Here is a 56,417-nt window from a genome sequence, read left to right on the forward strand (position 1 = left end):
CCGCAGTCTCTCGAGGATCGTGATCCACAACACGGCAAGGATCAACACCGTCAGCATAGGCAACAGGATGAGCGCCCGTTGCGGCGCAATGCCTTTGTCGGAGCCAGTCGGCCAGATTCGTCTGAGAATTGTCTGCAGTTTGCGCACGTCCGGCCCCGTTTCTTGCGCGAGCCGTACTGGCTGCTGGCTGACGCTTTCGTGCGTCGACATGATCCTGAAAGAAGAAGGGGCCTTGCCCTTCGTTTTGCTGCACCGTTATAACGGCAGGCTCGCCCGGAAGTTGATGGCCATTTGTGAAACAGCACGGACGTGCTGGGTCGGGCGCACGGTGGAGGTGACGTTCAGGGAGCAATTTCGGAGGAGAAAAGGGCGCGTCATGCGGGTGGGAGGATTTTCTGAAAACGTTGTAGGCATACGTTATTCAGGGGAATGCATTTAGCGACGTTGGCACGCCGCGCTGGCTTCGTCTCCCTCGAAGTCCCCGCATTGTCGTATCAGGGTCTCCCGTTGATTGTCGCGAGGTAGCGGGCGATCTCTTCGATGTTCTCCGGCGGAAGCGGGGCGCCGTAGACTGCACGCATCTTGGTCACCTCGGCTTTCCACTCGTCAAAGGTCAGCGGGGGCTGGCGCGTTACCATCCCTGCAGAGTGACATATCAGGCAATGCGCATTCGCGAGGTCCGAACCGGGTCCTGGCGGGAAGGGGTTTCCGGTGGGCAGCGTGACCTCCACGGTATCCCTCGCAACTCTGCCTGCTGATTGGGCGAGAACCGCGCTCGATGCGACGATGCTCGCCACCGCCATGGCGGCCCAGACTGTCCACGCTCTCATGACGACTCCTCAAGCCGCAACGACGGTCATGGATTCGACAACATTGCGCATATAGCCGCCCGGGTTCCAGTTTGGTTTGTCGGGCTGCTGAGCGCCGTTGTCGTTGACAGCTTTTACTTTCAATACGAATTGGCCCGCGTGCCGTGGAACGAACGGTGCTTCCCAGCGCCGGAAGCTATATTTGCCGAAGTTTTGACCGAGCTTCGCTGGCGTCCACGACATCCCGTCGTCTGCCGAGAAAAGCACCTCCCGCACACCGGTGTCGCCTCCAAACGCAATGCCGCGTATGGTCTGCGGCCTGGCGATATCCACCACCGACCCGTCGCTCACGTTCGTGATGAACGACCGCGGGACCATTCGATTGACAGGGACCGTCGCAACTCCGGTCTGCCCAGGCAATACGTCCGCGTGAGGCGTGTCCGGAATCTGATACGCCTTGGCCATCCAGAAGTTGGTGTCCGGCGTGTCGATGACCTCGATGTCGTTGAGCATCTTCACCCAGTAAGTCGAATACCAACCGGGCACGACCAATCGCAAGGGGTACCCGTTCAGGAACGGCAACGGCTTGCCGTTCATCGCGAATGCCACGATCACTTCGCCGTCGCGCGCGTGATCGATATTCAGTGTCTTGATGAAATCGGGCGTTGCGGGAATCGCGCCGGCGTCGGCGCCGTTGAAGCGCACCTGGACTGCGCCGCCGCTCACGCCCGCGCGATCCAGAATGTCCTTGAGGCGCACCCCGGTCCAGCGTGCATTGCCCATCGCACCGTTGCCCCATTGCCCGCCCGCAACGCGCGGCGTAAAGAAGCCGCGCGAATTCCCTGCGCACTGGTTGACGGCGGCGAGTTCGACCCGCTCGAAGTCTTTGGACAGATCCGCAAGTCCGATAACGACTTCGCGGCGCACCGCTCCGTGAACCCTGATCCGAAAGTTGCGTGCGTCGATGCTCGTTGGAATGCCTGCGAGGTGCCAACGAACAAAAAACTGATCATTGGGCGTGAACACGCCCTGATCGAACACGGAGAACGGTGTCTCGAGCAACGGCGGACGGCTGCGAAGGAGCAGCATTTCACGTTTCTGGGGAAACGCCGTGGTCAGTTCCCGCAGCCCGTTCTCAAAGGGGAAAGTAATCGCATTCGCCGCGCTTGCGAGCTTTGGCAGTCCCAGTGTCAGGAAGGCGGCGCTAGCCGTCACGATGGAACGCAACGCGTGACGGCGCCCGATATCGTTTCCGTCGTTCATCGCTCTTCCTCCCAATCCGGGACAAGATCGCACGTTCGCCGAGGTTTTTAAACGTCCCGGACGTAACGCGCCTGCGAGAACCATATCTTGAGCGCCCGGAAAGATCGGTGCGTTTGCTCACATTCGGAGACACTTGCCATCGCCGCAGAATCAATAGCCAGACGCACGCACAGATAATCTCGCGAAATCACAATGGCCGTTCACAGTGCGGACCGATCGCTCGCTGATGAGCAGTCTCATGTACTAGATCAACAGCTCCAACGTCTCGAACAAGGCGAGGTCTTCTTTTTTCGCCGAGCGCGCATGTCGGCGTATGACCTGCAGCAGGCAGTCGATGAAGGCGGCAGCCGCGCGGCTCAACGTGCTGTTGCGCCGTGTGACGATGCCCAGTTGTCGGGGCTCGAACGCTTCACGCAATGCGAGCGGCCGCAGGCGGCCGCCGAACGGCGGCACATGGCTCAGGATCGTCGGGCTCCACGTGCACATGTCTGCCTGCTCGACCATGGTCTGCAACGTCGCTACCGACTGCGCGCGGACAATACGGCGCTCGTCTATCTGCGCGCCATGGCGCGTGAAAAGATAGTCGATGAGATCCCGCTGACCGTCCGGTGCGAAATTGAGCACCCAGTCCTCGTCCAGCAATTCGTGGATGGAGCGCGCCCGCGCCTTGCGATGGCCTTCGCGCACCATCACCGTCGACTCGTAGGCCAGCAGCGGCTCGCATGCGAACTCCTGCGCGCTCGCGCCGGGCTGTAACTGGCCGACGGCAAAGTCCATGCTGCCTTCGCGCAGCAGCGGCTGCGCGACTGCCATCAGTCCCTCGATCAGTTCCAGGCGGATCTCGGGCATGCGCTTGCGAAAGCGTTGCACGGCTTCGGCAAGAAAGGTCAGCGTAATCCACGGCGTGACGCCCACCATGAGGCTGCCTTCCATGCGTCCCCTCAAGCGCTCCAGATCGCTGTGCGCGTGTTCGAGCTGGTTGAGCACGAGGCGCGCGTGCGTGAGGAGCACCTTGCCATGCTCGGTGAACGTGATGCCTTCGGGCGCGCGGATCAGCAGCGGAAGACGCTCGCTCGCCTCCAGTTCGCGCAGGGCGCGCGTGACGGCGGCCTGGGAAAGCCCGAGCGCGCGGGCCGCGCCGCGGATGCTGCCGGCGTCCGCGCTGGCGACGAGCGCTTCCAGTTGATGCAGTTTCATTTGCGCAGAGACGCCCGACTGGCGCAGGGTGACAACAGAAGGTTGTCATCATAACAAAACGCTGGCTGTTCCCAGCAATTTGCGCTGCATACGATTCGCTCCACGATGTACACAAGGGTGAAGGAGGCGAATTGGGCAGACAGTGGGTGTTGCCGGAAGTGGCGGCGATAGAAGCCGAAATGATCGCGTTGCGCCATGAACTGCACGCGCAGCCCGAACTGGGCTTCGAAGAGCACGCGACGAGCGCGCTCGTCGCCGCGAAGCTCGAGGCGTGGGGCTATCGTGTGTCGCGCGGCGTGGGCGGCACGGGCGTGGTCGGGACGATGGAGCGCGGGCGTGGGGCTAACCTCGGGCTGCGCGCCGACATGGACGCGCTTCCGATTCACGAGGCGACGGGCCTTCCCTATGCCAGCCGCAACGACGGTGTCATGCACGCGTGCGGCCACGACGGCCACACCGCGATGCTGCTGGCGGCCGCTCGATGTCTTGCGCAAAAACCGCAATGGCGTGGCACGCTGCACCTGATTTTTCAACCGGCCGAAGAGGGCCTGGGCGGCGCGCTCAGGATGATCGAAGACGGCCTGTTCGAGCGTTTTCCCTGCGACGCCGTGTTCGCGATGCACAACGTGCCGGGCTTCCCGGCGGGAATGATCGGGTTTCATGGCGGTGCGTTCATGGCCTCCGCCGATGAGGTGACGATTCGCGTGATCGGCCGCGGCGGCCACGCGGCCGCGCCTCAGCAGACGATCGACCCGGTCGTGGTCGGTGCGTCGATCGTCATGGCGCTGCAAAGCGTGGTGGCGCGCAACGTGGCGCCGCATGAGCAGGCCGTGGTCAGCGTCGGCGCGCTGCACGCGGGTAGCGCCTCGAACGTCATCGCGCCTCATGCCGAGCTGCACCTGAGCGTGCGCGCACTTTCGGCGCAGGTGCGCACGCTGCTGGAGCGGCGCATAACCGAAGTTGCCGAAGGGCAGGCCGCAAGCTATGGCGCACGCGTGGAGATCGACTACCGCCATTGCTACCCGGTGCTCGTCAACCACGAGGACGAGACCGAACTGGCCCGTCGCGTCGCGCTCGAGTGGGGCGGTGCGCAGATGCTGATTGACGGGCTGCGTCCGCTTATGGCGAGCGAGGACTTCGCATACATGCTGGAGCGTTGCCCGGGCAGCTACCTCTCGATCGGCAATGGGGACGGCACGCAGCATTGCTCGCTGCACAATCCCGGCTACGACTTCAACGACGCGAGCCTCGCGATTGGCGCGAGCTACTGGATCAAGCTCGCGGAGCAGATTCTGCAGTAACCCCCGAAACAACTGAAACGACAGCAAGGAGACAGGCAAATGAAGAAATGGACGATGGCGCTTTCACTGGCGCTCGCGGCAGCTGCAACGGCTGGCTCCGTACACGCGGCGGATCTCAAGGGGCGGCAAATCAGGCTGGCGGTCGACCCCACCTATCCGCCACTCGAATACAAGACGCCGGACGGCACGCTCACGGGCTTCGGCGTCGATATCGCCAATGCGTTGTGCGCGCAACTGAATGCGCATTGCGTATGGGTGGAAACCAGCTTCGACGGCATGATTCCCGGCCTGATCGCGCGCAAGTTCGACGTCATTTCGTCGTCGATGACCATCACGCCCAAGCGCATGGAGCAGATCGCTTTCACCAACAAGATCTCGAATGCGCCTGCGCGGCTCGTCGTGCGGCGCGGCTCGCCGCTGCTGCCCGATGCGGCCTCCCTCAAGGGTAAGCGCGTGGGTGTCGAGCAGGGCACGAGTCAGGAGGACTACGCACGCGCGAAATGGCAAGCCGCCGGCGTGGAGATCGTCGCCTACCAGAACCAGGATCAGGTATACGCGGACCTGACGTCGGGCCGCCTCGATGCGGCGTTTCAGGCCTCCATTGCGGCGAGCGACGGCTTTCTGAAGCGACCCGAGGGCAAGGACTTCACCTTCGCCGGAAACGCCATCGACGATCCGAAGTTCTTCGGTCAGGGCGACGGCCTCGGTCTGCGCAAGCAGGACACTGCGTTGCGTGACGCGTTCAACGCTGCGCTCGCCGAGATTCTCGCGAATGGCACCTACGCGCGCATCAACAAGAAGTATTTCGACTTCGACATTTACGGCGCGAAATAACGCAGACCAGACCGAGTAGCCGGCGTGGTGGGCGCAAGGCATGCGGCCCGCCACAGCGAAGGGAAAAGGGGCACGCCTTCGTTGACATCTTTAGCATGCCTTATAAAAAACGGAAACCTGATGAAGAGGAAGATCTTTTGCGTCATGGCGCTGTGCGGTGCGGCGGCGCCTGCGTTCGCGCAAAGCAGCGTAACCCTTTACGGTGTAATCGACGAGGGTATTGACTACACGAACAACGTGGGCGGCCACGCCGTGTACGAAATGACGAGCGGCTATGCGCAGGGCAGCCGTTGGGGACTCAAGGGCACCGAAGACCTGGGCGGAGGAAACAGCGCGATCTTTCAGATCGAAAGCGGCTTCAACGCGAGTAACGGAGCGCTTGCACAAGGCGGCCGCGCTTTCGGGCGGCAGGCGTTCGCCGGCCTCGCCAATGAGCGTTACGGCACGCTGACGCTCGGGCGCCAATACGATGCCGTGGTCGATTATCTTGCACAGACCACGGCGAACGGCGGCTGGGGCGGCTACCTGCTTTCGCACCCGCTCGACAACGACAATACCGACAATACCTTCCGGCTCAACAACACGATCAAGTACGCGAGCCCGACGTACGGCGGCTTCTCGTTTGGCGGCACGTACAGCTTCAGCAACGATACGAACTTCGCGAACAACCGGGCGGTGAGCGTGGGCGCGCAATACACGGTGGGCGGATGGCTCATCGCCGCCGCGTACCTGAACGCCAGCAACCCTGCGCTGACCTCGGGCGGCGCGATTGCGGGCGCGAGCAGCACGAACGGCGCGGACGGCAATTTCGCTTCGTCGCGGTTGCAGATATTCGGTGCGGGTGTGAACTACACGGCTGGATCGGCAACGGTCGGCTTCGCGTACACCAATACGTACATCGGCCAGCCCGTGGCCAACGTTGGGTATCTCACCGGCGACGAGACGATCCAGCCGGTGACCGGACCGCTCGCCGGCGGCCACGTGACGTCGCTCAGGTACCAGAATTTCGAGGTCAACGGCAAGTACCAGTTCACGCCGGCCTTCTTCGTCGGAGCGGACTATGCTTACACGATCATGCACTACGATGCGACGACCGGTAGCGTGCAGCCTTCGATCCACTCGGTGGGCCTGATGGCCGACTACAACCTCTCGAAGCGCACGGACGTCTATCTGCAAGGCGCCTTCCAGCTGGTTGCGGGTGACAGGACCGGCTCGTCGCTCGACCAGGCATACGTACCCGGTGCGCAGGATCTTTCCTCGACTTCGCGCCAGCTCGTCGTGCGTGCTGCCATCCGGCACAGCTTCTGAGTTCAGACCACGCCTTGTGCTCCGTTCCAACGGAGCACAGGTCGAACTGTGTCGCTACCTGCGATGTTGAATCAGTTGTCGTCGCTTCTGGACGGGAGATGCTCGTGAGGCTCGGGCTCCGCCGCGTCGGCGTCAGGAAGGTCGTCTGGGCCCGGATTTTTCAGGCCCTTTGGATCGGGCTGGCGCGTCTTGTGGACGGACGTTTGCGCGGGGTTGAGGGGGGTGCCGGTCGGCTCCCTGGATGGATTCGACGTCATGATGGGCTCCAGCGCTGATGAATACAGCTCCCTCTCATGATAGTCCGCCTGGCCGCCTTGGGCAGATGTGCCGATTCCGATCGGGCTGCCTGGCTGCACCGCTAACACGCGGACATCGCTAAACATCCAACGGCAAGTAGTCACGCTGGTCCATCGAAGGCTCGCCGCCATCGCCTCGAGCCGACCAGTAGAGTCGAATGATGTTTGAGTGCGCGCTTGCCCCAAAAAAAGGGGCCACGAAGCGTTTGCCGCAGTGGAGACGCTTGACCTTCCAATGATGGTAACCCCTAAGCTGAGAGTATCTTTCATCAGGCGTTCACCCCGCAGATTGCCCGGTCGTGAGTCTCCTGGAAATTGGTCGTAAGCGGATTACATCTTCATCTTCCGTACTCCGCACTATCAGTTTCTTTAATGGTGCCCCGCGCGTGATTTGATTTCCTGAATGTGTCACTACACTCGTCTTCAGCGATACGCCAATTTTGATGGCTATCGAGAGTTCCACACTTCCAGTCTGGAGACATCCCGTGAGACACAACCACGCTCATATGAGCGACTACTTAGGCCGGCTTTTAGCCGGTCTTGCGCTCTGCCTGTTCTCAGTGGCGCCGGCCATGGCGCAATCCACATCCCCCGATAAACTGCCCCACGTAGCGGTGCTGGCAACCGGCGGCACGATCGCAGGTACCGCGGGGAGTGAAACGCAGACGACGGGCTACAAGCCGGGCGTGCTGACGGCTGACGCGCTTCTCAAATCGGTCCCGTCACTGGGCAAGATTGCCCAGGTGTCCGGTGAACAGATTTCGAATGTCGGAAGTGAGAACATCACCAACGATATCCTCCTGAAACTGGCGAAGCGCGTGAATCAGTTGCTTGCTCAACCGGATATCGCGGGTGTCGTGGTGACCCACGGCACCGATACCCTTGAGGAAACCGCCTATTTTCTAGATCTCGTTGTCAAGAGCGACAAGCCCGTGGTGGTCACGGGATCGATGCGGCCGTCGACGGCCATCAGTGCCGACGGTCCGAGCAATCTCCTGCAGGCAGTCACGGTTGCCGCCTCGCCGGAGGCGCGTGGCCACGGCGTCATGATCGTGCTGAATGACCGGATCGGCTCGGCTCGCTACACCACGAAGACCAACGGCACGACGCCGGATACGTTCAAGGGAAACGACGCGGGTTACCTGGGCACGCTGGTGGACGAGGTTCCTCACTTCGAGACGTCCGTACTGAAACGCAACACCACTGCAACGCCATTCGACGTGTCGAAGCTCGATGCTTTGCCGGAAGTCGATATCGTCTACGGCTATCAGAATGACGGCGGCTACATGTACGACGCCGCAGTCGCGCACGGAGCGAAGGGCATTGTCGTCGCCGGCGTTGGAGCAGGCAGCGAATCGCTTCTCACCCTTCCGTCGATCAGGAAGGCGATCGCCCAGGGGGTGATCGTGGTCCGCTCTTCCCGCACAGGAGGCGGGTTCATACCGGAAGATCCGGCCTATGTGGGTCTTCTCGGTGACGATCTGAACCCCCAGAAGGCCCGCATTCTCCTGATGCTTGCGCTCACGGCGACCAAAGATCCGTCGAGCATCCAGGCAATGCTTCACCAGTTTTGACCCGCTTTCGCCGGCTGAGCACCGGTGAAGATGATTCGTTCAGGCGCGGCGGTGCTGCCAAAGCACCGCCGCGCCGTGTGCCGTTCCAGTAGCCTCAACCGGTTGGCGTACGTCGAGGTGCTCTACTTCAGCCTCCGCGTGACATAGTATTAGAGTTATTGATACTGACACCGGACATGCTGTTTTCTTGAATCTGAGTCCCTACACTGGTTTCAGAAGGCGCAGGCAGGCGCCTCGCTGATAACCAGAGTCCAGGAGACGAAAGTGAGCAAGCAGATATTGATGGAGGACGTTCCGCTGCGCGGTTTCCACTTGCGTGTGGCGTTCAGCGGGACAGGCGGACAGTTCAGCGACGGCTTCGTGCTGGGCATCATCGGCATCGCGGTGAGCATGGCTGCAGGGGCGCTGCACCTGAACGCGCTCTGGATGGGAGCACTCGGTGCGGCGTCCCTTGCCGGCCTGTTTTTTGGCAGCATGTTTGCCGGGCCCGTGGCAGACAGATATGGCCGCCGCACCATTTTCGCCTTCGACATGCTGCTCTTTGCAGCGATCTCCGCAGCGCAATTCTTTGTGACGTCGCCGACCCAGCTGCTGGTGTTGCGCGTGCTGCTTGGTCTCATTCTCGGTGCCGACTACGTCGTGAGCAAATCGCTCGTCACGGAGTTTTCCCCGCGCCGCTATCGTGGCCGTCTCCTGAGTGTGCTCGCGGCCGCCTGGGCAGCGGGTTACGTCTGTGCGTACCTGGCTGGCTTTGCCATTCGCGATATCGGCCCCGACGCGTGGCGGATCATGCTGGCCGCCAGTGGACCGCCGGCACTGCTGATCCTGCCGTTCCGTCTCGGCGTACCCGAGTCGCCCATGTGGCTGATGAAACGCGGCCGGAAGGACGAGGCACTGGCAATCATCCGCGCAAAGTTCGGTCCGGAAACCATCCTGCCTGCACCGGCAGCCGCGCCCCAGCGACGTCGTGGTGCCTGGTCAGAACTGTTCTCGGCCCGCTGGAGAAGAAACACGCTGGTCGGCTGCGTGTTCTACACGTGCCAGGTCATTCCATACTTTGCGCTCGGTACCTTCTCTCCGAAGGTACTGCAAGCCTTGCAGGTCAAGGACGGCTTTGTCGGTGGACTTGTCTATAACGTACTGCTGTTCGCCGGAGCAATCTTTGGACTGCTGATCGTTGACAGGCTCTCGCGCCGCGCGTTCCTGATTGGCAGCTTCTATCTCGCGGCTATCGGACTGGCGGTGCTCGCCTACGCCGGGTTCGGTCCGCTCGGCACGATACTCTCGTTTGGCATTTTCGCCTGCATTCTCTCGGCGGCGGCGAACCTCGAGTTCGTCTATCCGCCCGAGCTTTTCCCGACCCACCTGCGCGCGTCAGGCGTCGGGCTGGCCGTTGCCTCGAGCCGCTTCGGTTCCGCGATCAGCACGTTTCTCCTGCCCGTGGCCGTGCAACAGGTTGGCATTCACGCTGCGCTCGGTGTGTGCGTGGCCGTATTGGTGTTCGGTGGCGTGTTCTGTCATTTGTTCGCACCGGAAACCGGCAAGGAGAGTCTTTCGGATATGGGTTCTGGTCAGGGCGGCAACGAGCCGGCGGTGGACGGCGCCCAGAACGTGAGCCTGCACACAGCGGGACATCGCCACTGAAGCCCAGGCGTCTGACGCTCCCACGTTGGCGCACTCATGGCAATGTCCGCTGAACGCAACTGTGGGAGAGTCCATCGTGTCGCTCAACAAGCCAATTGATATGTATGCGGTGCAGGTCTTCGTCGCCGTGGCGGAGGAGGGCAGCATGTCCGGGGCGGCTGCACGCATGGGCATTTCCCAATCGGGTGTCTCGCAGATCGTCCGCCAGCTGGAAGACGAACTGGGGGTCGTGCTGGTCAATCGCACGACCCGTCCCCTCGCGTTGACGCCATACGGCATCGCATTGAGGAACCGCGGAGCGGTGCTCAGCGAAGAGATCGCCAATCTGAAGGCGCAGGTCGTCGAAGCGGGGCGAGGCATCAAGCCTGATCTTCGCATCGGATTTGTCGACTCGTTCGCGGCCACCTGCGGCTCGGCTTTTACGAAGCGCCTGCTGGAGAAGGTATCGCAACTGTCTATCCGTACGGGATTGAGCCCGCAGCAGGGCGAGGCGCTGCTGCGGCGCGATCTGGACCTCATCGTCACGAGCGACGCGCTGATCGACGCCAATGACGTAGTGCGATTCCGGCTCCTGTCCGAGAAGTACCTCGTCATCACGCCGCGGGATTTCCGCAAGTCGGTTCGCTCCGTGGAGGACATCCGGGCCCTGGCCGACGCATTGCCCATCGTGCGCTTCAACCGGAAATCACAGGTCGGCATGCAGATCGAGCGCTATCTGCGTCGCATTGAGGTGCGCACGCCGACCAGGCTCGAACTCGACAACGCTGACGCGCTGACTTCGATGGTGGCCGAAGGCATCGGCTGGGCCGTGACCTCGCCGATGTGTCTGCTTCAGGGGGCGGCTTACGCGGACGGGGTGACTCGCCACGTCGTCGACAGACTGGGCCTCGAACGGTCGCTGTATCTGGTCGCGCGGCGCGACGAATACAGCGCCTTTTTCGAAGACGCATGCGATACGGCATCCGAAGTGATCGAAACATCGTTCCTGCCGCGAGTGAAAAAGGCTCTCGGCCAGGAAATTGAACAACTGATTGATGTTGGAAACAGGAACTCAAATGAACAGTCAAGCCAAAGCTGAAACGCGTACCGAACGCGATTACGTTGGTGAAGTCGAAATTCCGGTCGAGAAATTGTATGGCGTCAACTCGGTGAGGGGCGTTGACAATCTGACGGTTTCTCCTCTCAGCATTGCTCACTACCCGGCGTTTGCGGTGGCTTTCGCGCAGTGCAAATGGGCGGCCGCGCTCGCGAACCGGGACACCGGTGTCATCACGCCGGAACAATGCGACGCAATCAGCCGTGCGTGTCAGGAAATCATCGAAGGCAAGTTTCGTGACTCACTGATCGTCGATCTGCTCGAAGGCTCGGGTGGCACGTCGACGAACATGAATTTCAACGAGGTGATCGCCAATCGGGCGCAGCAGCTTTTGGGGCACGCGCCAGGGTCGTACGACGTGATCCATCCCAACGACCATGTCAACCGCTCGCAGTCCACGAATGACGTGTATCCAGCCGCGCTGAAGATTGCGACCTACGCGATGCTCGGACCGCTCATTGCGGAAGTCGAGAAACTGGCGGCGCAGTTCGATCGGAAGACGATCGAGTTTGCCGACGTCCTTCACCTCGGCCGTACCTGTCTGCAGGATGCGCAGCCGATGCGTCTCGGTCAGCTTTTCGGCGGTTATGCGTCGCTTGCGCGACGTCTCGCGGAGGAACTGGTGGCAGTGCGCGACAAACTGCGGACGCTGCCGCTCGGTGGTACGGCCATCGGTACGGGTTTTGGTGCGCCGGCTGGGTATCGATCCGCTGTCTATCAACACCTCTCGGAACTCGTAGGCGTTGACTATGTCGCGCCGGCAAACGCGTTCGACGCGATGCAGAACATGGACGTGTTCTCGCGCGTTTCGGGCGAACTTCGCACCTGTGCGGCGTCCATTGCAAAAATTGCATCGGACCTGACGGTGCTCTCCTCCGGCCCTGTGGGCGGAATTGGGGAGCTGCGCTTGCCGGAGGCGCAGGCCGGCTCCTCGATCATGCCGGGCAAGGTGAATCCTGTTTTGCCGATGGCGATGATCCAGTTGAGTTTTGCCGTTATCGGCAATGATGTCGCGGTGGCTCAGGCGGTTCAGTATGGCGAACTGGAAATCAATCACTTCGAGCCCGTGGTGGCCTCCCGTGTGTTCGACAGCATCATGCTGCTGACCAACGGCATCGAGCGGTTTGCGCAGAAGTGTGTGGCCGGCATCACCGCCGACGTTGCATGCAACGAGCGACACCTGATGGACTCGATGGCTGTGGCCACGGCGCTCGTGCCAAAGCTTGGATATGCTCGTGTCAGCAAACTGGCGCGCCAGTCGGTTGCGGAAGGTCGGCCACTGGTGCAGATTCTCGAGGAGTCGGGTCTGCTGTCGCGCGACGACACCCTGTCGCTGATCGATAAGGCGTCGTATCCGGTTTTTGAGCCGAGGTAATCGGCTGCTGGCCGGCCGCGCGAGGCGGCGGCCGGCATGCGCAACATACTGGATCGAACGGGAAATGATTGAAAGGGACAAATTGCTGGAACTGCTCGAGCAGCAGGACGTGCCGTTTGAATGTGAGTTCCACGAGCAGGTACTCAACATGGCGGAATCCGGGGCGCTCGAGCTGTCGCTTGACGGCGCACGCTGCAAGAATCTTCTGCTGCAGGACAAGCAGGGCGGCTTATACCTCGTGGTGACGACTGCGCATAAATCGCTGGATCTGTCCGCGGTTGCGAAGACGCTGAACAGCAAGCGTCTGTCGTTTGCTTCGGCCGATCGTCTTTTCGATCTGCTTGGGGTCAGGCCTGGCTCGTTGAGCCCACTGGCCCTGGTCAATGACGGCGCTCATCATGTTCGCCTCGTGATCGATAGTGACCTTGGGCACGAACAGGTCTTTCTGTTTCATCCACTGGATAGCACCGCGACGATCGCGTTGTCGAGGCGAGATCTCGAAGTCTTTCTGCAGCGCATTGGTCACGCCCCGTCGTGGCACGCCCTCGGAGAGAGACGACCGGCTTGAAGCGCCAGCTCATGCTGGCAATGCTCGCGATGTCGGGGAAGGGCAAAGCGGGGCACGCTTGCCGGAATTGCCGGACCGTTATGGTGTGGTCAAGGCGCAGGCGCTGACCAGCCTTGCTGGTGCTGGTGGCGAACGCTTTTTTGCACGACTGCGTCATTTTGTGCGCGCAGCGCCTAGCATTTCGACGGCAAACATGCCTGCGGCCGCAACGGCATCGACAGCGACACAGCCGATCCGCTCGCCAATCGTTGCGGCAAGTCCGATCGTCGAGAATCCCGTGCACGAGAACGCGATCACTTGCGCGCCCGCCTCGTGAAGACGGCGCGCCGTCTCGAGTGCGGCGGCGGCGCCTTCGGGTGTGAGGAGATCGTTGGTTTTCGTGACGCCTTTCGGCCGCGCGTAGGCGACATCCTGACCGAGCAGCGTGCGGAGGGGTCGTGGGGCTTGTGCGCCAATGCCAATCACGGCAACCGGCAATCTGAGCAGCGCCGCCACGCGCGCCGATGCGCTGCCCGCACTCACAACGGGAATATCGACGGCCGCGCGCAGTTCGGTGAGCCCCGGGTCGGCGGCGCAACTCAGGAACTACGCACGCGCGCCGTCTGCTTCCATCTGCCGGCCCAACTCAACGATCTTCGACGCGGCGAGCGCTTCGGTCGCCGCGTCGAAGATGCCCGTCGGCTGGCCGGGAATGCAGCGGGAGAACGAATCGATTCCATATTGCGCCTTGATCAGGCGCCCGTGCTCAAGGAGCACCGCTTCGTTCTGTGTCGTGAGGACCCGAATGATCCCGAGTGTCATCACGCTGCTCCCGCAAGCGTCGCGCCAGGCACTATCGTTTCCGCCGCGGCGCCGTGGCTGAAGCGAAAGCCTTCGTGCGGCCCGTGCAGCGTGATGGTGTCTTGCTGCACATGCAGCCAATCGCCTTCAGGCAGGCCGACCACGGTGACATGTGGATTGGCGACGAGGAACTCCTCAATGCGTTGATTGCGCGTTTCGCCCTGATGTCCTGCAGGAAGTGCGTTTGTGTAGTGGGGATTGATCTGGAAATCGATCAACCCGAGCGCATCGAAACCATTGGGGTCGACAATCGGCATATCGTTCGTCGTACAAATTGTTGGGCAAGCGAGGTTCGCACCGGCGCTCCAGCCGAGATAGCGTGCGCCACCATGCACTGCCAGGCGAATTGCATCGACCAGGCCGCGTTCGCGGCACTGCGCGAGCAGCTGGAAGGTATTCCCGCCGCCCACAACGATCAGTTTGGCCTCCGCGACGGCCGCATGCGCTTCGGCAGGGGTGGAAAAGGTATGCACGGAGCGCAGCGAAATGTTCGCGGGCGCGAGCGCTGCGGCGACCTTTTCCGTGTACGCGTCCCATGTCATCGTGACGCCGGCGAAAGGCACGAAGAGCGCCTCAATAGCGTCCGGCCCGCTGTATTCAGCCAGCGTGCGAATGGCTTCGAGCGCGTGAACGAGGTAGGCGCCGTCAGGGCCTCGGGAATTGCTCAGCAGCAGGGCATTCATGAAAGAATCTCCGCAGTCAGGCGCGCGATCAGCGCATTGGAAAGAATCACCGGCAGGCCGCTCGCTTCCTTGACGATCTGGCGATGCCGCTCGACGAAGCCCATGCAATCGAGGATCAGCAGTTCGGCGCCTTTCTCACGTAGCTCGCAAGCGGCGGTGATCAGTTCGTCGGACTCGTCCACATTGCGATAGGGCGAAGCCGCGGCGCAGATGGGCGCGCGGCGTAACCCGGCCCATTTTCGATACTCGCTTTCGATCTGGCTAGCGAGTGGCACGACGATGCCCACCTGCCGATCGCCGACGAGTGCCGCCGCGGCAGGCGGCACGATCTGGTCTGGCTCGACGAGCCATGCCGTGCGGCCTTCGAGGCCGTGGAACTCGCCGGTGCAGAGCACGAGTATCACGTCACAGCCAAGCGCGACAAGCGCGTCGATTTTTTCCTGCAGCACCGCGCGCACGTCAGGCTTGTCGACGATGACGGAAGAGCCGTCGAGCAGACGCGATACGAGCGTGGCGTTACCGGTTTGCGGCGCGTAGCGCGCCTCGATTTCCGCGGACGTGAGGCCGTCGAGTACGCCCATATGTACGCGCGGGAGCACGTCGGGAAGGTGCGCGTCGAGAATAGGCGTGATGTCGGTTCGCGGCGCCTGGCCGATCGTCAGTGTGCCGAGTTTTCGTGTGGTCATGAGTTTCGCCTGTTCACTTTCCGGGGTGACGCACCTTGAGATGAGCGAGCGAGCCGTAGAGTTCGATGAGCCGCGAATAGTCCTTTTCATCGTGAAACGAGCAGGTGCCGCGCCCGAATTCCTTTGCCACCTCTACTGCGAACTTGACCGCCAGCGCGATATCGATTTCGTGGCTCGCGCCCGTTGCGCAGCCAGGCACCACGGTTTGCGTCGTGATCGCGACGCCGACCACCGGTGCACTGGTCGCGATCGACGGCTGCATGATGCTATTCAGATGATGCACGCCGTTGCCGTACGGCGTGATGTCCTGCGTCGTCACGGGGAATGTGACCGCGGGTTTGCCGCTCGTCATCTCCATGATGCGGATCAGGTCTTCCGATACACGGAGGATATAGCCATCCTTCACGGTCGGGGAAATGGCATAGCCACTGTGGTTGATGATGCGGTTGCCCTTGGTCGTGTCGATGGAAAGCACTGCGTCCATCTCGTCCCAGACTTCGTGTGCGTTGACGTCCTCGGTGTCGATGGGTGAATCCATGAAATCAACGGGATCGTGCGGGCGCGTAGGTGCCGTGGGGCAAATGTGCGTTGTGAGGAACACGTCTCCAGGGAGCGGGTCACCATTGCGCCGCATTTGCGCGAGCTTGAGTGCCGCGGCCACGGCGGCGATGGCGCCATCGGCGTCCGAGACAAGGCCGATGCGAGACGGACGCGCGCCAATGCCGCCCAGACGCCCGACAATGCCGAGCGTCCTCGCAGTGCCACCTTTGCGCTTACCGCTCTCGCCAGGGATGGCGATCTTGATGAAATCGGTTGTGCCCTTCGCGCCGCCGATCTCGATGACGTCAACGCTCACGCCTTCATCAGCGAACGGCGCGAGCAGATCGATCACAGTTTGGCCGCTCGTGAAGCGGCTGTCGAAGGCTTCGAAGACCTGAAGGGTTTGTGTGAGACTCATAGGAATATCGTTCGGTTGCAAGGAATACGTTGTGTATTGAATCGATCGCCGCGCAACGCTCAGCGCGATTTGATGACCGATCCGATGAAGCTGTATAGCGCGTCCGCGGCGATCACGCCTGCGGCAAATACTTCCATGCCGTTCCTGGCAGCGGGATTGCGGCGCCCGATGACCAGCCGGATGGCAATACCGGCCAGCACCGCCCAGCCTGCAAGCGGGCTCGCGATCAAGAGGCCGGTGGCAAACAGCACACCGAGCTGACGTTTCGGTCCACCGGCGAACTGCAGCACGGCACCCAACACGGCCCACATCAACAGCGAATGGAGAATTCCGGGCGCGACGCCCGCCTGGATCGTCGAGACGTACACCTTTGCCACGGGCGGGATCTGGTTGTTCGAGAAGAACGCATGGTGCGCGAGCAGCACGACAGGAATGGCCACGAGAAACGCGAGCATCGCCGCGATCAATTGCTGTCGACGGCCTGCGAGCTCGAACGCGGGGTCCTCGCCGTGTCCGCGCAGGATGAAGCCTGCTTTCAGGTCGTACCCCATGTCGGCGAACGCGGGGCCGGTGGCGGCTGAAAAGCCGCACAGCACGACCAGCGACACCATCGGGAAACCGATCAGCATGCCGATCAGCAGCGTAATCAATGCAACCGCGAATGCCGGGAACCAGCCGGAATGCATCGCGGCGATACCCACGATCAGCTCATGGACGAACGCCGCGAGCGCCGCGTACAGCACGAAGCTCACGAGCATGCCGGGCGACATGTCGTTCCAGATGCCGCTCAGTAACGCGACTAGTGCGGCGAGCGCTACATAGGCGATCGCGCCGAAGCGAAGCGAACTGGCGACGCTCGGCACGCTGGCAACCTGCGAGGCACCGCTTGCCGCCTTGTTGACTTTCTGGTCGCGCAGGACGAGCACGCCAACCTGGATCAGCGCGACGAGACCCGCACCAATCATCATGCCGTGTGGAATGTAGGCCTTGTCGATGGCAAAGTGGAAGAGCGGCACGGAGTATCCGCGAATCAGAAAACCGAGGCCTAGCATGCCGAGCGCCCAGATGTTTCCGATGAACGCGGTGCCGAATGCGGACATGGGGATGCCGAGCCACGAGCCGACGAGACCGACGCCGACGCCGACGCCAAGCAGGCGCGCCTGCTTGCCGCCCTCATCGCCGGCCTTGATCGCTTCCGCTGCCGCGACGCCTTGTGGCCACGTTCCCGTCGCCGGAAAGACGCTAGTACCGAACATGCGGTACAGCATGTATCCGTCTAGCAGCATGCCAAGCGCAACGCCGGCGAACATCGGCAGAACGAGGTCTTCACGACCGAAGAGGAACGGAATGGCGATGGGCAGCAGCAGGCTGTTGGCCGCGCCGAACGTCGCCGCGGAAATTGCGCTTTGCGCCAGGTTTTGCACGTGCACGGAGCGGTAGGCGCGGAAGAAGCGCAACGGCACGCGTGCGCAAATCATTGCGGCGAGCGCGCCGACGATAGACGTATTGGGCGTCACGCCGACCTTGACCAGCAGTTCGATCCCGATGATCGCGCCAATGACGGAGAGGGCGGCGAGCAACAGTAGGTTGGCCGGAGATAGGGCCGGCGGATGCGTTTGCGGCGCAGGATATGTGCTGGCGCGAGGAGGCTCTCCCGCGTCGGATGTCGATTGTTCAGGCGAGTGCGAAGCATGCATGCGTTGGTCTCATCAAAAGCGCGCCGATATTTCGACGTGGGTGGCTGACGGTGCTGGCTCAGGAAAACATGGCCGCTGCAATGCGAGCTCGCGTTCCGCCCGGACTAGTGTGGAGGCACTTTCTTATTGGGTAAGGGCGCTCCAGAAAGGGTCGCCGAGCGCGCGCCCGATCATGCGTGCCTCGTCGCGTACCGCCTCGCCAAGCTCTGCGAGTGCTGCGGGATCGTGCGCGCCTGCGGGAAAGCTCAAGCAGAACGAAACGCACTCGCCACTCGAAGGGTCTGCAACTGCGCACCCCACGGAGCACACGCCATAGAGCGCTTCGTTTTGGGCGAGGGCGTAGCCGCGCGTGCGGGTGAGTGCGATTTCATCGAGCAATGCATCGAGCGTGGCGGGGCCGCGCGTTGGAGAACGCGAGTCGCCGGATTGCACGGTTGTCATTTCGACTGCGCTATCGGTGACATCCGTGCCGGCCTGACGCAAGCCCAGCGGGAAACGGGCGCGAATCTGCTCGTCGGCTTCGCGTGAGAGCAGCGCGCGGCCCGTGGAGGTCGCCCACGAAGCGGAGCGATGGCCGGCGTTCGTCATCGCGCGGAACGCATGCGAACCAGGCCGCACGCGCAAAACGACAACGTCGTTGCCCTCGAGCACCGAGACGTAGCCCGTGTGGCCGTAGCGGGCGCACAGCGTTTCGAGCGCCTGCGCACACATGTCGATGAGCGAATTCGTCGATCGCACGAGGTGGCTGAGTTCCAGGAGCAGCATCGAGGGACGATAGGCCAATGACTTCCTGTCCCGTTCCAGTAAGCCGGCTTCTGTCATCTGCTTGAGCACGCGCGAGGCCGAACTCTTGGGCATGCCGAGATGATCGACGAGGTCGGTCATCGACATCTCGCGCTGCTCTCGTGCCATCAGGCGCAGTACTGCGGTTGCTGTTTCGAGAATGCTCATGGGAATACCACTCGTTAGCGTGTTCACTTAACTCTAGGTTCCATTTTATGGAACCGAGTTCCAAACTAGCAAATATCGTAACGAAGGAAAAGCGTCACGAAAAGTGTTTCAAAAACATTTGTGCTACTCACGACAACTTTTCTGCGCATGTTTCAAAAGTTTTTTTGAGAGCTGCCGTAAGCGCATAGAATTTAGCTAAACATGGAACGCGGTTCCGAAATGCGGAACTGCTCGATGCCATCAGGAACAGGTTCAAGCGCTGAAAGATGAGGCGCTCTAGCGAGACACGAACACATCGGGTTGGATAGGCATCCTAACTCTTGAGGTGAGCTGCGAAAGCTGCGGCGGGGTGGTGTCGTAACCCGGATATCGCAGAACCGTGACCGCACAGATTCGCGGTACACGAAAAGTCCGGAACTAAGTTAGTACAACAAATTGTTAATCAATGTTGTTTATTATGAGAAGAGGTATTCGATGTTGAACAAGTATGTATTTTCTGGCGGGGCTGCAATGTTGTTCGTGGGTGCCGTGGGGGCGCATGCCCAGGGTTCGATCACCTTGTATGGCATCGTCGACGAAGGCCTCACGTATTCGAGCAACCAGAAGGGCTTCTCTGTCGTCCAGCTTCAGTCAGGGAAACTTGGTGGTAGCCGTTGGGGCTTGAGAGGCGCGGAAAATCTCGGCAATGGCTTGAGCGCCATCTTCAATCTGGAAAACGGCTTTAACGCGACCAATGGCACAAACAGCGCCGGCCGTATCTTCGGACGTACCTCCATTGTCGGGTTGAGCCAGAAGGGTATCGGTGCGGTGACATTCGGGCGTCAGTCAGATTCGCTTGCCGATATCGTCGCACCGTTCTTTGGCGCAGGTTTCTGGACGCCGGCGACGCATATCGGTGACAACGACGACATGAACTGGTACTTCCGTGTCAACAATTCTGTGAAAGCTACGACCGAGACGATTTCGGGGTTCAAGTTCTCCAGCATTTATGGCTTCAGCAATCAGGCAGGCGCCTTCGCTAACAACCGGGAGTGGTCTGCAGCGGTCAGCTATGTGCATGGCCCGTTTTCACTAGGCGGTGGCTACATGCTGCTGAACCACCCGAACTCGACATCGAATACGAGCGGTGCGCTTGGCGGTGCATCGGCTTCGAATGGCGACGATTACGGCACCGCATTCTTCTATGGACTCGACGGCGGTGTCGCGCGGCAGCAGGTTGCCGCAGGCGGCGTCGGTTATGTGCTCGGCGCAGCGCAGATCGGACTTGGATTCAGCAACGTGCAACTCGACTACAACGACGGCGCGTCGCGAAAACTGAACAATCTCGACGCGAATCTGCGCTACCGGGTGAGTGCGCCGCTCACGTTGATCGCCGACTATACCTTTACGTACGGAACCGCCGACCGTGTGCCGGGCTCGACGGGGCATCTCAAGCCGCGCTGGCATCAGGCGACGCTGGGCCTCGACTACGCGATGAGCAAGCGGACGGAATGCTACGCGTCGGCGGAGTACCAACTGGCAGCGGGGGACGCATCGATCAAGTCCGGAAATTCGCTTGAAAAGATTGCGTATATCCAGTCAGCAGGTGGCGCATCGTCCAGCAATTCGCAAGTTGCGGTTTCCATCGGTATCCGTCACAAGTTCTGATCGCATCGAGATCTGGCGCTTCAGGCCACTTGAGCGATTTGACGCAAATGACTATCCAGAGCAACTCCAGGCCGCTCAGCAGCGTTTGCAAAATTTCCTCATCTCAGCCCCGCGACTCCACTCAGCACTCCCTCGAAATACCGCCACACTTGTTACTCCCAACCTCCGATTCCCGGTAGCAAACTACTCACGTCACCCAACGAGCGACGCGTAGCGGACGTAATCGCGCCGCAGGAATTTGCCCCATTCAGGAGGTCGCAAAAGCCATGAGTTCAGCAACCGAAAACGGAAGGAAAGGCGGACAGCCCGCCATGCTCACACCACCGGTCGTCTCGTCGCAGGCGTGGGAAGAGGCGCGCCAGCAGTTGCTCGTGAAAGAAAAGGCGGCGACCCGGGCTCGGGACGCCCTGGCCGCCGAGCGCCGCCGCATGCCCTGGATGGCGGTGGAGAAGGCCTACGCATTCGAAGGGCCCGCGGGCAAGCTCAGCCTGCAGGATCTGTTCGACGGCCGGCGTCAGCTGATCGTCTACCGCGCATTCTTCGAACCGGGCGTGTTCGGCTGGCCCGACCATGCCTGCCGGGGCTGCTCCATGGTGGCCGACCAGGTCGCCCACGTCGCCCATCTGAACGTCCGCGACACCACGCTCGTTTTCGTCTCGCGTGCGCCTCAGGCCGACATCGCGCGGCTGAAGGCGCGCATGGGCTGGGAGATACCGTGGTTCACCATCACGGACAGCTTCGACGCCGACTTCGGCGTGGACGAGTGGCACGGCACGAACGTGTTCTACCGCGACGGCGAGCGCGTATTGCGCACCTACTTCATCAACAATCGCGGCGATGAGCAAATGGGGGGCACCTGGAACTACCTCGACATCACGCCGCTGGGTCGCCAGGAGGTTTGGGAGGACTCGCCCGAGGGCTATCCCCAGACCCCAACCTACAAGTGGTGGAACTGGCACGACAGCTACAGCGCTGACGCGCCGCCCGACAAGAAGTGGGTCGAGGTGTCGGACGCCGGCGAGGCTGCATTCCGCAAGCAGGACCAGCAAGGAACGCCTTGAGCGAAACGTGTTCGGTCAGGCGTGTGCCTCAAGCGGCAAGCGCGGCATCGACCGCGGCCAGGTACTGCTGGAAGCCTGCCTGCAGCAGCACGGTTCGCACGCGCGCGAGTTCGCCTCGCGCGGCTTCGTCCGCAGGCGCCTGCAGGACGCGCGCGAGCGCGCGTCCGCGCGCCGCGAACAGCTCGGCCCAGGGGAGCGGCTCGCGCCGCGTGTAGTCCTCCAGTGCGCTCGCGTAGCGCAGCACGCCGGCCGGATCGCGGGCCGCCAGCATCGCTTCGATCGCGTCGCGGTAGAACCAGAGATGGTTGTGGCCGACCGCGCCGAGGCGCAGCAGGTCCGCGCCTTCTGCCAGCAGGCGCGTGCGCTCGTCATGCTCGTCGACCGCGCGGGCGAGGGCGCTCAGATTCTTCGGCGCGGAAAACTGCGTGCCCACCTCGCGCGCGATCGCCAGCGCCTCGCGCAGCGCCTCGATGGCTTCGCCGCGGCGCCCGTCGGCGAGCCAGACACGTCCCTGCATTTCCACGTTCTGCGCTTCGAACCGGCGCGCGCCCAATTGCCGGATCACGCGCCTTTCCTGCTCCAGATGGACCTGCGTAGCCGGCATATCGCCTAGCTCGTAGCAGGCGAACACGCCGAGCGTCTCGCCCAGCAATTGCGCGCGCGGCTGGCCGATCAGCGCGGCGGCGCGCACGGCGGCAACGGCGTCTTCGCGCGCCTGGCGCGGCTCGTTCAGATAAATGCGGCTGAAGCCCTGCATCGACAGATTGGCGACTTCGATCCGCCCGCACCCGTGCTCGCGGCTCAACGCCACGCAATCGCTGAAATGGCGGAACGCGGTCCGCATCCGCCCTTGCGCGTAGGCGGCATCGGCGAGGCCGCCGAGCGCCCGGGCCTCGGCCTCGGGCAGGCCAAGGCGCCGCGCGTATTCGAGCCCGCGCTCGTGCTCGGTGCTGCAGGCATCGATCTTGCCGAGCGGAAAGTAGATGTTGCCGCGCAGATAGTGAAGGCTCGCGAGCTCGGCCACCCGGTCGTCGCGTTCCGCGAGCCGCTGCGCAGCCTCGAGCAGATCCAGCGCTTCGTCGAGGCCTTCGCTCACCCGCAGGCCTTCCGCGAGCCCGAGCTGGCAGCGGCACAGACTGGCGTCGTCGGGGGCGGCCGCGAGCGCCGCGCGCCAGGTCGCGATCGATCCCGCAATGTCGCCGAGGTCGCGCAGCAGTTCGCCCTTGCAACAGCTCAGGCTGTGGCGGTCCGTTTCCGTCTGCGCGATCTCGAGGCCCCGCTCGGCGAGGCGCAGCGCGGCCTCGAGCAGGTGCGCCGTGCGCTGCGCGAGCGCGGCGGCCAGGTAGGCCTGCGGCGCGCGTTCGTCCTCGGCGCGGTCGAGATGCTGGGCGTGCAGCGTGGGGTCGCCGTGCGCGAACCAGTCGGCCGCGCGGCGGTGCAACTCGCGCCGGCGCGCGCGCAGCAGCGTCGAATAGGCGCTTTCCTGGATCAGCGCGTGGGCGAACAGGTACTCTTCGCCCTCCGGCAGCACGAGCGCATTGGCGAGCAGGCCGTCGCAGACGTAGCTGGGGTCGTCGATGAGCCGCCGCAGCAACGCGATGCCGAACCGCTGCCCGATCACGGCAGCCGCCTGGAAGGCCAGGCGGTCGCGCGGCGCGAGCCGGTCCATCCGCGCGAGCACGAGGCTGCGGATCGAGCCGGGCACGGCGTTGTCGCTGCCTTCCTCGGCGTTGCGCAAGAGCTGCTCGAGGAACAGCGGGTTGCCGCCCGCGCGCTCGATGCAGGCGAGCGCGACCCGCTGCGTTGCGTCGATGAAGTTGCCCGCGAGGCTCAGCGCTTCGTCCTGGCGTAACGGCCCGAGGTCGATGGTCGCGAACGGGGTGTCGCGGCAGCGCGCGCGCCACGCCGCATCGATCGGGTCGCCTTCCACGCGCGAGGTCGTCACGAGCAGGCCCGGGCCGTTCGCGATGCCCGAGGCGAAGGCCGAGAGATAGTCGAGCACTTCGGGCTCGGCCCAATGCAGGTCTTCGACGACGATCAGCGTGGCGGCCCGCCTGCAGGCGTCGCCGGTCAGTCGCGCGGCGAGCGTTTGCTTGCCGCGCTTGCGCGCGCCGTGGTCCATGGCGTCGTAGACGGTTCGCCATTCGTCCGCGGGCGGCAGGTCGAGGAGGTCGTGGAGAAACGCGTGCTGGCCGGCCTCGAGGCTGCCTTCGGCGGCGAACCGCGCGGCGGCGGCGCGCCGCGCGTCGCTCGATGCGCCGCCCGGCAGGCCGAGCAGGCTGCCGGCGATCGTGTGCACGGGGTCCCGCCCCTTGCCCACACCGAAGTCGAGCACGAGGCCCCGATGGATCTCGAAGCCCTGCGATTGCGCATAGCGGCGCATCTCGTCGACGAGCCGCGTCTTGCCGATGCCCGCTTCGCCGCGCACATGGACGATGTGGCCGGCCCGCCTCGCGACGCACGCGCGGACGATCCCGTGAAACTGCTCGAGTTCGGCCTCTCGTCCGACGAAAAGGCTCTGACCCGTCTTCGCCGATTCGCTCGCCGGGTCGCTCGAAATCGCGCGCAGCCGCCATGCGCGCACCGGCGTGTCGATGCCCTTGAAGCGCTGCTCGCCGAGCGCGTCGCAGACGGCGGCGTCGCCGAGTGCGCGCGCCACGTCATCGGAAAGCCAGGTCTCGCCGGCGGCCGCCGCGACCTGCAGGCGTGCGGCCAGGTTCACCGGAGTGCCGGTCGCGGTGTAGTCGCGCGCGTCGACGCAGCCGAGCGCGCCGGCGACGACCTCGCCGCTCGCGATACCGATATGGGCCTGCAACGTGCGTGCCGCCTGCATGCTCAATTGCGTCAGCGCCTCATGGATGTCGAGCGCCGCGCGCGCCGCGCGCAGCGTGTCCGTCTCGTGCGCGCGGGGCGCGCCGAACAGCGCCATCACCGCATCGCCGATATGCCTGTCGGTCGTGCCGCCCCAGGCGAGCACGATGCCGTCGACGAGCGCCGTGAAGCGGCCGATCAGCGCGCGCAGCTCCTCCGCATCGAGCGTACGCGAGAGCGCGGTGAAGCCGCAGAGATCGGCAAACAGGACGGTGACCTGCCGGCGTTCGTCCGTGGGGATCTCCAGCGCGTGGGGTGCGACCGGCGCTTGCGCCACAGGTGGAGCCGCGGCTGGCGGGCTCGGCGCGGCGGCAGCGAGGATGCGTTTGCGGTGGCCGAGCGACTGCACCCCGAGTTCCCGCAGATCCGCGTCGGTCAACTGCGCGAGCAGCGAGAGATCGATATCGTTTGCCGCGAACGCCTGCGCGTACTGTTCGAGTCCCAGGGCGCGCAGCCATTGCTCAATATCCATGTTCGCCGCCTGGATGCGATGCCGGTTGCCTGATGCGAACCGCCCCGAGCCCGTCGGGATCGTGCCGGTGAATTTCCAGTGTAGGCGCGCGCCACGGGCCGCGTACGGCGTTTGACAGGCTTTCCGGCGCGGACGGATACTGGATCGCTCCCCATCGCGCCTCGCGCATTCCACCGGGAATTCACGTGAAGCCGGGCAAGACCGTTACCGTCGCCGACGTCCCGCCGCGCTCGCGCATCGCGGCGCTGCCCGGCGATCTGGCGGCCGGCGCGGTATCGGCGCTCGTCATGCTGTGCTACGCGATGAGCCTCGGCACGATGATCTTCAGCGCCGATCTCGCCCGCTACGCCATGCTCGGCGTGCCCACTGCGCTCGTCAGCTGTGTCGTCACGGCGCTCGTGATCGCCTTGACGAGTTCGATGCGCCTGAACATCGGCGGCCCCGACAGCAACGCGGCCGCGTTTCTCGCGGGCGTGGCGGCAGGCGTCGCGAGCAGCGTGCGAGCGGACGGCGGTTCCCCGCAAACACTGCTGCTCACCGTGCTGATCGCCATCGCGCTTTGCTCGCTCGTGACCGGCGTCGTGCTCTACGCAATCGGTTCGTCGAAGCGCAGCCGCTCGCTGCAGTTCCTGCCTTACCCGGTCCTCGGCGGGTTCCTCGCCGGCACGGGCTATCTGCTCCTCGCCGGCGCATTTCGCGTCATGACGGGCGAGCCGCTGCAATGGCACACGCTCGCGGTGTTGACGCATCTTCACTGGCTCGCATGGCTGCCCGCGCTCGTCGTCGGCGTGCTGGCCACGGTCCTGATGCGCAGCTGGAAGCACGTTGCCGCGCTGCCGCTCACGCTGGCGTTCGGCATCGTGCTTTTCTACGTACTGCTGCGCGCCGCGGGCCTGTCGATCGACGACGCGCGCGCCATGGGCCTGCTGCTGCCGCGCGCGGCGCTGCGGCTCACCGGGTTACCCGAGCTGCACCTGCGCGCGCAGCTCGGGCAGGGCGGCATCGACTGGACGGCGATCGCCGCACACCTTCCGGAGAGCCTCGTGGTCACCTCGGTGTCGGCCGTCACGATCCTGATGAATTCGACGGCGATCGGCGCGGCGACGGGCGAGGAAGTCGATCTCAATCGCGAGATGCGGGCCGCGGGCCTCGCCAATCTCGCGAGCGGGCTGTTGGGCGGCATGGTCGGTTACCAGTCGTTCAACCGCTCGATGCTCAACGCGCGCGTGGGCGCGACGAGCCGGATGGCGGGCGTGTTCGCCTCGCTCGCGTGCCTCGTCGTGCTGGCGGCGTCGCCCGGTTTCGTCGCGCTCTTTCCCGTGCCGGTGCTCGTCGGCCTCCAGCTTTTCATGGGGCTGCGCCTCATCGTGCAGTGGGTGGTCGGCGCGTGGGCGAAACTCGCTTGGTACGAGTATCTGCTCGTGCCCGTGATTCTCGGCACGATCGCGGCTTGGGGCGTGCTCATCGGCGTGGCCGTGGGCGTGATTGCCGCGTGCGTGATGTTCACGCTGCTCTATGGCCGCGTGAGCTGCATCCGCATGGCGTTCGACCTTCGCACCCGCACTTCGAACGTCGAGCGCAACATCGAGGAGACCGAAGCGTTGCGCGGCCTCGGCGCCCAGGCGTGCGGCATGTGCCTGCAAGGGTTTCTCTTTTTCGGCACGGCCAATTCGATCCTCCAGCGCATCCGCGAGCGCCTCGCCGCGCGTGACCCAGCGCGGGTTCGATTCGTCGTACTTGATTTCGCGTCGACCCAGGGCATCGACGCGTCGGTATCGATCAGCTTCGTCAAGCTGCGGCAGCTCTGCGCGGCGACGGACGCGGACCTGATCCTGACCGCGCTGCCGCCGCGCTCGCGCGATCTGCTGACGAAAACCGGCACGCTCAATTTGCGGATTCGCGAATTCGACACGCTCGATGCGGGCCTCGAATGGGTGGAAGACCAGCTGCTCGCGTCGAGCGCGCTCGCGCCGAAGCCTGGTGACGACCTCAACGTGCTGCTCGCGCCGCACTTCACGGCCAGTGCGCTGAATACGCTCTCAACGCGACTCGAAGTGCAGGATCTGCAGGCGGGCCAGGCGCTGTTTCATCGTGGGGACCCGGGCAACGCGTTGTACCTCATCGAGCGCGGGCGGCTCGCCGTTTCGCTGCCGCTCGGCAACGGGCGGTCAGTGCGGGTGCGCGCCTGCCTGCCGGGCACGGTCATCGGGGAAATGGCTGTGTACACGCAGCAGCCGCGCAGCGCGGACGTGTTTGCCGAGGCGCCGACGCGGGTGCGCAGGCTGTCGCTGGCGGCGCTCGTTGCGCTCGAGCAGGACGACCCTGCGGCCGCCCAGCAATTTCATCGCTTTCTGGTGAAGGTCATTGCGTCGCGCCTCGCCCTTGCCACGGAGGCCCTGCGCGCGGCCTACTGAGCGGGGGAGGAGGGCTCGCGTCAGACTGAATTGTGCGGCGCGTCTTGCAGACCTCGCGCCGCGACGCGCTCCGTCACGCCTTCATGCGGGTGATCGTCGAGCGATATCCGCGACGTTTCCGGCAGGGACATCCCGCCAACGAGGGCCAGCAGCGAGACCGCGATCAGGTAGTAAGCGGGCGAGATGCTGTTGCCCGTCGACTCGATCAGCCAGGTGGCGACCAGCGGCGCCGTGCCGCCAAAGATCGTATAGGCCAGGTTGTAGGTGATCGCTGAAGCCGTATAGCGCGTGCGGGTCGGAAAGATTTCGGAGAGCAGTGCCGCCGTGACCACACCCGACAAGACCGCGCCGAGCGCAAGCATGCAGGCGCCGGCGATCGCGGAACGAAAATCCCCCGAGCCTCCCAGCGAGAAAGAGGGGTACACCGCGGCGATCAGGATGGCGCATGCCGTGAAGACGGTTTTGCGTCTTCCCACTGCGTCCGAGTAGAGGCCGGCAAGCGGGCAGATGGCCGCGGCGAATACCAGCGCGATGACCGTCACCAGTAACGCGCTGGCCCGGCTCAGATGGCCGACGACCTGCAGATACGTCGCAAAGTAGGTCGTGAAGGTATAGAAGGAGAGCGCAGTCACGGATACGAAGGCACCGAGGCGCACGATCGCGCCTGCCTGGGTCCTGAGCGTTTCGCGCAGCGGGGCGTGCGCCAGCTCGTGATCGTGCTCGACTGCGGCAAACGATGGCGTTTCGCCAAGGCGCGTGCGCAGATACAGTCCGACCAGACCGATAGGCGCCGCGGCGATGAACGGGATTCTCCAGCCCCAACTGCTCATCGCCTCGGGCGACAGCATGGCGTCGAGTCCGGATGCCACCACGGCGGCGCTCGCGAACGACAGGAACGTGGAGACCGGCAGAAAGCTTCCGTAGCGCGCGCGCTGGTGCTTCGGCGCATGTTCCATCAGATACGCGCAGGCGCCCGCGTATTCGCCGCCGGCGGAAAAGCCTTGCACGCAGCGCACGATCGCGAGCAACAAGGGGGCGAGCATGCCGACCGACGCGTAGGTCGGCAGGAAGCCGATGACCGTTGTGGCACCCGCCATGATAAGGATGGTCAGGGCGAGCGTTTTCTTGCGGCCCACCCGGTCTCCCACCACGCCGAAAAAGACGCCGCCGAGCGGCCTGAATGCAAACGCGACGGCGAACACCGCGAAAGTCTTCATCAACGCGATCGCCGGGTCGCCATTCGGGAAGAACTGGCGAGTCAGCAGGGTTGCCAGAAATCCGTAAACGGCAAAATCGAACCATTCGACGAAATTGCCTACCGCAGCGGCAACGATCACCTTGCGAAGCGTCTTGGGGGCCACTTTGGGCTGATACGCTTTCATGATCTGGCCGTCCCTTGTGCGTTGAATAAGGCGTGCGTATCACCCCGAATGGCGAAGCCACGTGAGGCGAGCGGTTTAACGCTGAATGCGCACGGTTATGATTCGCACAGTAAATGCGACCAGAAATGTCGCTCCTAGAACGAAGCCGACATGGTGACGCGCTGGAAGCGACATCGGGCTGGTGTTGTCGCGGGAGGGCAAGACAACGTCGTTTTTCGAATGATTTTCCGGCGCCGGGCCAGTCAGATTTGATTGACCAACCGGTCTCGCAATTGCCGCCGCAGCACTTTGCCAACCGGCGTTTTCGGCAGATCGTTCACGAAGACCACCTGCCTCGGCACCTTATAGGCGGTGAGGCTCGTGCGCGCGAACTCGATCACGTCCGACTCGGTCAGCCCCGCTTCCTTTTTCACCACGAAGGCGACCGGCGTTTCGCCAGACTGCGAATCGGCCACGCCGACGACCGCGACCTCCAGAATGCCGGGATGCCGGAAGAGCACGCCCTCCACCTCGTTTGGATAGACGTTGAAACCGGAGACCAGAATCATGTCCCGCTTGCGGTCGACAATTTTGATGACGCCGCGCTCGTCCATGATCCCGATGTCGCCGGTCGCGAAAAATCCATCGGTGCCGATCGCATGCGCCGTTTCCTCCGGCCGGTTGAAGTAGCCTTGCATGACGACGGGCCCCGCAACGAAGATTTCGCCGGGCATGCCGGCGCGCACGGCCGCGCCGTTTTCGTCGCGGATTTCAATGCGCATGGAAGGCAGCGGCACGCCGATCGTGCCTTCGAAGGCAGTCTGCGTGACGGGATTGGCCGTCACCGCGCCGGCGGCTTCCGAAAGCCCATAGGCCTCCACCACCGGCGTGCCGGTGAGTTTCTGCCAGCGTTCCGCAACGGCCGGCTGGGTCGCGGTACCGCCTCCGAAGGTGCTGCGCAGCGCGGAGAAGTCGAGCGCGCCAAAGGCCTCGTTGTTCATCAGCGCCGTAAACAGCGTGTTGAGGCCGCCAAACACGGTTGGCCGGTGCGTGGCGAAGTCCTTTACGAGGGAGGGAATATCGCGTGGGTTCATCACCAGCACGCAGCGGGTGCCCAGATGAAACGAGACGAGACATTGGCACACGAGGGCCGCCACGTGGTACAGGGGCAGCGCGACGAGCGTGATCTCGCCGCTCGTCCGGAACACCGGCTTGACCCACGCGGCAAATATCAGCACGTCCGCGACGACGTTGCCATGGGTTAACACGGCCCCTTTGGGGTCGCCGGTCGTGCCGCCGGTGTATTGCAAAAATGCCCTTGTCTCGCGGTTCAGCGCCGTCCTCGTGAAGTCCGCGGCCGGGCGCGCGGTCATCGCGGTCCGGAAGGCGATCGCACCGGCAATCGTCCAGTCCGGGACGAGCTTTTTCTTCTTTCGTACGATGTAGTCGACAAGGATGGATTTCGGGAAGCTTTGCATCTCCGCCACGCGCGCGACGATCACGTGCTCGATGGCGACATGGGCGAGTGCCCGCTCGAGGGTGGCGGCGGAGACCTCCATCACCACGATCGCCCGCGCACCGGAATCCTTGATCAGATTCGCCAGTTCCGGCGCGGTGTAGAGCGGGTTGACGTTGACCACGGTGAGCCCGGCCCGCAGCGCGGCAAACATCGCGATGGGCTGTTGCAGGGAGTTCGGCAACATCAGCGCGATGCGCTCGCCGGGTTTCAGCTGCAGGTCTTTCTGGAAATAGGCGGCGAGGCGCGCCGAGTACTCGTCCAGCTCGCGATAGCTGAGATTCACGCCGAACTGATGAAAGGCGATCCGGTCGCCGAAGCGCGCGACGGCCTGTTCCAGCAGGGCGGCCATCGAGGGGTAGTCGTCGAGGGCGACGTCCGCCGCGACGCCAGCGGGATATTGCGAAAGCCAGGGCAAGTTTGACATTTCGTCCTCCGCGGGGCGACTGCTTAGGCGTTCGCTGCTTCTAATTTTGGACTCCTAGCGTATTCTCGCTACGGCTTCCCAAGTGTGCTGTAGCGCACGTACGCGCACGATCGGATACGCATTCCTGCACGGCGGGATATGGCTATTCGACGGGAGCCGGCTGAACGTTGATTTCCAGCGGTTCTCCAGGCATTTGCGACGCGGGCGCGGCGTCTTCTTCCGGCGTCGGCTGGGCGGTCTGAACGGCGGGCGGCGGGACGCCCTTGCCCACAACGGGCGCCTCGGAAACGGGCGCAGGCGCTCTGGGCTGCGTGCTATGGGCGGCGGTCATGCCCGTGCCGACGTTCGAGCCCGTGCTGTTCGCGCTTTTGAGGAGACCGTGCGAGTCGAACAGGAACACGGCCGCCGACGAGTGTGTGTCGGAGCCGGCGACCAGCGAACCGATGAACGGGATATAGCTTTCCGGGTGCGGACGCGATGTCACGTAGGTGTAGACGAGCAGCGTCGAGCCGTCGTCGAGCGCGGTCTCGACCGACGCCGGGCCGAGCGCGACGATCACGTCCTGCAGCGTCGTGACGCCGTGCCTGAAGTTTGCCATCTGTTCGGGCCTGACTTCGACGCCGGCCGTCACGCAGCCGGCGAGTAGTGCGCCGCACAGCAGCCCAGTGACCACTTCGCGCTTCATGTCGCCTCGCCCCCTGACAGGAATTCTAGGACGAAGGAGACTGGCCGGCTGAAATAAAGCGACCGGCGCCTGGCTTCAGACCACGCCGAGCCACTCTTTCAGTTGTGCGGCGCGTGAGCGGCTCACCGGCACGACGCTGCGTTCGCCGTCGTCCATCACGAGGTTGACGCTGTCGTCGGCTTTGACGAGTTCGACCGCGTACGGCAGGTTGACGATGTGGCTGCGATGCACGCGCAGAAACGTATTGCTGTCGAGGCGCAGTTCGAGGTCAGTGAGCGACAGGTTGGAGAGGTAGCGGTCGTCCTTCGTGACGATCGTCGTGTAGTGGCCGTCGCCCTGAAAGCGCACGACGTCCTTCAGGTCGATCAGGATCACGCGGTTCTTGCGGTACACCGGAATCTTGAAGAGCCGCCGCGGCGGCGTGGGCGCGCCGGCGAGCGACTCCGCCGTGGGCTCGGCCGACGGCTCGGTCGTGAGGTCGGTGAGGTCGTAAAAAATCATGCAAGTGCCGCACGCCCCGTTCATGTCGGACATGCGGGACACCTTGAGCATGAGGAGGCGGTCGGGAATGTTGATCATCATCGCGACCGGCGGGGGCGACTTCACGGGGCAGCCGCCGGCGTCGCGCGACTGCAGCAGGAAGCGCAGCTTGTCGCGGCTTTTTGCCGGGTGCAGCTGCACGACGTCGATGCCGAACAGCTTGTCCTGGGCCACGCCCAGCGACTGCTCGCCCGCCGGTCCGAGAATCTGCAGCGCGACGTCGTTGAACGCGCTGACGCGCCCCTGCGCGTCGAGCCACACCACGCCCGGATTGAACTGCTCGAGGCGGTGCTGAAAAGTCTCGGCGCGGCGCGCGTCGGTGGTCGGCATGGCGTGCTCGAACGGTTTCATCCAGGGTTCTCCCCGATGCTGCCGCGGCGTTGTGCGCGGCGTCTGCGGCGGCGGGACGCTGCCTCCGTTTTATGTCCTTTCCCCTTTTCACGCAAGTTTTCCGGCGCCCGGCGCAACCATGCCGCCGTTCGAGAAAACCCATTGAATTGCTGCGTTGCATTGTGAAATCCTGAACTTCAGAAGGATGACAACAAGGAGACTAGTGTGATTCCCCGCCCATTCGAATACCACGCTCCACAAACCTTGTCCGAGGCGTTCGCGCTGCTCGGCGCGCACGGCGAAACGGCGAAGCTGCTCGCGGGCGGCCACAGCCTGCTGCCGATGATGAAACTGCGCTTCGCCCAGCCCGATCACCTGATCGACCTCGGCCGGCTGGCCGAACTCAAGGGCATCCGCGAGGAAAACGGCACGCTGTGGATCGGCGCGATGACGACCGAGAACGAGCTGATCTGGTCCGAGCTGCTGCAAACGCGCTGTCCGCTCATCGTCGAGGGCGCGCGGCAGATCGCCGACCCGCAGGTTCGCTATCGCGGCACGCTGGGCGGCGATCTCTCGCACGGCGATCCCGGCAACGACCATCCCGCGCTGATGATCGCGCTCGACGCCTCGTTCGTGCTGCAAGGCGCGGCGGGCGAGCGAGTGGTGAGCGCGGACGGCTTCTTCATCGGCACCTATGCGACGCTGCTCGAACCCGGCGAGATCATGACCGGCATCCGCATTCCCGTGCCGCAGCCCGACACCGGCTATTGCTACGCGAAGCTCAAGCGCAAGACCGGCGACTTCGCGACCGCGGCGGCGGCCGTCACGTTGCGCCTTGACGGCGCTAACGTCGAGCACGCGCGCATTGCTCTGACGAATGTCGGCGACACGGTGATTCGCGCGCTGGACGCCGAGCAGGCCCTCGTCGGCAAGCCGTTCGATGCACGCGCGCTTGACAAAGCGGCGCGGCTCGCGATGGCGGCGTGCAATCCGGTGGAGGATCTGCGCGGCGACGCCGACTACAAGCGCGCGATGACGGGCGAGATGACCCGCAGGGCGCTCAATACCGCCTACGAACGCGCCGCGAACGCGGCACGCCCCTGACCTCACGGAGAACGCGTAATGGCCAGCAAAACCATGGTGTCGTTCAGCCTCAACGGCAGCGAGGTCGATGTCGTCGTCGAACCGCGCGAACTGCTGATTCACACGCTGCGCGAAACGTGCCAGCAGACGGGACCGCATATCGGTTGCGAGACGTCGCATTGCGGCGCCTGCACCGTCGATTTCAACGGCATGTCCGTGAAGTCGTGCACGCTGCTCACCGTGCAGGCGCAGGGCGCGGAAGTCCGCACGGTCGAAGGGCTCGCCGAAGGCGGCGCGCTGCATGCGCTGCAGGAGGGCTTCATGCAGGAGCACGGGCTGCAATGCGGCTTCTGCACGCCGGGCATGCTGATGCGCGCGTACCGCCTGCTCCAGGAGAATCCCGATCCCACGGAAGCGGAAATCCGCTACTGGATGGCGGGGAACCTGTGCCGCTGCACGGGCTATCAGAACATCGTCAAGGCCGTGCAATACGCGGCGCGCAAGCTGCGCGGCGAAACGGTCGAAACCTCGCATCCGCTCATCGAAGCGGGCGCGGTGAACGCGCACTGAGCGCCGGGAGACACGTCATGAACAATCCCGACGCCAATCTCGAACGGCTCGCCGCGCTCGAAGGCATGGGCTGCTCGCGCAAACGCCGCGAGGACCCGCGCTTCATCCAGGGCAAGGGCAGCTACGTGGACGACATCAAGATGCCGGGCATGCTGTTCGGCGTGATGGTGCGCAGTCCCTACGCCCACGCGCGCGTGAAGCGCATCGACAAGTCGCGCGCGCTCGCGCATCCCGGCGTGCACGCCGTGCTCACGGCGGACGACCTCAAACCCCTCAAACTGCACTGGATGCCGACGCTCGCAGGCGACGTGCAGGCGGTGCTCGCCGACGAAAAAGTCTGCTTCCAGAACCAGGAAGTCGCGTTCGTGGTGGCCGACGACCGCTACGTCGCCGCCGACGCGGCCGAACTCGTCGAAGTCGAGTACGAGGAACTGCCCGCGCTCGTAGATCCCATGAAGGCGCTGGAACCCGACGCGCCCGTGATTCGCGAGGACATCCGCGACAAGGACAGCGGCGCGCATGGGGCCCGCAGGCATCCTAATCATATTTTCACGTGGACGATGGGCGACCGCGACAAGACGGACCGCATGTTCGAGAACGCGGAAGTCACGGTCAAGCAGGATATCGTCTACCCGCGCGTGCATCCGTGCCCGCTCGAAACCTGCGGCTGCGTCGCGTCGTTCGACAAGGTGCGCGGCGACCTCACGGTCTACATCACGTCGCAGGCGCCGCACGTCGTGCGCACCGTGGTCGGACTGCTGTCGTCGATTCCGGAATCGAATATCCGCATCATTTCGCCCGACATCGGCGGCGGCTTCGGCAACAAGGTCGGCGTGTATCCGGGCTATGTGACGTCGATCGTGGCGTCCATCGTGCTCGGGCGGCCGGTCAAGTGGATCGAGTCGCGCAACGAGAACCTCTCCAGCACCGCGTTCGCACGCGACTATCACATGACCGGCGAGCTGGCCGCCGACAAGGACGGCCGCATCAAGGCGCTGCGCGTGAATGTGGTGGCCGACCACGGCGCGTTCGACGCGTGCGCCGACCCGACCAAATGGCCTGCCGGCATGTTCCATGTGTGCACGGGCTCGTATGCGATCCCCAATGCGTTCGTGAGCGTCGACGGCGTGTACACGAACAAGTTTCCAGGCGGTGTCGCCTACCGCTGCTCGTTCCGCGTGACCGAGGCCGTCTACCTGATCGAGCGGATGGTGGACGTGCTCGCGCAGAAGCTCGGCATCGACAAGGCGGAGATCCGCTTGCGCAACTTCATCGGTCGCGATCAGTTCCCGTACACCACGCCGCTGGGCCTCGAATACGACTCGGGCGACTACGAAACGGGGCTGAGAAAGGTGCTGGCGGCCGTCGATTACAACGCGCTGCGCAAGGAGCAGGCGCAGCGCCGCGCCGACCCCGATGCGGAGTGGCTCATGGGCATCGGCGTCGTGAACTTCACCGAGATCGTCGGGGCCGGGCCGTCGAAAATGTGCGACATCCTCGGCGTGGGGATGTTCGATTCATGCGAGATCCGCGTGCATCCGGACGGCTCGGCCATCGCACGCATGGGCACGATCACGCAGGGCCAGGGGCACCAGACCACCTATGCGCAGATCATCGCATCGGAGGCGGGCATTCCCGCCTCGAAAATCACGGTGGAAGAGGGCGATACCGCCACGGCGCCATACGGCCTCGGCACCTATGGCTCGCGGTCGACGCCCGTTGCGGGCGCCGCGGTGGCGCGCGCCTCGCGCAAGATTCGCGAGAAGGCGCGCCGGATCGCCGCGCATCTGCTCGAAGCGAGCCCGGACGACGTCGAGTTCGATCTGGACCGCTTCGTGCTGAAGGGCTCGCCCGACCAGTTCAAGACCGTGAAGGAGGTGGCGTGGGCCGCCTATAACAACGTTCCCGAGGGGCTGGAGATGGGCCTCGAGGCGGTCGACTATTACGATCCGCCCAACTTCACGTTCCCGTTCGGCGCCTACGTCTGTGTGCTCGACGTCAACCGCTATACCGGCGAGATCCGCGTGCGCCGCTTTTACGCGCTCGACGACTGCGGCACGCGGATCAACCCGATGATCATCGAGGGGCAGATTCATGGCGGCCTGACCGAAGGCTTCGCCGTCGCGCTCGGACAGGAACTGCCGTATGACGAAGCGGGCAATCTGCTCGGCGCGACGCTGCTCGACTACTTCGTGCCGACGGCCGTGGAAACGCCGCATTGGGAAACGGACTTCACGGTGACGCCTTCGCCGCATCACCCGATCGGCGCCAAGGGCGTGGCCGAATCGCCGCACGTGGGCTCGATTCCGTGCTTCACGGCGGCGGTGGTCGACGCCTTCGCGCATCTCGGCGTCACGCACATGAACATGCCGCACAACGCGTTTCGCGTGTGGCAGCAATGCCGCGAGCTTGGCTTGACGCGGCCCGTTTGAGCCGAAGCGCGCACGAATGAGGAGTCCGGAATGAAGGTCGTACTCGACAAGGCATTTCCCCTCGACGCGAGCGCGGAGCGCGCCTGGGCGCTGATGCAGGACATCGAGGCGGTGGCCGGCTGCATGCCGGGCGCGAAGATCACCGAGCGCATCGACGATACGCACTACAAAGGAACCATCACGGTGCGACTCGGGCCGGCGACGATGGCGTTCAAGGGCGACATCGAAGTGCTCGCGCTCGACGCCGCGGCGCGCAGCCTGCATCTGCTCGGCAAGGGCACGGATTCGACCGGCAGTTCGGCGGCGACGATGGACCTCACGGCCAGTGTGCAACCCACGGGCGAGACCTGCACGCTGGCTGGCAAGAGCGAGGTGACGATGAGCGGCAAGGCCGCCGCGCTGGGTGGGCGGCTCATGGGGCCGGTGTCGGAGCAGCTGCTCAAGCAGTTCGTCGCAAACTTCTCGGCGCGTCTGAGTGCCATGGCGCCGCCGCAAACTGCGCCGGGCGCTGCTGCGAGTGCTGCCGACGAGCCGGTATCGGCGCCAGCTTCCAGGGCGGCCGCCGCGCAGCCTGCGCAGGCCACCGAGCTGAACGGCATCGCGTTTGTCTGGGCCATCATTCGCGATTGGCTGCGCGGACTCTTCACCCACAAGGCGCAGGGCCGCTGAGGCACGCCATGGCGCAAATCGACCGCATGCCGGACGTCCTCGCGCTGCAGGCGAAGCTGGCGGGCCACCGGTTCATCGTCGAGCGCAGCTTCGCGGCTGCGCTGCTGCTCACGATGGAAATGCGCCGCCCGCTGCTGCTGGAGGGCGAGGCGGGCGTAGGCAAGACCGAGGTCGCGAAGGCGCTCGCGCGCCTGCTCGACGCGCCGCTGATCCGCCTGCAATGCTACGAAGGGCTCGACGCGCACGCGGCGCTTTACGAATGGAACTACGTCCACCAGCTACTCGCGATCAAGCTCTTCGAGCAGGATGCGCGGCCGCTGCGCGACAAGGAGCAGGACATCTTCTCCGAGCGCTATCTGCTCAAGCGCCCGCTGCTCGAAGCCATTACGACCACGCCCGCTCCCGTGCTGCTGATCGACGAAATCGACCGCACCGACGAGGCGTTCGAGGCCTACCTGCTCGAACTGCTGTCGGATTTCCAGCTTTCGATCCCCGAGCTTGGCGTGATCCGCGCGACCGAGCGACCCTATGTGATCCTCACCTCGAACGGCACGCGCGAGATCTCCGACGCGCTGCGCCGCCGCTGCCTCTATCAGTACGTCGACTACCCGTCGTTCCAGCGTGAACTCATGATCGTGCGGACCCAGGTGCCCGAGGTGCCGGAGGCTCTCGCGGCCCAGATCGTCGAATTCGTGCATGCGGTGCGCGAGATGGCGCTGCGCCGCAAGCCCGGCCTCGCGGAAACGCTCGACTGGGTGGCCGCGCTGCTGCGCCTCGGCGTGAGCGCGCTCGACGAGAACGGCGTGGACCGCGTGATGGATTCGCTCGCCGCGCTCGTGAAAACGCGCGAGGACCAGGCCAGTCTCACGCGGCCCGTGATCGAAAAACTGGTGGCGTCATGTTGACCGGCGTCGACGGTACGGTGCCTCGCGCGGCGCCGCACGATCTCGCCGATCGCCTCGTCGCCCGCTATGCGGGCTTCGCGGGCTGGCTGCGCGCGAACGCGTTCGGCGTGACGAACGCGGACGTGGCCGCAATGCTCGAGGTGGTGCAGCGCATGGGCCAGACGGAGCGCGACGTGCTGCGCTGGAGCCTGCGTGCGCTGCTGTGCTCGCGCGCGCAGGAGTGGCGGCGCTTCGACGAATTGTTCGACGCGTACTTCCTCGCGCCGAACCGGCGCAAGCTCGCCGAAACCCGTGCTGGCGGCGCCGGGCCGCTGGCGCGCGACGACACCGCTCGCGGGCCGTCCGATGCGAGCGAGGGCACGCCGGTTTCGCTCGCAGGCAGCGGCAACGGCGCGGCACAGGAGGGCGGCGCCGCGAACGAAGGCGCCACGCTGAGAGAGTCGCTGGCGCACGCGGATTTCCGCCACCTGAACGATCGCGACGCACTCTTCGCCATCGACGCCGCGATCCGCCGTTTCGCCCAGCGCCTGCGCGGCATCCAGATGCGCCGCGAGCAACGCGCGAGTCTCGGGCGCACGCTCGATCTGCACTGGACCCTGCGCCGCAGCGTCTCGCGCGGCGGGCTGCCGGTCGAACTCGGCTGGCGGCGCAAGCGCCGGCAGCGCCCGCGCATCGTTCTGCTGCTCGACGTGAGCCGCTCGATGAGCCTCTACAGCTTCTTTTTCCTGCGGCTCGCGCGCGTGCTGAGCGGGCGCTTGCCCGACGTCCACAGCTTCATCTTCCATACGCGGCTCGTCTGCGTCGACGAAGCGCTGCGCGACCCCGATCCGCGTCGCGCCCAGGAACGCCTGCACCTCATTTCGGAGGGCTGGGCCGGCGGGACGCGGATCGGCGAGAGTCTCGCCGGTTTCAATGCGCACTACGCGCCGCGCCTGCTCCATGCGCGGACCGCGGTCGTGATCGTCAGCGACGGCTACGACGCCGGCGACGTCGCGCAGCTCGGCGAGTCGCTGGCCGCGATCCGGCGGCGCTGCCATTCGCTCGTCTGGCTCAACCCGCTCGCCGACCGTCCCGGATTCGCGCCGGTCAGCGCGGGCATGCAGGCCGCGCTGCCGCATCTCGACCTGTTTGCCGGGGCCCGCGACCTCGCGGGTCTCGAACGGATCTTTCCTCAAATTCTCGAGGCGCTGCAATGAATGTCCATGCCGAATCGAGCGAAACCCTCCCGGACGCCGCGGATCTGCTGCAGCTCGAGCAGCGGCTGATCGATGCGGGTGCACCGTTCGCGGTCGTCACTGTGATCCGTGCGGCGCCGCCGACTTCGACGCACGTCGGCGCCCAGGCGCTGGTGGAGGCCGACGGCGCGCTGCATGGCTGGGTCGGCGGGGGCTGCTCACGCACGATCGTCATCGAGGCCGCGCGCGAGTCGATGCGTACCGGGCAGCCACGGCGCGTGCGGATCAGCAACGAGCCGGCGCCAGCCGACGCCGAAGTCGAGGCGCATGCCATGCCGTGCGCGAGCAACGGCGCGCTGGAGCTCTTCATCCAGCCCACCGTGCCTGCGCCGCTCGTGGCCGTGCTCGGCGCCACGCCCGCGGCGCAGGAAGCGTGTGTGCTCGCACGGCGCGTCGGGTTTCGCGCGAGCCTGGCGGCCGACGTGGCGCGCGCCGGGCAGCCGGGCGTTGACGCCGCCGCGCTGGATCGCGCCGGTACGTCGTTCGTGCTGATCGCGACACAAGGCGAGCGCGACGAGGATGCGCTCGAAGCCGCGCTGCGCAGCGCCGCGGTGGCGGTGCTCCTGATCGCGAGTCACAGAAAGGCCGAGCGGTTGCGTGCCGCCATGCGCCTGCGCGGTATCGACGAGGCCCGGCTCGCGGCGCTGCACGCGCCGGCGGGGCCGGCGATCCATGCGCACACGCCCCAGGAGATTGCACTGGGCGCCGTGGCGGGACTCGTCGCCGTGCGGCACGAGATGCAGGAGGCGGCCGAGGCCGCGGCGCCGCGGGCCACGATCGCCACGGAAACCGTGCCGCCCTTGCCGCCGTGCGAGGCGCTCGGCGCGCCCGTGGCAGAGGCGGAGGCGGGGTGCTACGTGAACCCCGTGTGCGGGATGAGTGTCGAGATTGCGAAGGCGAAACACGTCGTCGACTATGGCGGACGCAAGGTGTACTTCTGCTGCGACGGCTGCAAGGCCGAGTTCGAACGCGCCCCCGAGCGCTACCTGCCTGCCGCCGCTCGCCCGCACGATCCTCCCGGGGAGCCGCGATGAGCGGCGCGACGTTTTCGGCTGTCGTGCTCGCGGCGGGCCTGTCCGCGCGCATGGAGGGGCGTCACAAGCTGCTGTTGCCGGTGGGCGGCGAGCCTGCCGTGCGGCGCGTCGTGCGCGCGATCGTCGCGGCACGGCCCCAGGAGGTTGTCGTCGTGACCGGATACAACGGCCGAGCCGTATTCGACGCGCTCGATGGCATCGACGTGCGCTTCCAGAGCAACCCGCGCTACCGGGAAGGACAGATGACGTCGGTCGCGAGCGGCGTTGCCGCGCTGCAGGCGCCGTGCGACGCCGTGATGATCTGCCTGGCCGACCAGGTCCTCCTTGAAGCGGCCGACTATCGCGAACTGGTCGAGGCCTACGCGACGATGCCGTACGGTTCGATCCTCGTGCCGATGTTCGACGGCGCTCGCGGCAATCCGGTCGTGTTCGCGTCGAGCTGGTGTCCCGAGGTCGTGGGCGGCCGCGTGAATCCGGGCTGCCGCAAGCTGATCGCCGAGCACAGCGGCGAAGTGTTTCTCCACGAGGCGGCGCACGATCGCTTTTGCGTCGACATGGATACGCCCGCCGATTACCTGAGCGTCATTGCGCGCGTGGAGGGCCGCACGGCACGCGTCGATCCTTGATGTCCCGGCTCACGCACAAAACGACCGATGTGGTTGAAGCATTGCGGCGCTGCATTCACAATGAGCGCCGGGCGCTTTCCCATCGCGTGAGACGAGGTCGACTCCATGATGAACGGGCTGCAAGAGAAGTTCGCGTACGTCAACGGCATCCGCATGCACTACGTCGAGAAAGGCACGGGCCCGCTCGTGCTGCTCTGCCACGGCTGGCCGGAGTCCTGGTACGCGTGGCGCTGGCAGATCGACGCGCTGGCGGCCGCGGGCTATCGCGCGGTTGCGCCGGACCAGCGCGGATACGGGCTCACCGATGCTCCGGAAGCCATCGAGGCCTACGACATTCTGAATCTCGTCGGTGATCTGGTCGGCCTTGTCAAGGCGCTCGGCGAAGAGCGGGCGGTTCTGATCGGGCATGACTGGGGGGCCGCCGTCGCCGCCTACGCCGCGCTGTTGCGCCCCGACCTGTTTCCCGTTCTCGGCCTGCTGAGCGTGCCTTACATGCCTCGGCGTCCGGTGCGTCCATCGGTGCGCCTTGCGCAGATCACGCAGGAGTGTCACTTCTATCAGGACTATTTTCAGTTGCCGGGACGCGCCGAGCGTGAACTGGACGACGATGTGCGCCGCTCGATGCTTGGCATTCTCTACACGGCGTCGGGCGACCCGGTGGTGAAAGGGCAGCCGGCCAATTTCGCGATCTTTCCCAAATCGACTCGATTCGTGGACAACCTCACGATACCCGACGAGCTTCCGCCGTGGTTGACCGAAACGGACCTGCAATATTTCGTCGCTCAGTTCGAGCGGAGCGGGTTTCGCGGGCCCATCAACTGGTATCGGAATATCGACCGGAACTGGGCGCTGACCAGCTTCCTCGACGGCGCCCGCATCATGCAGTCGACGCTCTTTCTCGCGGGAGAGCTGGACGGCGTCGTGAAGATGGCAGCGAAGGATTACGACGCGCTGGAGAGCAACGTGCCCAACCTCTGGAAGAAGCAGCTGATTGCGAAGGCGGGGCACTGGGTGCAGCAAGAGCGTCCGGACGAGGTGAACGCGTTCATCCTGAACTTCCTCGCCGGATCGGCTCACGCGCTGGCCGGCGGCGCAGCCGAAAGCCAGCCGTAAGCGCCGGCTGGCAAGTTCCGGTAAGGCGAGGCGGAACAGCCTTGCGCGTCAGTGTGTGGCAACGCTGACGGCGACGATTTCGTATCCGGGGTCGGCGTGCACGGACGCCGCCTTTTCGGCTTCCTCGTAAGAGACGAAGGACTTGGCTCCGCCAATCTCCGGCGCCATGCCGATATCGCCGTCCTCTGCGCAGCAGAGGTACTGCTCGCCAGTCTTCACCACGTAGACAGTCGTCATGATTCCCTCCATGGTTCGCGGGGGAACTTCCAGTCTAGCAGGTCGAAACCGTGCCCGAAGCCGGGTCGATTGCCTCTACGCTATCGGCTGGAACCTTCGATTCTATTCGCTTCACGACGGACGGCAACCCTTCCGTTGTTTCGATCCCAACACCGGCCTTCGTCTCCGGCAGATTTGTTCCGGATGTGCAACGATAGGCGTGCAACTCGCAGCTGTCTGACGAGCTGGACAATCCAACGGGGAGGGTAGATGAGAGAGAACGCCGAGACGCTATTCGTCGCTTCCGAAGACATTGCAACCGCGTTGAACCTGCTGGAGAGCATCGAGGTCGAGGTCGGCTTCGACAGCGACGATCCGGAGAGTATCGAGCAGGCGATTCTCGCCGTCGAGGAGGCGATTGATACTCGCCTGAAGGGCCATCGCGGCGACGCACGGGTCGAGTCAGCGATCCTTCGCGTCAAGTTCGACTTCCGCTGCGCGATCATCGAACAGGCCGCGTCCGACGATGCCGATGCCGACACCATCGGCAGTGTCCAAACCCTGCATTGAAACGCTCGGGGAATCCGGCGCCTGCCTGATTCCAACGGATGAATGGCGCCGCGCTCAGGCGCCGCCATTCATCCAGCAACGCACTTTACATGTTGTTACCCTCGCGCAGCGCACGTCCGGGCGGGCTTTGCTTATACTGCCGCGCAATCGCCATTCCTCCTCATGCTTGTCGTGCCCGCAGCGACGGCAACGCGAACCCACCGTGACGTTCATGCTCTCTATCAAGTCCGCCCTTACCGCCGCGCTTGTCGCGGCAGCCAGTCTGTCGTTGTCCGCATGCGTTGCCCCGGGCTACTCGCCGTACGGCGCGCAGCAAGGTTACCAGGGCCAATATGCAGCACCGGCATATAGCCAGCCCGCTTACGCACAACCGGGCACCGTGCAGCAGCCCGCCTACGCCCCGCCGCCCGCGCCGCAACAGCCGTATGACACGCAAGGCAACGGTCAGTACGGTGCGCAGTACAACTCGCAATACGGAAATCAATATGGCGCGCAGTACGGCACGATCTCGAGCATCCGGCCGTTGAGCAACGCCACCGGTGCTTCGGGCATCGCCGGAACCGTCGTCGGCGCGCTGGTTGGCGGCGTGCTCGGCAACCAGGTCGGCGGCGGCCACGGCCGCGACGCCGCGACCGTCATCGGCGCGCTCGGCGGAGCCTATGCCGGCAACCAGATCGGCCAGCAGATGGGCCAGCCCGCAGGATTCCAGATCGACGTGCAGCTGAGCGACGGCTCGACCCGCGCGTTCAACGTGCCGACGCCCGGCGACCTGCGCCCGGGCGACCGCGTGCAGGTCAACGGCAGCCAGCTGGCGCGCTACTGATTTCGCCGGCTGTCGCATAGACCTGAAGGTGTCCTGACTATCTTGCTGGCTTCGATCAGGAAAGCTGGCGAGCGCCAAACCGTGGCGTTGTCCGAGAGGCGACGTCACGCAAGCTAACAAAAAGCTTTCCTGAGCCGGTGCCAGTTTTCGCTTTTGTCAGGTCCGCAAAAGATCCTCAAGTGTCGTGAGCTCCATGCCGATATGCCGGTCGTAGTCGCAGCGGTATCACCCGCCATGCGACTACCCGCAGTCACAAAAAAGCTGACATTTGGGGACAGAAGTGGGCAAATTCCGGATCAGTACCATCCTGACCGCAGTGCTGTCGCTGCTGGTTGTCTTGATTGGCGTCAGCAATCTCATGGCCCTCAAGGGCGTGCGTGAGACTGCGGCCTCCGTCGAGGCGATGAGCCAGGCGACCGTCGAAGTGACCGACGTAACCGAGGCGTTTGCCGCCACGCAACGCGCCCGCGTGTCGATCTCGGCCGCACAGAGCGCGGCCCAGATCGGTGAAACCGCGGCGGCAAAGAATTTGACGGAGACCGTCGACGCCCGGCTGGCACAGGGTCAGGCGCGCATCGAGGCGTTCGCGAAGATTCCACGCTCCGACCCGGACGACCAGGCACTCGCCCGCCGTATCGTCGAAACCTACAACGCGCTGAACGATAGCGTGCGCAACGAGCAGAAGGCGCTCGCGGCCAACGACATGGCCACCTTCAATCACATCGCCGCGATCGAAAGCATCGCGGCTTCGCGCGCGTTCAACGACGAGATGGACAAGTTCGTCAAGCGCGCCACCAAACGCGGCCACGCGGCAAAAGAGGCCGCGAATGACACGACGTCGTTCCTCCAGATCATGATTGCGGTGTGCCTCGGTGTCACCGTGCTGGTCGCCGTGGCTGCGCGCCGTGCGCTGTCCCGCGTCGTTCAGAAGCCGCTGCAAGCCCTGGGCGAGCATCTGGACCGCGTCGCCCAGGGCGACCTGACCGCGCGCATCGGCGAACACGGCCACAACGAAATCGGCATGCTTGCTTCGGCTGCGAAGCGCATGCAGGAGAGCCTCGTTGGCGTGATCGGCACCGTGCTGGCGTCGACTGCGTCAGTCAGCACGGCTTCGAAGCAGATCGCCGCGGGCAATCTCGACCTGTCATCGCGCACCGAGCAGCAGGCCGCGTCGCTGCAGGAGACCGCCGCATCCATGGAGGAGCTGACGTCGACGGTGCAGCAGAGCGCGTCGAACGCGCAGCATGCGAACGACCTCGCGGCGTCGGCATCGGAAGCGGCGGGCCGGGGCGGCGCTGTGGTCTCCGAGGTGGTGGACACGATGAAATCCATCAACGAGTCGTCGCGCAAGATCGTCGACATCATCGGCGTGATCGACGGCATCGCCTTCCAGACCAATATTCTTGCGCTCAACGCCGCCGTCGAGGCGGCGCGCGCCGGCGAGCAGGGCCGCGGCTTCGCGGTGGTGGCCTCCGAGGTTCGCAGTCTGGCGCAGCGCTCGGCGGCCGCCGCCAAGGAAATCAAGGCGCTGATCGACGACTCGGTCTCGCGAGTCGACACGGGCAGCGCACTGGTGGCGCGCGCCGGTTCGACGATGTCGGAAATCGTCGAGAGCGTGGGGCGCGTGACCGGCATCATGGCCGAGATTTCGGCGGCCACCCATGAGCAGACGGAGGGCATCGAGCAGGTCAACCGCGCGATCAGCCAGATCGACGAAGCGACGCAACAGAACGCGGCGCTCGTCGAGCAGGCGTCGGCGGCGGCGCAATCGATGCAGGATCAGGCGCGGCTGCTCGAAAGGACGGTGAGCGTGTTTCACGTCGCCGCCTGAGCGATGAATCAACGCTGCGCTCGTCCGGCGGGCGAGCGCAGCGGAAGTGTGAAAAACCTGGGCCTTTAGAGCGGCTCTTCGTGTGAAGCGGAAGGACCGACGTATTCGTAGCGCGCGGTGTTCACGTGCGAGATGCGAAGCTCGACAGCCTCCTGATGATACGAGTACGCAATGCGCCGCACTTCGAGCAACGGCGTACCGGGCGCCACCTCGAGGAGTTCACTCTCGACCTCGTTGGCCGTCGCGACGCGCAGCCGTTCTTCGGTCCCGACCACGTTGATGTGGAACGCGTCCTGGTAGAAGTTGTAAAGCGTGCTGGGCCGCTCCCGCAACGCGGCTTCGGTCAGTCCCGCGAAACGCTCCTCGGCCACGGTGATGCTGTCGATCATGACGGTCTCGCCATGCAGCGCCAGGCGGTTCACGAACGAGAAAACCCGCGCGTTCGGTTCGATGCCGAGAATCGCGGCGACTTCGCGCGTCGCCTTGGCCTTCGTGAACGACACGAGGCTCACCGTGGGATAGCTCTTCTCGCCATCCTGGCGCACGACCCGGAAAAACCGGAAGAAATAGCGATCGCGCTGGTGTTGCGCGACGAACGTGCCGAGCCCCTGATGGCGCACGAGAATGTTGTCCGCCACGAGTTCGTCGATCGCCTTGCGCAGCGTCCCGATCGACACGCCGAAGCGCTCGGACAGGCGCTTTTCCGAAGGTATCGCCTCACCGCCTTTCCATTCCTTCGCCGACAGCGCGGCGAGGATCCCGTTTTTCACTTCCTTGTAGCGCGTTCCCCCGATGACGGGCGCGCTTGCCGCGCCTGCCGCGTGGGCTGCGCCGTTCTTCAGCGTGTTCATGGCGGTGTTCCCCCTTCCTTGTGCTTTCCGGACTTTGACACGATTTTACTTCATCTGGCTGATCCAACACATATAGATGATATGGTTGACATGGATGAATGAGCTGTCTATGATGCGCAGCATGGCCACGCGCCAGACCCCCCGTGAACAAAACTGGAGACACTCAGATGAGCCAGGCAGCTCAAGCAGCACAGCAGGCTGATTCAACGGCGGCCCATGCCGATCCGGCGCGCAGGACGATCCACATCGTGCTGCACGAGGCGAAGGACACGGTTGGTGTCGCGGTCGTCGAGGGCATCAAGGCGGGCACGCAGCTGAACGCGTGGATCATGGACGAGGACGAAATCGTCACTGTTCCGGCGAAGCAGGACATTCCGATCGGTCACAAGGTGGCGCTCAAGGACATGGCCGTGGGCGACACCGTCTACAAGTACGGCGTCGATATCGGCAAGGTCGTGGCGCCCATCAAGGCGGGTGAGCACGCTCACGTTCACAACATCAAGACGAAGCGCTGGTAAGGCGCAGGCGAGCCAGCCAGTCGAACCCCTCCCATTCAGAGAGAGACACCATGAGCGTGATTGACCAGAACACCATTTTCCGCGGCTATCGCCGCTCGAACGGCCGCGTCGGCGTGCGCAACCATGTCATCATCCTGCCCGTCGACGACCTGTCGAACGCTGCCGCCCAAGCGGTCGAGCACAACATCAAGGGCACCATGGCGCTGCCGCATCCGTACGGCCGCCTGCAGTTTGGCGCGGACCTCGATCTGCATTTCCGCACGCTGATCGGCGCGGGCTGCAACCCGAATGTCGCCGGCGTGATCGTCATCGGTATCGAGGAAGGCTGGACCAAGCGCGTGGTGGACGGCATCGCGAAGTCGGGCAAGCCGGTGATGGGCTTCGGCATCGAACTGCACGGCGACCATGACACGATCATGCGTGCCTCGAAGGCCGCCAAGGAAATGGTGCAGTGGGCGACGACGCTCGAGCGCGAGGAGTGCCCGATCGCCGATCTGTGGGTGTCGACCAAGTGCGGCGAGTCGGATACGACGTCGGGCTGCGGCGCGAACCCGACGGTCGGCAATGCGTTCGACAAGCTCTACGGACTCGGCACGACGCTCGTGTTCGGCGAGACCTCGGAGCTGACGGGCGGCGAGCAGATCGTCGCGGCGCGCTGCGCGAACGACCAGGTGCGCGAGCGCTTCCAGTTCATGTTCGACCGCTACCAGGACATGATCAACCGCTGGAAGACCGACGACCTCTCCGAGTCGCAGCCGACCAAGGGCAATATCGCGGGCGGCCTGACCACGATCGAGGAAAAGGCGCTCGGCAACATCCAGAAGATCGGCAAGAAGTGCCGCGTGGACGGCGTGCTCGACAAGGCCGAGGAGCCGACGCATTCGGGCCTGTGGTTCATGGACTCGTCGTCGGCGGCGGCGGAGATGGTGACGCTGTGCGCGGCCTCGGGTTTCGCCGTGCATTTCTTCCCGACGGGGCAGGGCAACGTGATCGGCAATCCGATCGTGCCGGTCATCAAGATCTGCGCGAATCCGCGCACGGTGCGCACGATGAGCGAGCACGTCGACGTCGATGTCTCGGGCCTGCTGCAGCGCGAGCAGAACCTCGATCAGGCGGGCGACAAGCTGCTCGAATCGATGCTCGCAACGGCGAACGGCCGCTGGACCGCGGCGGAAACGCTGGGCCATCGCGAGTTCGTGCTCACGCGTCTGTTCGAGAGCGCCTGACCGGCGCAAGTAGCACCCGCAAGCCCGCCTGCGCGGCGGGCTTCGCGAACGCAGTTCCCCGCAGTTCCATCGCAGTGGCGCGCACCGCGGCGCAAAAGGCCTTGCAGGGAGGGCCGTCAAGGTGGACCACGGAAGTCCGCCCACGGTGCGCGAAGCTGTATCACCAGGCAGCAGCGAGTGGAGGAGACACCACCTTGCGCGTGCTCAGACATCTCTATGCCCAGGTCCTGATCGGACTTGCGGCCGGTATTCTCGTCGGCTATTGCTGGCCGCACTTCGGCGTCGAAATGAAACCATTGGGCGATACGTTCATTCGCCTGATCAAGATGCTCATTACGCTGGTCATTTTCTGCACCGTGTCGCTCGGCATCGCACGGATGGAAAACCTCAAACATGTCGGGCGAGTGGGCGTCAAGACGATCGTCTATTTCGAAGCGGTGACGACACTCGCGCTGGTCATCGGTCTGGTGGTGGCGAACGTGCTGCATCCGGGCGAAGGACTCAACATCGACCCGGCTACGCTCGACCCGCAGGCCGTGAGCCACTACGTCAGCGAAGCGCATGCCGCGGCGTCGCAAAGCATCCTCGAAGAGATCGTGCCGAACTCGGTGGTCGGCGCGTTCGCGCACGGCAACCTGTTGCAGGTGCTGCTGTTCTCGGTGCTGTTCGGCGTGGCGTTGTCGATCATGTCGCGCCGCAGCCGTTTCCTTGCGCGCGTGATCGAGCAGAGCGGCGAGGCGCTCATGCGCATCGTCGAGATGATCATGCGACTCGCGCCGCTCGGTGCGTTCGGTGCGATGGCGTTCACGGTGGGCAAGTATGGCATCGGCACGCTCCAGCAACTCGGTCTGCTGATCGTCTGTTTCTATCTCACCAGCATCCTGTTCATCGCCCTGGTGCTCGGCACGATCTGCCGTTGGGCCGGCGTCGGCCTTTGGCCGCTGCTCAACTATCTGCGCGAGGAACTGCTGATCGTGCTTGGCACCTCGACCACGGAATCGGTACTGCCGCGCCTGATGGACAAACTCGAGCGCCTCGGCTGCCCGAAGCCCGTCGTCGGTCTCGTGCTGCCAACGGGCTATTCGTTCAATCTCGACGGCGCGGCCATCTATCTCACGATGACGTCGCTGTTCATCGCCCAGGCCACCAACACGCATCTGTCACTGCTGCAACAACTCGGCCTGCTCGCCATTCTGCTGCTGACGTCGAAGGGCGGCGCGGGTGTTGCGGGCGCGGCGCTGGTGGCGCTCACGGCCACGCTCTCCACCCACAACATCATTCCGGTTGCCGGCATCACGCTGATCATCGGCATCGATCGCGTTCTCAATGAGATTCGCGCGATCGTCAACATGATCGGCAACGCGGTGGCGACGATCGTGGTCGCACGCTGGGAGGGTGTGTTCGACGCGGAAGCAGCGCGCAAGGTACTGGCCGCGCCGCGCGCCGCTCATGGCGTTATCGATACGGAATCCGAACCGGTCGAGAGCGTCAACGAAAGAAAGCGACCCGCTTACGCACAGGAACGCTCACATTGAAAACCGATCGCAAGAAAGTCGTCATCAGCGAGTTCATGGATGCGTCGGCGGTGGCTTCGCTGCGGCGTCATTTCGATGTGCACGCACAAGCGTCGCTCGTCGACGAACCCGAGCGGCTGCGCAGTCTGCTGGCGGACGCCGATGCGCTGATCGTGCGCAACCGCACCCAGGTCACCGCCGCGCTGCTCGACGACGCGCCGCGCCTGTCGGTGGTCGGGCGGCTCGGCGTCGGGCTCGACAATATCGCGCTCGGCGCATGCAGGGAACGCGGCGTGCAGGTGTTTCCAGCAACGGGCGCGAACGCGGCAGCCGTGGCCGAGTATGTGATCGCCACGTCGCTGATGCTGCTGCGCGGCGCGTACCTGTCGAGCGCGGCCGTCGCGCAGGGGCAGTGGCCGCGCACCGCGCTCTCGAACGGGCGCGAAGCGGCGGGCGGCACGATGGCCGTGATCGGCTTTGGCGGCATCGGGCGGCTCGTCGCGCAGCTGGCGCGCGGCATCGGCATGCAGGTCGTGGGCTTCGACCCGCAGATTCCGGCGGATGCGGCCTGCTGGCAGGAGACGGGCACGCGAGGCATGTCGTTCGACGACGCGCTGTGCGCCGCCGACGTCGTGACCGTTCACGTGCCGCTCGTCGAGAGCACGCACAATCTGCTCGGCCCGGCGCAACTGCAGATGCTCAAACCCCATGCAGTCCTGATCAATACGTCGCGCGGCGGCGTGATAGACGAAAGCGCGCTGGCCGAAGCGCTGACGCAAGGCCGCCTCGGCGGCGCCGCGCTCGATGTGTTCGCCGACGAACCGCTCAAGGCAGGTTCGCCGCTTGCGGGCGTGCCCAACCTGATCCTCACGCCGCATATCGCGGGCTTGACCGTGCAGTCGAACGAGCGCGTCAGCACGCTGGTCGCGTCGCGCGTGACGGATGCGTTGCTCGCGGGCGAGCATGACTCAACGAAAACGAAGGAACTCTGATATGACGCGGATCTCGTCCGGTGATCTTCACGACCTTGCCACGCGCACGCTGCTTGCCGCGGGTGCCACGCCGCGCACGGCAGAGGCCACCGCGCGCGCGCTCGTCTACGCCGACGAACGCGGCCTGTCTTCGCACGGCGTCGCGCGTTTGCCGATGTATGTCGCGCAGTTGCGCAACGGCCGTGTCGATGCGAAGGCCAGCCCGTCGGTCGTCGAATCGCGCAATGCCGCCGTGTTGATCGATGCCGCGGACGGCATGGCGTTTCCGGCTTGCGAACTGGCCGTCGAAACGCTCGTGAAGCGCGCGCGGGAGCACGGCAGCGCGGTCGCGAGCGTGACGCGCAGCCACCACCTCGGCGCGGGCGCCTGGCATCTGGAGCCGGTCGGCGCGGCCGGCATGGTGGGACTTGCGTTCAGCAACACGCCCGCTGCGATGCCGGCATGGGGCGGGCAGCACGCCGTGTTCGGCACCAATCCCGTGGCGGCCGTGTTTCCGCGCCGCGACGGCAAGCCGTTGATGATCGACCTGTCGTTGTCCAATGTCGCGCGCGGCAAGATCATGGTGGCCGCCCGCGAAGGCAAGCCGATTCCCGAGGGCTGGGCGACCTCGCGCGACGGCCGGCCGACCACCGATGCGAAGGCCGCGCTGGAAGGCATGATGCTGCCGTTCGGCGGGGCGAAAGGGGCGATGCTCGCGCTCATGGTCGAACTGCTTGCCGCCGCGCTGGCCGGAGCGAACTTCGGCTACGAGGCGGGCTCGTTCCTGACTGAGGAAGGCGCGAAGTCGCGCGTGGGCCACCTGTTCTGGGCGATCGATCCGGGCGCGCTGGCGGGCAATGCCGCCTATCTGTCGCGCGTCGAGGCGTTGATCGAAGTGATGCTGCAGGACGCCGATGTCCGGTTGCCGGGGCAACGGCGGGCCGGGCTCGCCGACATCGCTGCGCGCGATGGCATCGAGATTCCCGACGCGCTGCTCAATCAGTTGCGCGCGTTGGCGGCGTGAGCACGTGCGGCGATCGCGAGATGGATCAGGTTGCCGTGAAGTAACTCTTGATCGCGTCGGTGAATGCCGTACGGCTGTGCCTCGCGCGTTCGAGCAAACCCACGTGGCGCCGCACGTCGACGCCGTCGAGCGACATGACGCGGATCGCGCGATCGTTGGCGAAATCGACGTTGGCGAGTTCAGGAACGATCGAGATGCCGAAGCCCTGACGCACTAGTGCGACGATCGCCTCGACGGAGTTCAGTTCCATCGCTTCGTTGACTTCGACCTTGCATTGATCGAGCACATTCTGCACGAGGTGTCCGGTCCATGTGCTGCGGTCGAAGCGCATGAACGGTGCAACGCGGAGGATGTCGTCCTGCTGCGGCGGCAAATCGAAGTGCGGGGCCGTCGGCATGATGAGAATCATCGGCTCCGAATACAGAGGTGTCCAAAGGAGTGTGGACGCGAGAGGGTGTGGAGACTGCGTGACGACCGCCGCATCGAGTTCGCCGATTTCGACCTGGTGCGCAAAATCGCTGGACATGCCGGCGAGCAGATGCACATCGAGGCGGGGATGGTGTTGACGTATTGACCACAAGGCATCGGCGAACGCGCCCATCAGCGCGGAGACGAGTGCGCCGATCACGACCGTTCCCGACATTTCGTCGCCGCCGGCGGCGACCTCGAGAAGCTCGTAGCGGCGAACGATTTCCTCGATCTCGGGAATGAGAGCGCGGCCAACGGGATTCAGCACGGCGGCGCGGGCGTTGCGGTCAAAAAGCTGAACATTGAGATCGCTTTCGAGCGCGCGAATCTGCAGGCCGATGGCGGCAGCGGTGAGGCCGACCTTGTTGCCGGCGGCGGCAAAGGTGCCGCATCGCGCGACGGAGAGAAAGATTTTGAGGGTGCGAATGGATGGCATTGCTCGCGTTTCGCGGAGAAGACATGCACGCTTCGATCCCCGAAATTTTACGCAACCTAAAGTATTTCCTGGTCTCAGGAAAACCATTACTGCGTTTATCTTTAGCAAGCCGCAGGCGACAATGGACGCAGCATCGCGGCCAAAATTTCTGGAGCGGTGCAGTCAATGCATCCCCCGCATACCCCACAACACTGAACGTCGCTCCGGGACCCTTCATCAATGACAGCCTGGTTGAATGCGCAAAGCGCCGCTGGCGCCATCGGAATCGGTGTCAGTTCGATCGCAGTGGCAGGCGGTGTCGTGGCGATTGCGTATCTGGTGTACGGGCTCACGGGTTTTGGTTCGTCGATCGTTGCCATCCCGTTGCTCACGCAACTGGTGCCCCTGCGCACGGCGACACCCGTGATGCTGGTGCTGGATCTCGTCGCCGGGCTGCTCGTGGGCATGCGCAACCTTCAGTTTGTTCAGACCGAGGAACTCAAACGGCTCGGGCCATGGCTGTGCATCGGGCTTCTGCTGGGCGTGAGCGTACTGGTTTCCGTGCCGGAAAAGCCGCTCGAACTCATTCTTGGCGTGTGCCTGTTGACCTACTCGCTCTGGAAGGTCACATCCCGCGGCGAATTTCGCGAGATTGGCGGACGCTGGGCCCTGCCACTGGGTTTCTTCGGCGGATGCCTGACGGCCGTATTCGGTACCGGCGGCCCGGTCTACACGATTTATCTGGCCGGCCGTCTGCGCGACCCCGACCAGCGGCGCGCCACGATCAGCACACTCATTACCGCCACGGCAGTCGCCCGGCTCGTTCTCTTCTCCGTTTGCGGACTCTATCGAAACCCGGCTGTCCTTCCGCTCGCGAGCTTTCTGTTGCCTTGCGGCGCGGTGGGATTGTTCGCGGGCGCGAGGCTGCGCAGCGCCATTTCGGCGCCACGCGTCCTCACGCTGCTCTGGATCGTTCTTATCGTCGCGGCAGTCAATTTGATCATTCGTTCCGTACCGGCTTTATTCGGCTAGGTCACTGGCCTGGCTATGCCGGTTCACACCCGATTCCACTTGAACAAGGAGTAGACGATGATTCACGCGGTATTGCATGAGCGCGAAGACACGGTTGGCGTTGCCGTGGTCGAGGGCATCAAGGCGGGCCTGGCATTGAACGCCTGGATCATGGATGACGACAAGGTCGTCGCGATCGTCGCCCAGCAGGACATTCCGATCGGTCACAAGGTCGCGCTCAAGGACATGGCCGTGGGCGACACCGTCTACAAGTACGGCGTGGATATCGGCAAGGTCGTGGCGCCGATCAAGGCGGGCGAGCACGCTCACGTTCACAACATCAAGACGAAGCGCTGGTAAAAGCCGCAATCAAGATTGAATGCATGAGACGGCCTGGAATTATTCGCCCGGCAGAGGCGATCTCCAGGTTGTTGCCACAACTGGTCAGAGTGCCGGGTCTGCGCGGCCCGGCATCTTTCTCGCCAACGTCGCGTGCACGCGGCGTGAGGCGAGATCAAGGAGACACCATGTTGCGTCGTTTTTGCAGGCATATTTACGTCCAGGTCCTGATTGCCATCCTGATCGGGATCGCCCTCGGACACTTCTTCCCGACGTTTGCCCAGTCCCTGAAGCCGTTATCGGATGCGTTCATCCGGCTGATCAAGATGATCACGCCGCCGTTGATCTTCACCACGATCGTATGCGGCGCCTCGCAGATCGGCGAAATGCGCACGCTGGGCCGGATCGCGGGCAAGACCATTATTTATTTCGAGGTGGTGACCACGCTGGCCCTGCTGATCGGCATGCTGATGGTGAACCTGATCGGGCCGGGCGTCGGCATGAATATCCAGCCAGGCACCGCCGATGTGCACGTGCTGGCGCAATATCAGACGGAGGTGCATCACGGCGGCGGCCTGACGGGCTTTTTCCTCAACATCATTCCTTCGAGTTTCCTGAGTCCGTTTGCTTCGGGCGACATGCTGCAGATCGTCGTGATCGCTTGCTTGTTCGCGGTGGGCTTGTCCTATGTCGGCGAGAAGGGTCAGCCGGTCCTGACGTTCTTCGACGCCGTGTCGGCGGTGCTCTTCAGGATCGTCGGCTTCATCATGAAGCTCGCACCGCTCGGCGCGCTGGGGGCGATGGGCTTCGCGGTCGGGAAATACGGACTGTCGGCGTTGAATTCGCTCGGCATGCTGCTCATCACGATCTATGTGGCAACGATCTTTTTCCTCGTGGTCGTGCTCGGCACCATCTGCCGGATGAGCGGTTTCAGCCTGCTTCGGCTGGTCAATTATTTGAAGGGAGAGATTCTGCTCGTGCTCGCCACGACGTCGTCCGAATCGGTGTTCCCGCAGTTGATCCGCAAGCTCGAAGGCATGGGGTGCCCGAAACAGGTTGTCGGTATCGTGATGCCGATGGGCTACTCGTTCAACCTCGACGGGACCTGCGTGGCGCAGGTGATCTGCGCGATGTTCATCGCGCAGGCCTATAACGTTCCGCTGTCGTGGGGCGATCAGATCGGGCTGATGGTCCTCTCGATGATCAGCTCGAAGGGCGCGGCCGGCGTATCGGGCGCGGGATTCGTCACGCTGCTCGCCACGCTTACGGCATTCAAGCAGATTCCCATCGAAGGCGCGGCCCTCATTCTCGGCGTGGACCGTTTCATTTCCGAAGTGCGCGCCGTCACCAACATGATCGGCAACGCCGTTGCCACGCTCGTGGTGTCCGGACTCGAAAAGGAGCGCGACAACGCGCAAATGGCCACCGTGCTGAAGCTGCGGCGCGTGCGCCGCGAGGCATAGGAAACCTTTAGCTGAACGCCAGAATTATTCGATTTTTCTTGATGAAGAATTGCTGAACAATCGGTGGGCGAAACCCGTTCAATCGTACTGCGTCAGCAGCTATTCGAGAGGCATCGTGAATACCGACAAACTTCGAGTCAGAGTCTGGAGAAGTGCTACGCGGGGGCTCGTCACGTACGACGTCCCGCGTTACGAAAGTCAAACGGTACTGGACGTCGTCACGTTCATTCAGCGGCAACTGCAGCCCGATCTTGCATACCGGTTCGCGTGCCGCGTGGGCATGTGCGGGTCCTGCGCGATGAACGTCAATGGCAAGGCGCGCTGGACCTGCCGCACGCACGTGTCGAAAGTCGCGGTGAACGACGAACTGGAGATCGCGCCGCTCTCCAACCTGCCGGTCATCAAGGACCTCGTGACCGACATGAGCGACTTCTTCGACAAGTGGAGCCGGGCCAAGGGGCAGTTTTCGGGAAGCCGCTCGCGCCACGACGATTTCGCGAGAGTGAGTCCCGAGAGCGCGCAACGCAAGGCGGCGGACGCCGGGATCGAGTGCATCGGTTGCGGCGTGTGCTATTCGTCCTGCGATGTCGTGACATGGCGCCCGGATTATCTGGGGCCCGCCGCGCTGAACCGTGCGTGGACGCTCGTCAATGACGAACGCGACACGCAAACGCTCGAACGTCTGCGCGCCGTAGCCGGCGACGCGGGGTGTCACTCGTGTCATACCCAGGCCACGTGCACGGAGCGTTGCCCCAAGCATCTCTCGCCGACAGCGGGCATTGCCGGCCTCAAGCGGATGACGATGAAGGCCGCGCGCGAAGGAGACCTCTGATGCAAGGCCTCTCTCTTCGCACTCAGGCTCGTCTTTGGTACTGGCAGCGCATGAGTGCGACGGTGCTCGCGCTCTGCGTGTTCGTTCATCTCGGCGTGATCATCTACGCCGTCCACAGTGGCTTGAGCGCATCGGCCATTCTCGGCCGCACGCGCGGAAATCTGCTGTTTGGCGCCTTCTATACGGTGTTCGTGATCGCGTGTGCGATCCATGTGCCTATCGGTCTGCTCAGAGTGGCAGAAGAGTGGCTGCACTGGCGCGGAAAGCCCGCCCA

At 64.2% G+C, this 56,417-nt stretch carries 53 protein-coding genes (2 of these 53 only partly in view); 33 read left to right on the plus strand and 20 right to left on the minus strand.

Annotated features, from left to right (window positions below; all coding sequences use genetic code 11):
* From AB4Y35_RS04350 to AB4Y35_RS04365, 4 genes are all read right to left on the minus strand, one after another.
* Window positions 1–210: the 5' end (the start) of a GNAT family N-acetyltransferase gene (locus tag AB4Y35_RS04350; protein ID WP_368703458.1), read on the minus strand. Its footprint begins 1,083 nt before the window's first position; the window shows 210 of its 1,293 coding nt (coding positions 1–210); the start codon lies at window positions 208–210; its stop codon lies off the left edge, out of view.
* A gap of 284 nt (window positions 211–494) precedes the next feature.
* On the minus strand, window positions 495–830 hold the full coding sequence (locus AB4Y35_RS04355; RefSeq protein WP_368703459.1) for a cytochrome c: 336 nt from the start codon (window positions 828–830) through the stop codon (window positions 495–497).
* A 9-nt stretch (window positions 831–839) separates the two neighbouring features.
* Window positions 840–2,072: a molybdopterin-dependent oxidoreductase gene (locus AB4Y35_RS04360; protein WP_368703460.1), complete on the minus strand. Its 1,233-nt coding sequence runs from the start codon at window positions 2,070–2,072 to the stop codon at window positions 840–842.
* A 243-nt stretch (window positions 2,073–2,315) separates the two neighbouring features.
* Window positions 2,316–3,269 (minus strand): LysR substrate-binding domain-containing protein, encoded by a 954-nt coding sequence (locus AB4Y35_RS04365; protein ID WP_368688324.1) that lies wholly within the window; start codon window positions 3,267–3,269, stop codon window positions 2,316–2,318.
* Window positions 3,270–3,448: 179 nt separating this feature from the next.
* Here AB4Y35_RS04365 and AB4Y35_RS04370 point away from each other — a divergent pair, with 179 nt between their 5' ends.
* The 3 genes from AB4Y35_RS04370 to AB4Y35_RS04380 all read left to right on the plus strand — a co-directional run bounded on the left by AB4Y35_RS04370 (window position 3,449) and on the right by AB4Y35_RS04380 (window position 6,712).
* Window positions 3,449–4,570: a M20 aminoacylase family protein gene (locus AB4Y35_RS04370; protein ID WP_368703848.1), complete on the plus strand. Its 1,122-nt coding sequence runs from the start codon at window positions 3,449–3,451 to the stop codon at window positions 4,568–4,570.
* Between the two features lie 39 nt (window positions 4,571–4,609).
* Window positions 4,610–5,404, plus strand: a complete 795-nt coding sequence (locus AB4Y35_RS04375; RefSeq protein ID WP_368703461.1) for an ABC transporter substrate-binding protein — start codon at window positions 4,610–4,612, stop codon at window positions 5,402–5,404.
* Window positions 5,405–5,524: 120 nt separating this feature from the next.
* Window positions 5,525–6,712 carry a porin gene (locus AB4Y35_RS04380; protein ID WP_368703462.1) on the plus strand — a complete coding sequence of 396 codons (1,188 nt, stop codon included), beginning with the start codon at window positions 5,525–5,527 and terminating at the stop codon, window positions 6,710–6,712.
* A 71-nt stretch (window positions 6,713–6,783) separates the two neighbouring features.
* Here the strand turns inward: AB4Y35_RS04380 and AB4Y35_RS04385 are convergent, their stop codons facing one another.
* Complete coding sequence (locus AB4Y35_RS04385) at window positions 6,784–6,969, minus strand: hypothetical protein (RefSeq protein WP_368703463.1); 186 nt, start codon at window positions 6,967–6,969, stop codon at window positions 6,784–6,786.
* 524 nt (window positions 6,970–7,493) lie between these two features.
* Between AB4Y35_RS04385 and AB4Y35_RS04390 the strand changes: the two genes are divergently transcribed.
* The 5 genes from AB4Y35_RS04390 (at window position 7,494) to AB4Y35_RS04410 (ending at window position 13,265) form a co-directional block, all read left to right on the plus strand.
* Entirely contained in the window at window positions 7,494–8,582 is a 1,089-nt protein-coding gene (locus tag AB4Y35_RS04390; RefSeq protein ID WP_368703464.1) for an asparaginase, read from the plus strand.
* Between the two features lie 264 nt (window positions 8,583–8,846).
* Window positions 8,847–10,226: an MFS transporter gene (locus AB4Y35_RS04395; RefSeq protein ID WP_368703465.1), complete on the plus strand. Its 1,380-nt coding sequence runs from the start codon at window positions 8,847–8,849 to the stop codon at window positions 10,224–10,226.
* Between the two features lie 76 nt (window positions 10,227–10,302).
* Window positions 10,303–11,304, plus strand: coding sequence for a LysR family transcriptional regulator (locus AB4Y35_RS04400; protein WP_254355393.1), 1,002 nt, complete (start codon window positions 10,303–10,305; stop codon window positions 11,302–11,304).
* Complete coding sequence (locus AB4Y35_RS04405) at window positions 11,282–12,697, plus strand: aspartate ammonia-lyase (RefSeq protein ID WP_368703466.1); 1,416 nt, start codon at window positions 11,282–11,284, stop codon at window positions 12,695–12,697. Before AB4Y35_RS04400 ends, AB4Y35_RS04405 begins: the two co-directional genes overlap by 23 nt.
* Window positions 12,698–12,761: 64 nt before the next feature.
* The gene (locus tag AB4Y35_RS04410) at window positions 12,762–13,265 is read left to right on the plus strand and encodes a prolyl-tRNA synthetase associated domain-containing protein (RefSeq protein ID WP_368703467.1); all 504 of its coding nucleotides are present in this window, start codon (window positions 12,762–12,764) and stop codon (window positions 13,263–13,265) included.
* A 153-nt stretch (window positions 13,266–13,418) separates the two neighbouring features.
* Here AB4Y35_RS04410 and AB4Y35_RS04415 read toward each other — a convergent pair whose 3' ends face one another.
* The 7 genes from AB4Y35_RS04415 to AB4Y35_RS04445 form a co-directional block, all read right to left on the minus strand.
* Window positions 13,419–13,847 carry an aspartate/glutamate racemase family protein gene (locus AB4Y35_RS04415; protein ID WP_368703849.1) on the minus strand — a complete coding sequence of 143 codons (429 nt, stop codon included), beginning with the start codon at window positions 13,845–13,847 and terminating at the stop codon, window positions 13,419–13,421.
* Between the two features lie 3 nt (window positions 13,848–13,850).
* The gene (locus AB4Y35_RS04420) at window positions 13,851–14,066 is read right to left on the minus strand and encodes a hypothetical protein (RefSeq protein ID WP_368703468.1); all 216 of its coding nucleotides are present in this window, start codon (window positions 14,064–14,066) and stop codon (window positions 13,851–13,853) included.
* Window positions 14,066–14,788 (minus strand): dipeptidase PepE, encoded by a 723-nt coding sequence (gene pepE, locus AB4Y35_RS04425; protein WP_368703469.1) that lies wholly within the window; start codon window positions 14,786–14,788, stop codon window positions 14,066–14,068. Before pepE ends, AB4Y35_RS04420 begins: the two co-directional genes overlap by 1 nt.
* Complete coding sequence (locus tag AB4Y35_RS04430; protein WP_368703470.1) at window positions 14,785–15,474, minus strand: AroM family protein; 690 nt, start codon at window positions 15,472–15,474, stop codon at window positions 14,785–14,787. Before AB4Y35_RS04430 ends, pepE begins: the two co-directional genes overlap by 4 nt.
* Before the next feature lie 13 nt (window positions 15,475–15,487).
* Complete coding sequence (locus AB4Y35_RS04435) at window positions 15,488–16,432, minus strand: DUF1177 domain-containing protein (protein ID WP_368703471.1); 945 nt, start codon at window positions 16,430–16,432, stop codon at window positions 15,488–15,490.
* Window positions 16,433–16,491: 59 nt separating this feature from the next.
* Window positions 16,492–18,012, minus strand: a complete 1,521-nt coding sequence (locus AB4Y35_RS04440; protein WP_368703472.1) for an OPT/YSL family transporter — start codon at window positions 18,010–18,012, stop codon at window positions 16,492–16,494.
* Between the two features lie 240 nt (window positions 18,013–18,252).
* The gene (locus tag AB4Y35_RS04445) at window positions 18,253–19,080 is read right to left on the minus strand and encodes an IclR family transcriptional regulator (RefSeq protein WP_368703473.1); all 828 of its coding nucleotides are present in this window, start codon (window positions 19,078–19,080) and stop codon (window positions 18,253–18,255) included.
* Window positions 19,081–19,554: 474 nt separating this feature from the next.
* Here AB4Y35_RS04445 and AB4Y35_RS04450 point away from each other — a divergent pair, with 474 nt between their 5' ends.
* Both AB4Y35_RS04450 and AB4Y35_RS04455 read left to right on the plus strand, forming a co-directional pair.
* Window positions 19,555–20,727, plus strand: a complete 1,173-nt coding sequence (locus tag AB4Y35_RS04450) for a porin (protein ID WP_368703474.1) — start codon at window positions 19,555–19,557, stop codon at window positions 20,725–20,727.
* A 266-nt stretch (window positions 20,728–20,993) separates the two neighbouring features.
* Window positions 20,994–21,788, plus strand: coding sequence for a DUF899 domain-containing protein (locus AB4Y35_RS04455; RefSeq protein WP_368703475.1), 795 nt, complete (start codon window positions 20,994–20,996; stop codon window positions 21,786–21,788).
* 28 nt (window positions 21,789–21,816) lie between these two features.
* Here AB4Y35_RS04455 and AB4Y35_RS04460 read toward each other — a convergent pair whose 3' ends face one another.
* Window positions 21,817–25,131 (minus strand): adenylate/guanylate cyclase domain-containing protein, encoded by a 3,315-nt coding sequence (locus tag AB4Y35_RS04460; RefSeq protein WP_368703476.1) that lies wholly within the window; start codon window positions 25,129–25,131, stop codon window positions 21,817–21,819.
* 185 nt (window positions 25,132–25,316) lie between these two features.
* Between AB4Y35_RS04460 and AB4Y35_RS04465 the strand changes: the two genes are divergently transcribed.
* Window positions 25,317–27,545: a SulP family inorganic anion transporter gene (locus AB4Y35_RS04465; protein WP_368703477.1), complete on the plus strand. Its 2,229-nt coding sequence runs from the start codon at window positions 25,317–25,319 to the stop codon at window positions 27,543–27,545.
* Window positions 27,546–27,565: 20 nt separating this feature from the next.
* Here AB4Y35_RS04465 and AB4Y35_RS04470 read toward each other — a convergent pair whose 3' ends face one another.
* The 4 genes from AB4Y35_RS04470 to AB4Y35_RS04485 all read right to left on the minus strand — a co-directional run bounded on the left by AB4Y35_RS04470 (window position 27,566) and on the right by AB4Y35_RS04485 (window position 32,425).
* On the minus strand, window positions 27,566–28,927 hold the full coding sequence (locus AB4Y35_RS04470) for an MFS transporter (RefSeq protein ID WP_368703478.1): 1,362 nt from the start codon (window positions 28,925–28,927) through the stop codon (window positions 27,566–27,568).
* 242 nt (window positions 28,928–29,169) lie between these two features.
* Entirely contained in the window at window positions 29,170–30,849 is a 1,680-nt protein-coding gene (locus tag AB4Y35_RS04475; protein WP_368703479.1) for an AMP-binding protein, read from the minus strand.
* A gap of 142 nt (window positions 30,850–30,991) precedes the next feature.
* Window positions 30,992–31,534 (minus strand): hypothetical protein, encoded by a 543-nt coding sequence (locus AB4Y35_RS04480; RefSeq protein ID WP_368688335.1) that lies wholly within the window; start codon window positions 31,532–31,534, stop codon window positions 30,992–30,994.
* Between the two features lie 75 nt (window positions 31,535–31,609).
* Complete coding sequence (locus tag AB4Y35_RS04485; RefSeq protein ID WP_368703480.1) at window positions 31,610–32,425, minus strand: LytTR family transcriptional regulator DNA-binding domain-containing protein; 816 nt, start codon at window positions 32,423–32,425, stop codon at window positions 31,610–31,612.
* A gap of 204 nt (window positions 32,426–32,629) precedes the next feature.
* On the opposite strand from AB4Y35_RS04485, the gene AB4Y35_RS04490 reads away from it, so the two are divergent.
* The 9 genes from AB4Y35_RS04490 (at window position 32,630) to AB4Y35_RS04530 (ending at window position 42,071) form a co-directional block, all read left to right on the plus strand.
* Window positions 32,630–33,508, plus strand: coding sequence for a xanthine dehydrogenase family protein subunit M (locus AB4Y35_RS04490; protein ID WP_368703481.1), 879 nt, complete (start codon window positions 32,630–32,632; stop codon window positions 33,506–33,508).
* Between the two features lie 18 nt (window positions 33,509–33,526).
* On the plus strand, window positions 33,527–34,057 hold the full coding sequence (locus AB4Y35_RS04495) for a (2Fe-2S)-binding protein (protein ID WP_368703482.1): 531 nt from the start codon (window positions 33,527–33,529) through the stop codon (window positions 34,055–34,057).
* A gap of 17 nt (window positions 34,058–34,074) precedes the next feature.
* Window positions 34,075–36,489 carry an aerobic carbon-monoxide dehydrogenase large subunit gene (locus AB4Y35_RS04500; protein WP_368703483.1) on the plus strand — a complete coding sequence of 805 codons (2,415 nt, stop codon included), beginning with the start codon at window positions 34,075–34,077 and terminating at the stop codon, window positions 36,487–36,489.
* A gap of 30 nt (window positions 36,490–36,519) precedes the next feature.
* Window positions 36,520–37,158: an SRPBCC family protein gene (locus tag AB4Y35_RS04505; protein WP_368703484.1), complete on the plus strand. Its 639-nt coding sequence runs from the start codon at window positions 36,520–36,522 to the stop codon at window positions 37,156–37,158.
* 8 nt (window positions 37,159–37,166) lie between these two features.
* On the plus strand, window positions 37,167–38,063 hold the full coding sequence (locus AB4Y35_RS04510; RefSeq protein WP_368703485.1) for an AAA family ATPase: 897 nt from the start codon (window positions 37,167–37,169) through the stop codon (window positions 38,061–38,063).
* Complete coding sequence (locus AB4Y35_RS04515) at window positions 38,057–39,259, plus strand: VWA domain-containing protein (protein WP_368703486.1); 1,203 nt, start codon at window positions 38,057–38,059, stop codon at window positions 39,257–39,259. The genes AB4Y35_RS04510 and AB4Y35_RS04515 overlap by 7 nt, the downstream gene beginning before the upstream one ends.
* A complete protein-coding gene (locus AB4Y35_RS04520; protein ID WP_368703487.1) occupies window positions 39,256–40,332 on the plus strand; it encodes an XdhC family protein in 1,077 nt (358 codons plus the stop codon). Before AB4Y35_RS04515 ends, AB4Y35_RS04520 begins: the two co-directional genes overlap by 4 nt.
* The gene (locus tag AB4Y35_RS04525) at window positions 40,329–40,958 is read left to right on the plus strand and encodes an NTP transferase domain-containing protein (RefSeq protein WP_368703488.1); all 630 of its coding nucleotides are present in this window, start codon (window positions 40,329–40,331) and stop codon (window positions 40,956–40,958) included. The genes AB4Y35_RS04520 and AB4Y35_RS04525 overlap by 4 nt, the downstream gene beginning before the upstream one ends.
* 105 nt (window positions 40,959–41,063) lie before the next feature.
* Complete coding sequence (locus tag AB4Y35_RS04530) at window positions 41,064–42,071, plus strand: alpha/beta fold hydrolase (RefSeq protein ID WP_368703489.1); 1,008 nt, start codon at window positions 41,064–41,066, stop codon at window positions 42,069–42,071.
* A 48-nt stretch (window positions 42,072–42,119) separates the two neighbouring features.
* Here the strand turns inward: AB4Y35_RS04530 and AB4Y35_RS04535 are convergent, their stop codons facing one another.
* Window positions 42,120–42,308: a hypothetical protein gene (locus AB4Y35_RS04535; RefSeq protein ID WP_110386691.1), complete on the minus strand. Its 189-nt coding sequence runs from the start codon at window positions 42,306–42,308 to the stop codon at window positions 42,120–42,122.
* 249 nt (window positions 42,309–42,557) lie between these two features.
* On the opposite strand from AB4Y35_RS04535, the gene AB4Y35_RS04540 reads away from it, so the two are divergent.
* The 3 genes from AB4Y35_RS04540 to AB4Y35_RS04550 all read left to right on the plus strand — a co-directional run bounded on the left by AB4Y35_RS04540 (window position 42,558) and on the right by AB4Y35_RS04550 (window position 45,511).
* Complete coding sequence (locus AB4Y35_RS04540) at window positions 42,558–42,857, plus strand: hypothetical protein (RefSeq protein WP_368693103.1); 300 nt, start codon at window positions 42,558–42,560, stop codon at window positions 42,855–42,857.
* 202 nt (window positions 42,858–43,059) lie between these two features.
* Window positions 43,060–43,680: a glycine zipper 2TM domain-containing protein gene (locus tag AB4Y35_RS04545; protein WP_368703490.1), complete on the plus strand. Its 621-nt coding sequence runs from the start codon at window positions 43,060–43,062 to the stop codon at window positions 43,678–43,680.
* Between the two features lie 280 nt (window positions 43,681–43,960).
* On the plus strand, window positions 43,961–45,511 hold the full coding sequence (locus AB4Y35_RS04550) for a methyl-accepting chemotaxis protein (RefSeq protein WP_368703491.1): 1,551 nt from the start codon (window positions 43,961–43,963) through the stop codon (window positions 45,509–45,511).
* 65 nt (window positions 45,512–45,576) lie between these two features.
* Here the strand turns inward: AB4Y35_RS04550 and AB4Y35_RS04555 are convergent, their stop codons facing one another.
* Window positions 45,577–46,362 carry a GntR family transcriptional regulator gene (locus AB4Y35_RS04555; RefSeq protein ID WP_368703492.1) on the minus strand — a complete coding sequence of 262 codons (786 nt, stop codon included), beginning with the start codon at window positions 46,360–46,362 and terminating at the stop codon, window positions 45,577–45,579.
* A gap of 248 nt (window positions 46,363–46,610) precedes the next feature.
* Here AB4Y35_RS04555 and AB4Y35_RS04560 point away from each other — a divergent pair, with 248 nt between their 5' ends.
* The 5 genes from AB4Y35_RS04560 (at window position 46,611) to AB4Y35_RS04580 (ending at window position 51,615) form a co-directional block, all read left to right on the plus strand.
* Entirely contained in the window at window positions 46,611–46,880 is a 270-nt protein-coding gene (locus AB4Y35_RS04560) for a UxaA family hydrolase (RefSeq protein ID WP_028203477.1), read from the plus strand.
* Between the two features lie 50 nt (window positions 46,881–46,930).
* Complete coding sequence (locus AB4Y35_RS04565; protein WP_137333249.1) at window positions 46,931–48,106, plus strand: UxaA family hydrolase; 1,176 nt, start codon at window positions 46,931–46,933, stop codon at window positions 48,104–48,106.
* A gap of 200 nt (window positions 48,107–48,306) precedes the next feature.
* Entirely contained in the window at window positions 48,307–49,641 is a 1,335-nt protein-coding gene (dctA, locus tag AB4Y35_RS04570) for a C4-dicarboxylate transporter DctA (RefSeq protein ID WP_368703850.1), read from the plus strand.
* Window positions 49,638–50,612, plus strand: coding sequence for a hydroxyacid dehydrogenase (locus tag AB4Y35_RS04575; protein ID WP_368703493.1), 975 nt, complete (start codon window positions 49,638–49,640; stop codon window positions 50,610–50,612). The genes dctA (AB4Y35_RS04570) and AB4Y35_RS04575 overlap by 4 nt, the downstream gene beginning before the upstream one ends.
* 1 nt (window position 50,613) lies before the next feature.
* Window positions 50,614–51,615 carry an Ldh family oxidoreductase gene (locus tag AB4Y35_RS04580; RefSeq protein WP_368703494.1) on the plus strand — a complete coding sequence of 334 codons (1,002 nt, stop codon included), beginning with the start codon at window positions 50,614–50,616 and terminating at the stop codon, window positions 51,613–51,615.
* 25 nt (window positions 51,616–51,640) lie between these two features.
* On the opposite strand, the gene AB4Y35_RS04585 is transcribed toward AB4Y35_RS04580, so the two are convergent.
* On the minus strand, window positions 51,641–52,519 hold the full coding sequence (locus AB4Y35_RS04585; RefSeq protein WP_368703495.1) for a LysR family transcriptional regulator: 879 nt from the start codon (window positions 52,517–52,519) through the stop codon (window positions 51,641–51,643).
* A 219-nt stretch (window positions 52,520–52,738) separates the two neighbouring features.
* Between AB4Y35_RS04585 and AB4Y35_RS04590 the strand changes: the two genes are divergently transcribed.
* The 5 genes from AB4Y35_RS04590 to AB4Y35_RS04610 all read left to right on the plus strand — a co-directional run.
* Window positions 52,739–53,530, plus strand: coding sequence for a sulfite exporter TauE/SafE family protein (locus tag AB4Y35_RS04590; protein ID WP_368703496.1), 792 nt, complete (start codon window positions 52,739–52,741; stop codon window positions 53,528–53,530).
* A 57-nt stretch (window positions 53,531–53,587) separates the two neighbouring features.
* Complete coding sequence (locus AB4Y35_RS04595; protein ID WP_133180037.1) at window positions 53,588–53,869, plus strand: UxaA family hydrolase; 282 nt, start codon at window positions 53,588–53,590, stop codon at window positions 53,867–53,869.
* Window positions 53,870–54,036: 167 nt separating this feature from the next.
* Complete coding sequence (gene dctA / locus AB4Y35_RS04600) at window positions 54,037–55,311, plus strand: C4-dicarboxylate transporter DctA (protein ID WP_368703497.1); 1,275 nt, start codon at window positions 54,037–54,039, stop codon at window positions 55,309–55,311.
* Between the two features lie 115 nt (window positions 55,312–55,426).
* Window positions 55,427–56,143 carry a succinate dehydrogenase/fumarate reductase iron-sulfur subunit gene (locus AB4Y35_RS04605; protein WP_324149179.1) on the plus strand — a complete coding sequence of 239 codons (717 nt, stop codon included), beginning with the start codon at window positions 55,427–55,429 and terminating at the stop codon, window positions 56,141–56,143.
* Window positions 56,143–56,417 carry the 5' portion of a succinate dehydrogenase gene (locus AB4Y35_RS04610; protein ID WP_368703498.1) on the plus strand. Its footprint extends 73 nt past the window's final position, so only the first 275 of its 348 coding nucleotides appear in the window; its start codon is at window positions 56,143–56,145; the stop codon falls past the right edge of the window. Before AB4Y35_RS04605 ends, AB4Y35_RS04610 begins: the two co-directional genes overlap by 1 nt.

Source organism: Paraburkholderia sp. EG286A (genome assembly GCF_040965375.1).
Classification (GTDB): domain Bacteria; phylum Pseudomonadota; class Gammaproteobacteria; order Burkholderiales; family Burkholderiaceae; genus Paraburkholderia.

Excerpts from the sequence above, each read along its gene's own strand:
- AB4Y35_RS04430 (WP_368703470.1), bottom strand. The coding sequence starts at position 15,474 with ATGACCACACGAAAACTCGGCACACTGACGATCGGCCAGGCGCCGCGA.
- AB4Y35_RS04515 (WP_368703486.1), top strand. The coding sequence starts at position 38,057 with ATGTTGACCGGCGTCGACGGTACGGTGCCTCGCGCGGCGCCGCACGAT.
- AB4Y35_RS04590 (WP_368703496.1), top strand. The coding sequence starts at position 52,739 with ATGACAGCCTGGTTGAATGCGCAAAGCGCCGCTGGCGCCATCGGAATC.
- AB4Y35_RS04385 (WP_368703463.1), bottom strand. The coding sequence starts at position 6,969 with ATGACGTCGAATCCATCCAGGGAGCCGACCGGCACCCCCCTCAACCCC.
- AB4Y35_RS04510 (WP_368703485.1), top strand. The coding sequence starts at position 37,167 with ATGGCGCAAATCGACCGCATGCCGGACGTCCTCGCGCTGCAGGCGAAG.
- AB4Y35_RS04365 (WP_368688324.1), bottom strand. The coding sequence starts at position 3,269 with ATGAAACTGCATCAACTGGAAGCGCTCGTCGCCAGCGCGGACGCCGGC.
- dctA (WP_368703497.1), top strand. The coding sequence starts at position 54,037 with ATGTTGCGTCGTTTTTGCAGGCATATTTACGTCCAGGTCCTGATTGCC.
- AB4Y35_RS04540 (WP_368693103.1), top strand. The coding sequence starts at position 42,558 with ATGAGAGAGAACGCCGAGACGCTATTCGTCGCTTCCGAAGACATTGCA.
- AB4Y35_RS04470 (WP_368703478.1), bottom strand. The coding sequence starts at position 28,927 with ATGAAAGCGTATCAGCCCAAAGTGGCCCCCAAGACGCTTCGCAAGGTG.
- AB4Y35_RS04535 (WP_110386691.1), bottom strand. The coding sequence starts at position 42,308 with ATGACGACTGTCTACGTGGTGAAGACTGGCGAGCAGTACCTCTGCTGC.
- AB4Y35_RS04355 (WP_368703459.1), bottom strand. The coding sequence starts at position 830 with ATGAGAGCGTGGACAGTCTGGGCCGCCATGGCGGTGGCGAGCATCGTC.
- AB4Y35_RS04525 (WP_368703488.1), top strand. The coding sequence starts at position 40,329 with ATGAGCGGCGCGACGTTTTCGGCTGTCGTGCTCGCGGCGGGCCTGTCC.
- AB4Y35_RS04595 (WP_133180037.1), top strand. The coding sequence starts at position 53,588 with ATGATTCACGCGGTATTGCATGAGCGCGAAGACACGGTTGGCGTTGCC.
- AB4Y35_RS04520 (WP_368703487.1), top strand. The coding sequence starts at position 39,256 with ATGAATGTCCATGCCGAATCGAGCGAAACCCTCCCGGACGCCGCGGAT.
- AB4Y35_RS04380 (WP_368703462.1), top strand. The coding sequence starts at position 5,525 with ATGAAGAGGAAGATCTTTTGCGTCATGGCGCTGTGCGGTGCGGCGGCG.
- AB4Y35_RS04505 (WP_368703484.1), top strand. The coding sequence starts at position 36,520 with ATGAAGGTCGTACTCGACAAGGCATTTCCCCTCGACGCGAGCGCGGAG.
- AB4Y35_RS04475 (WP_368703479.1), bottom strand. The coding sequence starts at position 30,849 with ATGTCAAACTTGCCCTGGCTTTCGCAATATCCCGCTGGCGTCGCGGCG.
- AB4Y35_RS04370 (WP_368703848.1), top strand. The coding sequence starts at position 3,449 with ATGATCGCGTTGCGCCATGAACTGCACGCGCAGCCCGAACTGGGCTTC.
- AB4Y35_RS04580 (WP_368703494.1), top strand. The coding sequence starts at position 50,614 with ATGACGCGGATCTCGTCCGGTGATCTTCACGACCTTGCCACGCGCACG.
- pepE (WP_368703469.1), bottom strand. The coding sequence starts at position 14,788 with ATGAATGCCCTGCTGCTGAGCAATTCCCGAGGCCCTGACGGCGCCTAC.
- AB4Y35_RS04460 (WP_368703476.1), bottom strand. The coding sequence starts at position 25,131 with ATGGATATTGAGCAATGGCTGCGCGCCCTGGGACTCGAACAGTACGCG.
- AB4Y35_RS04500 (WP_368703483.1), top strand. The coding sequence starts at position 34,075 with ATGAACAATCCCGACGCCAATCTCGAACGGCTCGCCGCGCTCGAAGGC.
- AB4Y35_RS04450 (WP_368703474.1), top strand. The coding sequence starts at position 19,555 with ATGTTGAACAAGTATGTATTTTCTGGCGGGGCTGCAATGTTGTTCGTG.
- AB4Y35_RS04435 (WP_368703471.1), bottom strand. The coding sequence starts at position 16,432 with ATGAGTCTCACACAAACCCTTCAGGTCTTCGAAGCCTTCGACAGCCGC.
- AB4Y35_RS04420 (WP_368703468.1), bottom strand. The coding sequence starts at position 14,066 with ATGACACTCGGGATCATTCGGGTCCTCACGACACAGAACGAAGCGGTG.
- AB4Y35_RS04480 (WP_368688335.1), bottom strand. The coding sequence starts at position 31,534 with ATGAAGCGCGAAGTGGTCACTGGGCTGCTGTGCGGCGCACTACTCGCC.
- AB4Y35_RS04360 (WP_368703460.1), bottom strand. The coding sequence starts at position 2,072 with ATGAACGACGGAAACGATATCGGGCGCCGTCACGCGTTGCGTTCCATC.
- AB4Y35_RS04445 (WP_368703473.1), bottom strand. The coding sequence starts at position 19,080 with ATGAGCATTCTCGAAACAGCAACCGCAGTACTGCGCCTGATGGCACGA.
- AB4Y35_RS04485 (WP_368703480.1), bottom strand. The coding sequence starts at position 32,425 with ATGAAACCGTTCGAGCACGCCATGCCGACCACCGACGCGCGCCGCGCC.
- AB4Y35_RS04555 (WP_368703492.1), bottom strand. The coding sequence starts at position 46,362 with ATGAACACGCTGAAGAACGGCGCAGCCCACGCGGCAGGCGCGGCAAGC.
- AB4Y35_RS04375 (WP_368703461.1), top strand. The coding sequence starts at position 4,610 with ATGAAGAAATGGACGATGGCGCTTTCACTGGCGCTCGCGGCAGCTGCA.
- AB4Y35_RS04410 (WP_368703467.1), top strand. The coding sequence starts at position 12,762 with ATGATTGAAAGGGACAAATTGCTGGAACTGCTCGAGCAGCAGGACGTG.
- AB4Y35_RS04405 (WP_368703466.1), top strand. The coding sequence starts at position 11,282 with ATGAACAGTCAAGCCAAAGCTGAAACGCGTACCGAACGCGATTACGTT.
- AB4Y35_RS04495 (WP_368703482.1), top strand. The coding sequence starts at position 33,527 with ATGGCCAGCAAAACCATGGTGTCGTTCAGCCTCAACGGCAGCGAGGTC.
- AB4Y35_RS04565 (WP_137333249.1), top strand. The coding sequence starts at position 46,931 with ATGAGCGTGATTGACCAGAACACCATTTTCCGCGGCTATCGCCGCTCG.
- AB4Y35_RS04530 (WP_368703489.1), top strand. The coding sequence starts at position 41,064 with ATGATGAACGGGCTGCAAGAGAAGTTCGCGTACGTCAACGGCATCCGC.
- AB4Y35_RS04455 (WP_368703475.1), top strand. The coding sequence starts at position 20,994 with ATGAGTTCAGCAACCGAAAACGGAAGGAAAGGCGGACAGCCCGCCATG.
- AB4Y35_RS04585 (WP_368703495.1), bottom strand. The coding sequence starts at position 52,519 with ATGCCATCCATTCGCACCCTCAAAATCTTTCTCTCCGTCGCGCGATGC.